40 protein-coding genes, 1 tRNA gene and 4 pseudogenes are annotated in these 44795 nt (G+C 72.3%); 16 read left to right on the top strand and 29 right to left on the bottom strand.

Annotation, left to right across the window (positions count from 1 at the left end):
• Window positions 1–92: 92 nt before the first annotated feature.
• A pseudogene (locus ABZZ38_RS26655) lies at window positions 93–551 on the bottom strand (MaoC family dehydratase); the annotation flags it as partial.
• Window positions 552–666: 115 nt separating this feature from the next.
• Here ABZZ38_RS26655 and soxR point away from each other — a divergent pair.
• A complete protein-coding gene (gene soxR / locus ABZZ38_RS26650) occupies window positions 667–1224 on the top strand; it encodes a redox-sensitive transcriptional activator SoxR (RefSeq protein ID WP_356744431.1) in 558 nt (185 codons plus the stop codon).
• On the opposite strand, the gene ABZZ38_RS26645 is transcribed toward soxR, so the two are convergent.
• The 5 genes from ABZZ38_RS26645 to ABZZ38_RS26625 form a co-directional block, all read right to left on the bottom strand.
• Window positions 1179–1583, bottom strand: coding sequence for a DUF2267 domain-containing protein (locus ABZZ38_RS26645; RefSeq protein WP_356744429.1), 405 nt, complete (start codon window positions 1581–1583; stop codon window positions 1179–1181). The genes soxR and ABZZ38_RS26645 overlap by 46 nt on opposite strands.
• A 97-nt stretch (window positions 1584–1680) precedes the next feature.
• A complete protein-coding gene (locus tag ABZZ38_RS26640) occupies window positions 1681–2106 on the bottom strand; it encodes an Hsp20/alpha crystallin family protein (protein WP_356744427.1) in 426 nt (141 codons plus the stop codon).
• Window positions 2107–2203: 97 nt separating this feature from the next.
• The gene (locus ABZZ38_RS26635; RefSeq protein WP_356744435.1) at window positions 2204–3286 is read right to left on the bottom strand and encodes an RNA ligase (ATP); all 1083 of its coding nucleotides are present in this window, start codon (window positions 3284–3286) and stop codon (window positions 2204–2206) included.
• A 113-nt stretch (window positions 3287–3399) separates the two neighbouring features.
• Window positions 3400–4104: a 3-keto-5-aminohexanoate cleavage protein gene (locus ABZZ38_RS26630; RefSeq protein ID WP_356744425.1), complete on the bottom strand. Its 705-nt coding sequence runs from the start codon at window positions 4102–4104 to the stop codon at window positions 3400–3402.
• A gap of 416 nt (window positions 4105–4520) precedes the next feature.
• On the bottom strand, window positions 4521–5144 hold the full coding sequence (locus ABZZ38_RS26625) for a hypothetical protein (RefSeq protein WP_356744423.1): 624 nt from the start codon (window positions 5142–5144) through the stop codon (window positions 4521–4523).
• A 225-nt stretch (window positions 5145–5369) separates the two neighbouring features.
• Between ABZZ38_RS26625 and ABZZ38_RS26620 the strand changes: the two genes are divergently transcribed.
• Complete coding sequence (locus tag ABZZ38_RS26620; protein ID WP_356744421.1) at window positions 5370–8201, top strand: penicillin acylase family protein; 2832 nt, start codon at window positions 5370–5372, stop codon at window positions 8199–8201.
• Window positions 8202–8726: 525 nt separating this feature from the next.
• On the opposite strand, the gene ABZZ38_RS26615 is transcribed toward ABZZ38_RS26620, so the two are convergent.
• A complete protein-coding gene (locus ABZZ38_RS26615; RefSeq protein WP_356744419.1) occupies window positions 8727–10001 on the bottom strand; it encodes a DUF1343 domain-containing protein in 1275 nt (424 codons plus the stop codon).
• Window positions 10002–10203: 202 nt separating this feature from the next.
• Here ABZZ38_RS26615 and ABZZ38_RS26610 point away from each other — a divergent pair, with 202 nt between their 5' ends.
• Genes ABZZ38_RS26610 through ABZZ38_RS26600 form a run of 3 tightly spaced genes read left to right on the top strand, consistent with a single transcriptional unit; the run spans window position 10204 to window position 13260 of the window.
• Window positions 10204–10974, top strand: coding sequence for an SDR family oxidoreductase (locus ABZZ38_RS26610; RefSeq protein ID WP_356744417.1), 771 nt, complete (start codon window positions 10204–10206; stop codon window positions 10972–10974).
• Window positions 10971–12632: an AMP-binding protein gene (locus ABZZ38_RS26605; protein ID WP_356744415.1), complete on the top strand. Its 1662-nt coding sequence runs from the start codon at window positions 10971–10973 to the stop codon at window positions 12630–12632. Before ABZZ38_RS26610 ends, ABZZ38_RS26605 begins: the two co-directional genes overlap by 4 nt.
• Window positions 12633–12666: 34 nt before the next feature.
• The gene (locus ABZZ38_RS26600) at window positions 12667–13260 is read left to right on the top strand and encodes a TetR/AcrR family transcriptional regulator (protein ID WP_356744413.1); all 594 of its coding nucleotides are present in this window, start codon (window positions 12667–12669) and stop codon (window positions 13258–13260) included.
• 105 nt (window positions 13261–13365) lie between these two features.
• Here the strand turns inward: ABZZ38_RS26600 and ABZZ38_RS26595 are convergent, their stop codons facing one another.
• From ABZZ38_RS26595 to ABZZ38_RS26585, 3 genes are all read right to left on the bottom strand, one after another.
• Window positions 13366–15066: a lysyl oxidase family protein gene (locus ABZZ38_RS26595; RefSeq protein WP_356744411.1), complete on the bottom strand. Its 1701-nt coding sequence runs from the start codon at window positions 15064–15066 to the stop codon at window positions 13366–13368.
• 556 nt (window positions 15067–15622) lie between these two features.
• Window positions 15623–16837: an acyl-CoA dehydrogenase family protein gene (locus ABZZ38_RS26590; protein WP_356744409.1), complete on the bottom strand. Its 1215-nt coding sequence runs from the start codon at window positions 16835–16837 to the stop codon at window positions 15623–15625.
• A gap of 7 nt (window positions 16838–16844) precedes the next feature.
• The gene (locus tag ABZZ38_RS26585) at window positions 16845–17873 is read right to left on the bottom strand and encodes a phosphotransferase family protein (RefSeq protein WP_356744407.1); all 1029 of its coding nucleotides are present in this window, start codon (window positions 17871–17873) and stop codon (window positions 16845–16847) included.
• Window positions 17874–18017: 144 nt separating this feature from the next.
• Between ABZZ38_RS26585 and ABZZ38_RS26580 the strand changes: the two genes are divergently transcribed.
• Window positions 18018–19319 carry a glucarate dehydratase family protein gene (locus ABZZ38_RS26580; protein WP_356744405.1) on the top strand — a complete coding sequence of 434 codons (1302 nt, stop codon included), beginning with the start codon at window positions 18018–18020 and terminating at the stop codon, window positions 19317–19319.
• 17 nt (window positions 19320–19336) lie between these two features.
• Here the strand turns inward: ABZZ38_RS26580 and ABZZ38_RS26575 are convergent, their stop codons facing one another.
• Window positions 19337–20248 carry an MBL fold metallo-hydrolase gene (locus ABZZ38_RS26575; RefSeq protein WP_356744403.1) on the bottom strand — a complete coding sequence of 304 codons (912 nt, stop codon included), beginning with the start codon at window positions 20246–20248 and terminating at the stop codon, window positions 19337–19339.
• An 80-nt stretch (window positions 20249–20328) separates the two neighbouring features.
• A complete protein-coding gene (locus tag ABZZ38_RS26570) occupies window positions 20329–20628 on the bottom strand; it encodes a hypothetical protein (RefSeq protein ID WP_356744401.1) in 300 nt (99 codons plus the stop codon).
• Window positions 20629–20742: 114 nt separating this feature from the next.
• On the opposite strand from ABZZ38_RS26570, the gene ABZZ38_RS26565 reads away from it, so the two are divergent.
• Window positions 20743–21678 (top strand): NADP-dependent oxidoreductase, encoded by a 936-nt coding sequence (locus ABZZ38_RS26565; protein ID WP_356744399.1) that lies wholly within the window; start codon window positions 20743–20745, stop codon window positions 21676–21678.
• Window positions 21679–21717: 39 nt separating this feature from the next.
• Here the strand turns inward: ABZZ38_RS26565 and ABZZ38_RS26560 are convergent, their stop codons facing one another.
• Genes ABZZ38_RS26560 through ABZZ38_RS26550 form a run of 3 tightly spaced genes read right to left on the bottom strand, consistent with a single transcriptional unit; the run spans window position 21718 to window position 22957 of the window.
• A complete protein-coding gene (locus tag ABZZ38_RS26560; RefSeq protein ID WP_356744397.1) occupies window positions 21718–22038 on the bottom strand; it encodes a DUF202 domain-containing protein in 321 nt (106 codons plus the stop codon).
• Window positions 22038–22430: a DUF202 domain-containing protein gene (locus ABZZ38_RS26555; protein WP_356744395.1), complete on the bottom strand. Its 393-nt coding sequence runs from the start codon at window positions 22428–22430 to the stop codon at window positions 22038–22040. Before ABZZ38_RS26555 ends, ABZZ38_RS26560 begins: the two co-directional genes overlap by 1 nt.
• On the bottom strand, window positions 22427–22957 hold the full coding sequence (locus tag ABZZ38_RS26550; RefSeq protein ID WP_356744393.1) for an NUDIX domain-containing protein: 531 nt from the start codon (window positions 22955–22957) through the stop codon (window positions 22427–22429). The genes ABZZ38_RS26555 and ABZZ38_RS26550 overlap by 4 nt, the downstream gene beginning before the upstream one ends.
• Before the next feature lie 93 nt (window positions 22958–23050).
• Between ABZZ38_RS26550 and ABZZ38_RS26545 the strand changes: the two genes are divergently transcribed.
• Both ABZZ38_RS26545 and ABZZ38_RS26540 read left to right on the top strand, forming a co-directional pair.
• A complete protein-coding gene (locus ABZZ38_RS26545; protein ID WP_356744391.1) occupies window positions 23051–24706 on the top strand; it encodes an FAD-binding dehydrogenase in 1656 nt (551 codons plus the stop codon).
• 71 nt (window positions 24707–24777) lie between these two features.
• On the top strand, window positions 24778–25452 hold the full coding sequence (locus ABZZ38_RS26540; protein ID WP_356744389.1) for a hypothetical protein: 675 nt from the start codon (window positions 24778–24780) through the stop codon (window positions 25450–25452).
• A 7-nt stretch (window positions 25453–25459) separates the two neighbouring features.
• Here ABZZ38_RS26540 and ABZZ38_RS26535 read toward each other — a convergent pair whose 3' ends face one another.
• The 5 genes and pseudogenes from ABZZ38_RS26535 to ABZZ38_RS26515 form a co-directional block, all read right to left on the bottom strand.
• Window positions 25460–25846 carry a VOC family protein gene (locus ABZZ38_RS26535; protein WP_356744387.1) on the bottom strand — a complete coding sequence of 129 codons (387 nt, stop codon included), beginning with the start codon at window positions 25844–25846 and terminating at the stop codon, window positions 25460–25462.
• A gap of 9 nt (window positions 25847–25855) precedes the next feature.
• Window positions 25856–26263, bottom strand: a complete 408-nt coding sequence (locus tag ABZZ38_RS26530) for a nuclear transport factor 2 family protein (RefSeq protein WP_356744433.1) — start codon at window positions 26261–26263, stop codon at window positions 25856–25858.
• A 5-nt stretch (window positions 26264–26268) separates the two neighbouring features.
• Window positions 26269–26684: pseudogene (locus tag ABZZ38_RS26525) on the bottom strand (RNA-binding protein).
• Between the two features lie 74 nt (window positions 26685–26758).
• A complete protein-coding gene (locus ABZZ38_RS26520; RefSeq protein ID WP_356744385.1) occupies window positions 26759–28186 on the bottom strand; it encodes a gluconate:H+ symporter in 1428 nt (475 codons plus the stop codon).
• Window positions 28187–28195: 9 nt separating this feature from the next.
• Window positions 28196–28705 carry a gluconokinase gene (locus ABZZ38_RS26515; RefSeq protein ID WP_356744383.1) on the bottom strand — a complete coding sequence of 170 codons (510 nt, stop codon included), beginning with the start codon at window positions 28703–28705 and terminating at the stop codon, window positions 28196–28198.
• 127 nt (window positions 28706–28832) lie between these two features.
• Between ABZZ38_RS26515 and ABZZ38_RS26510 the strand changes: the two genes are divergently transcribed.
• Together ABZZ38_RS26510 and ABZZ38_RS26505 are read left to right on the top strand one after the other, a co-directional pair.
• A complete protein-coding gene (locus tag ABZZ38_RS26510; RefSeq protein WP_356744381.1) occupies window positions 28833–29546 on the top strand; it encodes an FCD domain-containing protein in 714 nt (237 codons plus the stop codon).
• A 190-nt stretch (window positions 29547–29736) separates the two neighbouring features.
• Entirely contained in the window at window positions 29737–31200 is a 1464-nt protein-coding gene (locus tag ABZZ38_RS26505) for an amino acid permease (RefSeq protein WP_356744379.1), read from the top strand.
• 68 nt (window positions 31201–31268) lie between these two features.
• Here the strand turns inward: ABZZ38_RS26505 and ABZZ38_RS26500 are convergent, their stop codons facing one another.
• Window positions 31269–31400, bottom strand: coding sequence for a hypothetical protein (locus ABZZ38_RS26500; protein WP_356744377.1), 132 nt, complete (start codon window positions 31398–31400; stop codon window positions 31269–31271).
• A 120-nt stretch (window positions 31401–31520) separates the two neighbouring features.
• Between ABZZ38_RS26500 and ABZZ38_RS26495 the strand changes: the two genes are divergently transcribed.
• Both ABZZ38_RS26495 and ABZZ38_RS26490 read left to right on the top strand, forming a co-directional pair.
• Window positions 31521–32195 carry a class I SAM-dependent methyltransferase gene (locus ABZZ38_RS26495; RefSeq protein ID WP_356744375.1) on the top strand — a complete coding sequence of 225 codons (675 nt, stop codon included), beginning with the start codon at window positions 31521–31523 and terminating at the stop codon, window positions 32193–32195.
• Between the two features lie 254 nt (window positions 32196–32449).
• A complete protein-coding gene (locus tag ABZZ38_RS26490) occupies window positions 32450–33346 on the top strand; it encodes a hypothetical protein (protein ID WP_356744373.1) in 897 nt (298 codons plus the stop codon).
• A 207-nt stretch (window positions 33347–33553) separates the two neighbouring features.
• Here the strand turns inward: ABZZ38_RS26490 and ABZZ38_RS26485 are convergent.
• From ABZZ38_RS26485 to xylB, 6 genes and pseudogenes are all read right to left on the bottom strand, one after another.
• Window positions 33554–34000 (bottom strand): annotated as a pseudogene (locus tag ABZZ38_RS26485) (helix-turn-helix domain-containing protein); the annotation flags it as partial.
• Window positions 34001–34024: 24 nt separating this feature from the next.
• The gene (locus ABZZ38_RS26480; protein WP_356744371.1) at window positions 34025–34456 is read right to left on the bottom strand and encodes a hypothetical protein; all 432 of its coding nucleotides are present in this window, start codon (window positions 34454–34456) and stop codon (window positions 34025–34027) included.
• Between the two features lie 2 nt (window positions 34457–34458).
• A pseudogene (locus tag ABZZ38_RS26475) lies at window positions 34459–34656 on the bottom strand (IS630 family transposase); the annotation flags it as partial.
• 342 nt (window positions 34657–34998) lie between these two features.
• Window positions 34999–35928, bottom strand: a complete 930-nt coding sequence (locus ABZZ38_RS26470) for an RluA family pseudouridine synthase (RefSeq protein WP_356744369.1) — start codon at window positions 35926–35928, stop codon at window positions 34999–35001.
• 83 nt (window positions 35929–36011) lie between these two features.
• A complete protein-coding gene (yicI, locus tag ABZZ38_RS26465; protein ID WP_356744367.1) occupies window positions 36012–38306 on the bottom strand; it encodes an alpha-xylosidase in 2295 nt (764 codons plus the stop codon).
• Window positions 38303–39742, bottom strand: coding sequence for a xylulokinase (gene xylB / locus ABZZ38_RS26460; RefSeq protein ID WP_356744365.1), 1440 nt, complete (start codon window positions 39740–39742; stop codon window positions 38303–38305). The genes yicI and xylB overlap by 4 nt, the downstream gene beginning before the upstream one ends.
• A 140-nt stretch (window positions 39743–39882) precedes the next feature.
• Between xylB and xylA the strand changes: the two genes are divergently transcribed.
• On the top strand, window positions 39883–41052 hold the full coding sequence (gene xylA / locus ABZZ38_RS26455) for a xylose isomerase (protein WP_356744363.1): 1170 nt from the start codon (window positions 39883–39885) through the stop codon (window positions 41050–41052).
• A gap of 360 nt (window positions 41053–41412) precedes the next feature.
• Here xylA and ABZZ38_RS26450 read toward each other — a convergent pair whose 3' ends face one another.
• The gene (locus tag ABZZ38_RS26450; RefSeq protein WP_356744361.1) at window positions 41413–42651 is read right to left on the bottom strand and encodes an ROK family protein; all 1239 of its coding nucleotides are present in this window, start codon (window positions 42649–42651) and stop codon (window positions 41413–41415) included.
• A gap of 89 nt (window positions 42652–42740) precedes the next feature.
• A tRNA-Leu gene (locus tag ABZZ38_RS26445) sits at window positions 42741–42825 on the bottom strand.
• Window positions 42826–42966: 141 nt separating this feature from the next.
• Here ABZZ38_RS26445 and ABZZ38_RS26440 point away from each other — a divergent pair.
• Complete coding sequence (locus tag ABZZ38_RS26440; RefSeq protein ID WP_356744360.1) at window positions 42967–44304, top strand: M20/M25/M40 family metallo-hydrolase; 1338 nt, start codon at window positions 42967–42969, stop codon at window positions 44302–44304.
• 170 nt (window positions 44305–44474) lie between these two features.
• Window positions 44475–44708: a chaplin gene (locus tag ABZZ38_RS26435; protein WP_356744358.1), complete on the top strand. Its 234-nt coding sequence runs from the start codon at window positions 44475–44477 to the stop codon at window positions 44706–44708.
• Window positions 44709–44795 lie beyond the last annotated feature (87 nt).

Genomic DNA, 44795 nt, shown 5'->3' with positions numbered 1-44795 from the left:
CGAAGAAGCCCTGGATCTGGTCCGTGTGCAGATCGACCGTGAGGATGCGGTCGGCGCCCGCGCACTTCAGCATGTCGGCCACCAGGCGGGCCGAAGTAGTAGCGGGACACCGATTCGGCGACACACACCGGCTTGTCGCCGCCCTCGCGCTCCACCGTCACCACGGCGGTCACCTGCACGCCGCCGCCCGCGTCCTCGACGCCCTTGAGCACGGCGGTCGCACGCAGCCGCGACCCGACCGGCACGGGGGAGGGGAAGCGGACCTTGTTGGCCCCGTAATTCACGCCCATCTTCATGCCCTCGACCCGCATGATCTGCGGCACCAGCAGGGGCAGCAGCGAGAGCGTGAGGTAGCCGTGCGCGATGGTCGTGCCGAACGGGCCGTCCGCCGCCCGCTCCGGGTCCACGTGGATCCACTGGTGGTCGCCCGTGGCCTCGGCGAAGAGGTCGATCCGCTTCTGTTCGATCTCCAGCCAGTCGCTGTGGCCCAGCTGCTCGCCGACGGCGGCGCGCAGTTCCTCGGCGGATGTGAAGATCCTCGGCTCTGCCATGTCCCAGCTCCCTGAGTCCCATTGTCTAAGCGCTTGCTCAGCATGGTGGGGCGGGGGTGGTCCTGTCAACGGAGGCCCGGGAGTGGCCGGGACGGCGGACAGTAGGGTTCGGGGAGTGCCGAAGATTCCAGAGAAGATCCACGAGCTCACGGTCGGCCAGCTGTCCGCGCGCAGCGGCGCGGCCGTCTCGGCCCTGCACTTCTACGAGTCCAAGGGCCTGATCAGCAGTCGCCGCACCAGCGGCAACCAGCGCCGGTACGGCAGGGACGCCCTGCGCCGTGTCGCCTTCGTGCGCGCCGCGCAGCGCGTCGGCATTCCGCTCGCCACCATCAGGGACGCCCTCGCCGAACTGCCCGAGGAGCGCACGCCCACCCGGGAGGACTGGGCCCGGCTCTCAGCGGCCTGGCGCTCCGAACTCGACGAGCGCATCAAGCAGTTGGGGCGGCTGCGGGACCATCTCACCGACTGCATCGGCTGCGGGTGCCTCTCCCTGGAGACGTGCGTGCTCTCCAACCCCGACGACGTCTTCGGCGAGCGCATGACGGGCTCCCGCCTCCTGCCCGAAGGCCGGCGCCCGGCCGCACGGGACGGCGCGGACCGGGACCGAGTGGGCCGGGACGGGGCGGGTCAGGACGGCTCCGCCATGCCGGGGCGGCCGAAGAGCAGGTCGTAGCCCGGCGGCAGCTGGAGCAGTACCCGGCGCATCAGATCCTCCTCCGCCGTGTCCGCCACGACGCTCAGAACGGCGCCGACGTCCCACGTGGCGGTCTCCTCGGTGGCGCCGTCCACCCACGCGGCGGTGGCCCGCACGAAGCGCTCCGGCCCGAGCGGCTCGGCCGCGGGGAGCGGGTTGAGCAGGAGCAGCGCGCAGGTCTCCGGCAGCCCGGCCGCCAGCTGGGCCCGCTCGTTGCCGACGAGATGGGCGCCCAGCAGGGCGAGGACGACCCGGGCGGCTCGTTCGGCCTCCCGCCGTGAGGGGTACTCGCCGCGCTCCTGCACCGCTGCCAGGAACGCGTCCCACTGCATACGCATCGGTCTCCGTGCCTTTCGCTGGGGCGGGGCAAGGCCGCGGGGGCGGGGCCGGACCCGAAGGGGTGGGCCCCGCCCCCGGGTGGTGTGCGGTGGCGGATCAGCCGCCGATCTCCCTGCGGTCGCTGCCACCGCTGACGGCGATCTTGCGCGGCTTCGCCTGCTCGGCGACCGGGATCCGCAGCGTCAGGACGCCGCTGTCGTAGGACGCCTCGACGCGTTCGGTGTCCAGGGTCTCACCGAGGAACAGCTGGCGGCTGAAGGTGCCGGCCGGCCGCTCGGAGATCACCATCTCGACATCGCCCTCCGGGGCGGTACGGCGCTCGGCCCTGACCGTGAGCACGTTCCGCTCGACGTCCAGGTCGATGCTCTCGGGGGTGACGCCCGGGAGATCGAGCTGGACGACGAAGGACTCCCCGTCGCGGTAGGCGTCCATGGGCATGGCGGCGGGGTGCGCGGTGGTGCCCAGCAGTCGCTCGGTGAGCCGGTCGAGCTCGCGGAAGGGGTCGGTACGCATCAGCATCATCGGTCCCTCCTCTGTGTCACCTCACGGATGCGCTGACCGTTGCACTTCTCTATATAGCGCGGGCCCGCGAAGTTGACAAGGGGCGACTCAAGAAAGCTCACTCGTACTCGATGCCGCCCTTGCGGGTCAGGTACGCGGGGCTCACCGCCTTCGCCACGGCCCGTCCGCCGACGACCGGGCTGTACCGCTCGACCGCCGGGCGGATGACCACACCCTCCCGCAGATGCAGGCCCCTGCCGGAGACGGTCTCCCGGCCCGTGGCGAGCTCCAGCACCGTCGCGATGTCGTACGGCCCCGCGTACAGCCGTGGTACGAGCGGCAGCTCCCCGCCCAGCACGCCACCGTCCACCAGCTCCGCCGCGTCCAGCCACCGGACCCGCCCGTCGATCTCGGCCGACACGTCGAACACCGCGTACCCCAGCTCCTCGCCGCGGGCGTTGGCGCCGTACCCGAGGTCCTGCACCCCCGCGCCGTACACCTCGCCGAAGACACCGACCCGGGTGGCGCCCAGCCGGGCGGCGAGGCGCGCGGCGGCCGCGGGGACGCCGTGGGAGCGGATCGCCCGCCAGTAGAGGTTGCGCGGGTCCTCCTTGAGCGCCAGGCCCTTGGCGCCGAACCCCTTCGAGGAGACGAGCACCCGCTCGTCCTCGACCACGTACGTCATCAGGCAGGCCGTGCCGTGCACCTTCTCCGTCAGCACCACCGGCTCACCCGGCTCGAAGATGCCGGGGTACCGCTGGATGTTCTCCATGTCGACCCACGGCAGCAGCTCGGGCGCCGCCGCCACGTCGCCGCTCATCGTCGTCGGTATCGGCGGCACCCACTTCGTGATGCCGAGCACCTCCGCGAAGTCGGTCCCCTCGGCCGCCGCCCGCACCAGATCGACATCCGCCAGCGCCCGCGGCCGGCAGACGATGCCCTGCGACAACTCGCCCCGCAGCCGCACCGCCTTGACGCGGTCGGACGCCTTCCCCGCCGGCCGGCCGGTCACCCCCGGCTCCTCGATGAGCCCCGGCGGCAGCACCGCCTGCTCGGGGATGTACACGGCGGCGTCGCCACTGCGATAGGCGCCCTTGGCGACGACGGCCCGGTACAGGCCCACCTGGGCCGGCTCCAGGGCGTCGGCGTTCGGATGCTCGTGGACGGTCAGCCGCTCGGCGGTGACGCGCAGCGTCGACATGGTGGTGGCTCCCCGGAGTGTGGTTCGCATCGAGGCCACTGTCGCGGTGCGGAAATCGCCGGCCAACCGGTTTTCCTGCCTGGTAGCGTCGCCGCCGCCCACCAGGGCCACCCCTATGGCGTCCGCGCCGCCGCCACGAGTTGGGAGTTGGAGTCGGCCGGCCGGCCGTCCGGCAGGAACAACGTGTCCTCCAGACCCACCCGGGTGTCCAGGCCCAGACGGAGCGCCAGCCGCAGCACGGGCCACGCGCCGCCGTCCTCGCCGTGCAGCAGCACCGGTATGCCGTGGGCCGTGCCGAGCTCGGCCAGGAGGGACCGGGCCGTGGCCCCCGCCGTCGCCGGGTCCGGATCGGTCACCTCGGCGAGCACCCGCACCACCCGGGGCGCCAGCGGGGAGGCCAGGAACCGGCGTGCGCCGTCCGTGCCCGACCGGATGCCCGCCTCCACGCCCACTCCGCGGGCCATCAGGGCGGCCGCGAGCTCCTCGGCGCCCGCCTCGTCCCAGTTGACCGAGGCGTGGTCGGGCAGCACGGTCCAGGACCGCACGCGCTCCACGCGCCGCGCCGGGTCGGGCTCCGCCCACGCGCCCGTGGTCACCCCGACCGGAACGTCCACCGCGTCCCTTACCGCCGTCACCACGGCGGCCACCACGCGCGGCGACATCGAGTCGTCACCGCACGGCGTCTTGGGGTGGACGTGCACGTCCGCGGCACCGGCGGCGACGGCGCGGGCCGCCGACTCGGCCATGGCCTCCGGCGACATGGGCACGGCGGTGGAATCCCCGGTCCCGCGCTGCCCGTTGAGACACACCTGGATCATGTCTCCATGGTGACACCCGCCACTGACAACGGCCCGAGGCACGGGAGCGGTGCCCGCGCCCGCGCACCCCTTGACCCGCGCGCCCCGGGACGTACGCGCCCCCTGACCGGCGGGGCCCCGCGACGCGCATCCTCCGTGCCGCGCATGCCCCTCACACGCATGCCCTGGGGCCCGCGCGCCCCGTGACGCGCGCCCCTCTCGCACCCGCCAGACACCGCCCGTTGACCCCTCCGGCCCGCGCGCACGATCCCGCGGGACCGCACCCCCGCGGGGACTCGCCCGCACGATCCCGCGCCGGCCACGCTCCGGCCCGCCTTCCCCGTAGGGCCCCCGTTGGCCCCCGTCGTGTCGGACCGTGCCGTGCCATGCCGCACCCCACCCGCCCCGGCGCCCTGTCGCGGCCCGGCGCGGAAGGGTCATGCCACCGAGGCGAGTTCCCTGCGCGGTCGCAGTCGCATGCGCCGCTTGGCCGCCGCCAGTGCCTCAGGGGCGAGCACGGCCTGGGGCACGACGATCCCGCAGTCCGTGCACACCGGCCCGAACCAGGGCTCGCCGTTCAGCTCCGGCCGCCACACGATGTCGTCCCCCGCGCACACGGGGCAGTTCTCCCCGGGTTCCGACTTCAGCGCGGCGATCAGCCGGCGGAGGGCGTCGGCGAGCGGCAGCGTCGGATGCAGCGACGGGTCGTCGCACCGCGCTATGCCGTTGCCGCCCCAGGTGCGCCGGTGCCAGTCGTCGATCCAGCCGGGCCGTCGCAGGCCGTCGTGCTTCTCGCGCTTGCGGCGCGCGGCGAACTCCTCCTCGTAGGCGAGCCACACGGCCCGCGCCTCCTCCAGTTCGTCGAGCGCGGCCACCAGCCGCGCCGGATCGGGGTCCCGGTCCTCGGGTCCGAACCTGTGCCTCGTGCACAGGTGGTCCCAGGTGGCCCGGTGTCCATAGGGGGCGAACCGCTCCAGGCACTTGCGCAGCGAATACCGCCGCAGCGCCAGATCACAGCCCGGGTCACGCACCTGTCTTGCGAGACTTCGGAATCCGGCCATCGCACTGCCACCTCCGTCGCTGGTACTTCGGCGTCGATGAATGGACGTACGAGTGCCCGTTTCGGCTCCATCGAAAAACGGATGGGTCCTATCACCGGTAGATCTGGCGTGAATTGTCCTCACCGGGGTGCGTGTGGCGATTCCGCGAAAGTGACGACCGCTCATCTTCCTGGTGTGGCATACCGCCAGTAACCTCCGCCGCACCGGCCTCTTCGAGGAGCAGCCATGCGACGACGCACCGGAAGACTGAGAATCGCCACCGCCGCCGTACTCGCCCTGGCCGCCGGACCGCTGGTGCCCCAGCCACCGGCGACGGCCGCCCAGGAACCCGCCCCCCAGGGGTCGGCCGCCCGGGAACCCGCCACCGGACGCACCGGATCCGCGGACGTCACGGACCACTGCCGGGGCCAGTGCGCCGACATCCTGCCGCCCGGCCAGAACGGCAACGCCACCCTCGCCGAGATCCTCGCCCACCGCGCACTCGGCACCCGCCCCGCCCACAGCTCCGACCAACTCGGCCGCTACGACGCCCTCGTGGGCGGTTACGGCACCCTCACCGACCAGAAGCTGACCGACTTCTTCAACGACGCCTCCTTCGGGGTCCCGGCCGACCAGGTCGAGTCCGTCACCGCCCCGCGCGCGGACGTCACCATCACCCGTGACAAGAAGACCGGCGTCCCGCACATCAAGGGCACCACCCGGTACGGCACCGAATTCGGCGCCGGTTACGCCGCCGCCCAGGACCGGCTCTGGATGATGGACCTCTTCCGGCACATCGGGCGCGGGGAACTGACCTCCTTCGCGGGCGGCGCCCTCGCCAACCAAGGCCTGGAGCAGCAGTTCTGGCCGCAGGCCCCGTACACGGAGGCCGACTACGAGGCACAGATCGCGTACATCAGGCGCACGCACGGCGCGCGGGGCGAGCTCGCCATGGCCGACGCCCAGGCGTACGTCGACGGCATCAACGCCTACCGCAAGCGGGCAAAGGACGGCCGGTACTTCCCCGGTGAGTACGTCCTCACCGGCCACGTCGACGCGATCACCAACGCCGGCGAGATACGACCCTTCGAACTCACCGACCTGATCGCCATCGCCTCGGTCGTCGGCGGCCAGTTCGGCGGGGGAGGCGGCGGCGAGGTCCAGGCCGCACTGTCCCTGCTCGCCGCCCAGCGGACGTACGGAGTGGTCGAGGGCACGCGCGTGTGGGAGTCGTTCCGGCAGCGCAACGACCCCGAGGCCGTCCTCACCGTCCACGACGGCACCTCCTTCCCCTACGCCGAAAAGCCCTCCACCGCGCGCGGGGGCGCCCTCCCCGACCCCGGCTCCGTCAGGCCCGAACAGCTCGTGTACGACAGGACCGGCTCGGCCGGCACGGGCACCAAGGCCCCGCTCAAGGTCTCCGAGGCGCTCCGGCCGGCCCAGGGCATGTACGACGACGGCGTCATCGCCCCGGGGACGCTCGACCCGAAGAAGGGCATGTCCAACGCCCTGCTCGTCTCCGGCGCCCACACCGCGAGCGGCAACCCCGTCGCCGTCTTCGGCCCCCAGACCGGCTACTTCGCCCCGCAGTTGCTGATGCTGCAAGAGCTCCAGGGCCCCGGCATCTCCGCGCGCGGGGCCGCCTTCGCCGGCGTGAGCATGTACGTCCAGATGGGGCGCGGCCAGGACTTCGCCTGGTCCGCCACCTCCGCCGCCCAGGACATCACCGACACCTACGCCGTCGAGCTGTGCCGGGACGACACGCACTACCTCTACCGGGGCGAGTGCACGCCCATGGAGAAGCTGGAGAAGCGCAATGCCTGGAAACCGACCGTCGCCGACTCCACGGCGGCCGGCTCCTACCGGATGCAGGTCTGGCGCACCAGGTACGGCATCGTCACCCACCGCGCGACGGTCGGCGGCAAACCCGTCGCGTACACCTCACTGCGCACCACCTATCGCCACGAGGCCGACTCCATCATCGGCTTCCAGATGCTCAACGACCCCTCCTACGTGACGGATGCCGCGTCGTTCCAGCAGGCCGCCCACCACATCGACTACGCCTTCAACTGGTTCTACGCGGACGCCCGCGAGGCCGCCTACTTCAACAGCGGCAAGAACCCCGTCCGCGCGGCCGGCGTCGACCCGGCCCTGCCCGTCGCCGCCCGGCAGGCGTACGAGTGGCAGGGCTTCGACCCGGCGCACAACACCGCCGCGTACACGCCCTTCGCGCAGCATCCCCGGTCGATCGGCCAGGACTACTACATCTCCTGGAACAACCGGCAGGCCAAGGACTACAACACCGCCGGATTCGGCTTCGGCTCCGTCCACCGCGGCGACCTGCTCGACCAGCGCGTCAGACAGCTCGTCCGCGCGGGCGGCGTCACCCGCGCCGCCCTCACCCGGGCCATGGCCGAGGCGGGCGTCACCGACCTGCGCGGCGAACAGCTCCTGCCCGAGCTCCTCGCGGTCGTACGGAGCCGTCCGGTCACCGACCCCCGGCTCACCACGGCGATCCAGCAGCTGGACGCCTGGCGGGCCGCGGGAGCGCAGCGCAAGCAGAGCGCGCCCGGCTCCCGCGCGTACGGCCACACCGACGCCGTGCGGATCATGGACGCCTGGTGGCCGCTGCTCATCGAGGCCGAGTTCCGGCCGGGGCTCGGAGAGCCGCTGTACGCCGCGCTGACGGCCAATCTCGCCGTCGACGAGTCCCCGGGCGCGAACCACGGCCCGACCGGCGCCCACGGCGGCTCGGCGTTCCAGTACGGCTGGTGGGGCTTCGCCGACAAGGACCTGCGCCAGGTCCTCGGCCGGCCCGTCCAGGGGCCGCTCGCGCGGACGTACTGCGGCGGGGGAGAGCTGTCCGCCTGCCGCGACGCGCTCCTCACCACGCTGGAACAGGCCGTCGCGAAGCCCGCCGCCGAGGTCTACCCCGGCGACGACAACTGCGCCGCCGGTGACCAGTGGTGCGCGGACGCGATCATCCACCGGGCGCTGGGCGGTCTCACGCACCCGGCGGTCAGCTGGCAGAACCGCCCCACCTACCAGCAGGTCGTGGAGTTCCCCGCACACCGGTGAGAGGCGCCGCCGTGCGGCCGGAGCCGGGAGAGCGCCACCGCCCGATCCGGCCCGCGGCGATGACCACCCGGGCCGGCTCCGGGTGGCACCTGTCGCTGTGCGCCTCGCCGGTGGCCCGCCGCGCCGTACCACCGACGTGGCGTCGATGGTGACGCACGGAGGCGGGCAGGCCGTGCGCCGGCGCCGCGTCCGGCGTCCGTTCGGCCGTGCCGCGCACCGCCTGGACGCCGTCGAAGCCGATCGCGCACCAGGGCTTGTCCCTTCCGGCCACGCTCGTGGCGTCGCCGGCCGGCCGGGACGCGAGCGGTCCGTCGGCCCGCCGGGGCGTCCCGTCCAGCGCTCCGCCGCCCCGCAGCCCGTGCGGCAGCCGCGAGGCGAGGGCTCGTAGGGGCAGAACGCCCCCTGGAGGAGCGTCGGCGACTTCACGTGCCGCACGCCGCCGGGCAAGCCCGCGCGGCCCGAACGACACCGGCCGCGCCCCCTGACTGACCCTTCGAACCCGCGCCGTTGCTACCGTCGCCGCTGCTAGCGGTAGGCCAGGTAGCGCCGCCGTACGGCCCGGAAGGCCGCCAGATCGGCCTCCCAGGCCCCCACCACCTCGTCCGTCCCCGCACCCGCGTCGATCAGCGTCCGCACCCTCGTGGAGCCGGTCAGCTTGTCGATCCAGTTGTCCGGGCGCCACGCGAAGCCGCTCCAGGACCGTTTCGCCGTCACCAGCAGCGCGATCCCGGTCCGCACCGGGTCGTAGACCTCCCGGTCGTGGACGTGCACTTGCACCCCGCCGACGGTTCTGCCCTGGAACTTGGAGAACGTGGGCGTGAAGTACGCCTCCCGGAACCCCACTCCGGGCAGCTCCAGCGCGTTCACCGCCTCCGCCCACCGCCGGTCGACACCCTCCGCCCCGAGCAACTCGAAGGGACGGGTGGTGCCGCGCCCCTCCGACAGGTTCGTCCCCTCGAACAGACAGGTCCCGGCGTACACCAGGGCGGTGTCCGGCGTGGGCATGTTCGGGCTCGGCGGTACCCACGGCAGGCCCGTCGCGTCGAAGAAGTCCTCGCGCCGCCACCCCGACATCCGTACGGTCGCCAGCTCCACCGGCTTCGCCAGGAACTCGCCGTTGAACAGCCGGGCCAGCTCGGTCACCGTCATCCCGTGCGCCTGCGCGATCGGCTCGCGCCCCACGAAGGTCGCGAACGCCCGGTCCAGGACGGGCCCCAGGGCCGCCCGCCCGGTCACCGGGTTCGGCCGGTCCAGCACCATGAAACGCTTCCCCGCGAGCGCGGCCGCCACCATGCAGTCGTACAGCGTCCAGATGTACGTGTAGAAGCGGGCACCCACGTCCTGGATGTCGAACACGACCGTCCCGGCCCCGGAGGCGGTGAAGACGTCCGCCAGCGCCTGCCCGCTCTTGAGATACGTGTCGTACACCGGCAGCCCCGTCGCAGGGTCGTCGTACCGCCCCTCCGAACCGCCCGCCTGCGCCGTTCCCCGGAAGCCGTGCTCGGGCCCGAAGACCGCCACCAGGTCCACCCGGTCATCGGCGTGCATCACGTCCACGATGTGCCGTACCCCTCCCGGCCCCGGGGCGCCGGCGGTCGTGACCCCGGTCGGGTTGGTCACCACCCCCACGCGCTGTCCCGCCAGCGCGGCGTAACCGTCGGCCGCCAGCCGGTCGAAGCCGGTCCGCACCACCCGCCCGCCGCCCCGCCCGCCGCCGTGCGCGGTGGCCGTCCCGCCGGTGGCGGCGGCCACCCCCGCCGCTCCACCGGCGGCCAGCAGACCCCGTCTGGACACGTTCATCCGCATACCTCCGTAGCCGGGCCGACGTGCCGTGGCCCCGCACGCTAGCGCGCGCACCGGCGGTGCGGAACGAGGCGAACGGTGCCGGCGGCCGTGTCCGCGCTTTCCGGCGCCGCTCTTACCTGGCGGCTCTTCCCTCTTCCCTGGCAACATACCGACTGGTTAGTCTGCCGCTGTCGGAAGCGAGCGACGAGGGAGACGGATGTCGATGAACACGGTGCAGGGCGCGAACGTCGTGGTCACAGGGGCGGGCGGCGGGATCGGAGCCGCCCTCGCCCGCAGATTCGTCGCGGAGGGCGCCCGGGTCGTCGTCAACGACATCGACCCCGGCCGCACCAAGGCCATCGCCGAGGAGATCGGCGCCACCCCCGTCCCCGGCGACGCCTCGGCCATCGTGGACGAGGCCCGCGACGCGCTCGGCGGCACCATCGACGTCTACTGCGCCAACGCCGGGCTGGCCTCGCCCGGGGACGCCTTCGCCGCCGAGACCGTCTGGGCCGCCGCCTGGGACGTCAACGTGATGGCCCATGTCCGCGCGGCCCGCGCCCTGCTCCCCGGCTGGCTGGAGCGCGGCTCCGGCCGCTTCGTCTCCACCGTCTCGGCCGCCGGGCTGCTCACCATGGTCGGCGCCGCCCCCTACAGCGTCTCCAAGCACGGCGCGTACGCCTTCGCCGAATGGCTCTCCCTCACCTACCGCCACCGCGGCCTCAAGGTCCACGCCATCTGCCCGCAGGGCGTCCGCACGGACATGCTCACCGCCGCCGGCTCGGCCGGCGAACTGGTCCTCGCCCCCACCGCCATCGAGCCGGAGGACGTCGCCGACGCCCTCTTCGCGGGCATCGAGGCCGACCGGTTCCTGATCCTGCCCCACCCCGAGGTCGCCGACTACTACCGGGCCCGCGCGAGTGACCCGGAGCGGTGGCTGAACAATATGGGCCACATCCAGCAGAAGTGGGAGGGCACCGGGAAGTGACCCCGACGACCTCGATCTACGCCGCCAAGCCCTGGCTCACGCAGCTCAGCGACGCCCAGCGGGCCGCCGTTCGGCCCCCCGCGAGCGTCCTGCACGCCTTCCGCTCGGCCGTCTCCCGCGCCCCCGGCCACACCGCCCTCGCCTACTTCGACGGCCGCCTGACCTACCGCGAGACCGACGCCCTCTCCGACTCGGTGGCCGGATTCCTCGCCGCCCGGGGCGTCCGGCGCGGCGACCGGGTCGCGATCATGCTCCAGAACAGCCCGCACTTCGTGCTCGCGCTGCTCGGGGCCTGGAAGTCCGGCGCCACCGTCGTCCCGCTCAACCCCATGTACAAGTCCGGCGAGGTCGCCCATGTCCTCCAGGACGCCGAGGTGACCGCGCTGGTCTGCGCGGACCGCGCGTGGGAGGCGTATCTGCGCGACACGGCCGCCGCCTCCCCCGTACGCGTCGCCCTCACCGCCTGCGAACGCGACCTGCAGACCCGCGACGACGCGCGCGTGCTCGGCTTCGAGCGGCTGCCGGTCCCCGCCGACACCGACGACCTGGTCGCCGTCGCCCGCGCCGGCCACCCGGGGCCCGCGGACCGGGATCCCGCCGCCCACGACGTGGCGCTGATCAGCTACACCTCCGGCACCAGCGGCACTCCCAAGGGCGCCATGAACCTGCACGGGGGGATCACGTACAACGCGGAACGGCAGCGCACCGGCCACCCCATCGCCGAAGGCGCCGCCTACTTCGCGCTCGCCCCGCTGTTCCACATCACCGGCATGGTCTGCGAGCTCGCCGCCTGCGTCGCCAACGCGGGCACCCTGGTCCTCGCCCACCGCTTCGAGGCGGGCGTCGTCCTGGACGCGTTCGCCGAGCACCGCCCCGCCTACACCGTCGGTCCCTCCACCGCCTTCATGGCGCTGGCCGCCCACCCCGCCGCCACCCCCGACCACTTCGCGTCCTTCCAGGTGATCTCCTCCGGCGGCGCGCCCGTGCCCCCGGCGCTCGTCGAGAGGTTCCGCGCCGGTTTCGGCCCCTACATCCGCAACGGCTACGGGCTGACCGAGTGCACCGCTCCCTGTGCCGCCGTACCACCCGAGAAGGAGGCCCCCGTGGACCCGGTCTCCGGCACCCTCTCGGTCGGCGTCCCCGGCCCCGAGACCGTCGTGCGGATCCTCGACGAGAACGGGGAGGAGGTGCCCTTCGGCGAGCAGGGCGAGATCGCCGTACGCGGCCCCCAGGTGGTCCCCGGCTACTGGCGGCTGCCGGACGCCACCGCCGAGGCGTTCCCCGACGGGGAGCTGCGCACCGGCGACATCGGCTTCATGGACGAGGACGGCTGGCTCTACGTCGTCGACCGCAAGAAGGACATGATCAACGCCTCCGGCTTCAAGGTGTGGCCGCGCGAGGTGGAGGACGTGCTCTACACGCACCCCGCGGTCCGCGAGGCGGCCGTCGTCGGCGTCCCCGACGCGTACCGGGGGGAGACGGTCAAGGCATACGTCAGTCTGCGCCCGGGTAACCCGGTCGAACCCGCCGAGCTGTCCCGGTACTGCCAGGAGCGGCTCGCGGCGTACAAATATCCCCGCGAGGTGGAGATCCTGCCGGAGCTGCCCAAGACGACGAGTGGGAAGATCCTCAGGCGGGAACTGCGTCACCCGGCGTAGGACGACGATCAGGACACGAGAAAGGTGGCGGCACATGGCCAGGACGACGGACGGGAGCGGTACCCCCGTCCCCCAGAGGCTGCTGGCCGCCGCCACCCGGCTCTTCGCGGAACAGGGCTACGACCGCACCTCCGTCCAGGAGATCGTGGAGGCCGCCGGCGTCACCAAGGGCGCCCTCTACCACTACTTCGGCTCCAAGGAGGACCTCCTCCAGGAGGTCTACGCGCGCGTACTGCGGCTCCAGCAGGAGCGGCTGGACGCCTTCGCGGGCGCCGACGCGCCCATCGAGGAGCGGCTGCGCGACGCCGCGGCCGACGTGGTCGTCACCACCATCGACAACCTCGACGACGCGTCGATCTTCTTCCGCTCCATGCACCATCTGAGCCCGGAGAAGAACAAGCAGGTACGGGCCGAGCGCCGCCGCTACCACGAACGGTTCCGGGCGCTCATCGAGGAGGGCCAGCGCAGCGGCGTCTTCTCCACCGCCACCCCCGCCGACCTGGTGGTCGACTACCACTTCGGCTCGGTCCACCACCTGTCGACCTGGTACCGGCCGGACGGGCCCCTGACCCCCCAGCAGGTCGCCGACCACCTCGCCGACCTGCTGCTGAGGGCCCTGCGGCCCTGAGCCCCGGTCCGAGCGGCTGAGCGCCGGGCCCGAGCGCCCGAGGCCCGGGGCCGGGCGGGAAACCCGGCTCCGGGCGCCGCGCGGTTCAGCGCGGTGGGGTCGGTGTCAGTTGGCGTCCACCAGGTGGTGCGCCGGCACGGTCACGGTACGGGCGCCGGGCCTGCCGCCCAGGACCACCTTCCGCAGCGCGCTGTTGTTGGTGAGGCTGGTCTCCTTGAGCCGCTTCTCCGGGTTGGCCAGCACCTGGATGTAGTAGGTGCCGTTCGGCAGGTCGGTGATGTCGAAGGACTGGCCCGGCAGGTCCTGCGTGTACGTGTCGCCGGAACCGACGTCGAGCACCTCGCGCACGGAGATCGAGTTCTCCTGGCCGCACGCCGTGGACAGGTCGGTGTTGTACGGGTGCCAGTTGGCGTTCTTCACCGTGTAGTCGACGGCGTCCGTGTTGGCGAGGCAGAAGGCCTCCTTGCCGCTGCGGACGGCCTCCTTGCGGTCGGCCTTGAGCAGCCGGTAGCTGGCGAAGTCCGTGAAGTGCCAGTGCTCGTGCCCCGGGCGCGGGTCCCACTCCATGGTGCCGGTGGGCGTGTAGCCGACCTGCTTGCCCTTGGCGTCGTAGAAGTACTGGTAGGCGTCCATCAGCTCCTTGCCGGGGGCGCGGAAGCCGTCGACCACGAGCTGCGCGGGGCCGGCGTTCCAGACGTTGGCGCTGAAGGCCAGATAGTCCTTGCCCGGTACGTCGCTGCCCCCGCCACTGATCGTGATGCCGTAGGCCGGCAGGGAACGCAGGTCCGGCATGGGGACGTCCGGCACGACCGGCTTGCCGGTGGGGCGCTTCGAAAGGGGCTTCAGCGCGGGCGCCTTGCGGGAACCGTCCGTCTGTCCGCCCCCGTCACCGACCCGGGCCGCCTTCAGGTGCGCCTTCTTGGCCGCCCACGGCAGGGCGGGCGGCGCGGGGGTGTGGGGGCCGTGGCCCACGTTGTACGACGGCCCGGCCCCGCTCGTGGGGGCGGCGGGCGCCGACGGGGCCATCGCGCCGTGACCGGAGTGCGCGGAGTGTCCGGCGGCGGGGGACCCGTGCCGTGAGGCGGCCACCCCGCTGCCGCCCCCCTCCGGGCTGATCTCGCGTACGGTCACCTTGATGGTGCTCGGCTTGTTCTCGATGCCGAACAGCTCGCGGTAACGCTTCGTCACGGACACCTGGGCCGTGTACGTCCCGGCCGGAACGTCGATCGCGTCGGAGTAGGTGCCCGCGTACGTGTTGGACGCCCAGCCCTTCTCCACGCCCCATACCGAACCGAGCGTGAACGGGTTGGTCGGGCAGCTCTCGGGGTACTTCGACGTGGCCGGGGCATCGGGGCGCACGCGGCCGGACGCGTTGTTCGGGCAGAAGGCCTCGGTCCGCTTCAGCACCGTCTTGCCGGCCTTGTCGGTGAGGGTGATCCGCGTGAAGCCCGGCAGCCCGGAGAAGTCGGTGACCAGGTCCTTGGGGAGGGTCCTGGTCCGGGTCTTGCCCCCCTCGCGGACGATCTGGGTGGCGACGACCGGGTCCTTGTAGGACTTCCGGTTCACCCGCAGCTCCAGCGGCCCGTTCTCGGAGGTGAGATACGTGCCGAGGTCCAGGTAGACGCCGGGTGACCCCTTGTACGAGTCGAGGGTCACCGATGCCGAGGCGGCGATCAGGCTGAGCTTGGGCGTGGACGGGGCCGGTTCGGCGTCGGGCGCCGCGGCGACGACACCGGCGGTCACGGTGATCGCCGCGGCGGCGGCGATCACCGGACGCCATGAACGGGCCTGGGGGGATCTGGTCATCGTTCCCTCGTTTTCCGAGTGCCTGTCTGGACAGCGGAGGCACAAACCGGCGCGTGGGCGTGCCGGGCGGGCCGCCGGAACGCGGCGGGCCCTGTGCGCGAAGCCGTCTTCGGCCTACGAGAGGCCTCAGGGGGCGGCCCGGGTTGTCCGGGGACCTGTGAACCACGGATCGTTGTCCGAAAACGGGCTGCGCACGCCGGATCAAGCCGTCATGGCGGGGTTTTTGCCCGCAACGGGCGCCCGTTGTGGTACGTGCCGCCGACACTGTCGGAGTCGGGAAACGCACCGACGCCACGCGCCCCTGCCCGAGGAGCGCGTGGCGTCGTGTGCGGCGGATGAGCTCCCTCGACCAGGACTCCCGGCCCTTCTCGGCGCGCCGCCCGGCACGGCCTGGTGCGCACCGCGCACGGGGACCGGCGCCGCCACGGCCGCTCCGGGCGCGGCGTCGCCCAGCGGCCGGGCGCGGACTGGGTGCCGGTCCCCACCGGCCGCTCGGCGCGGTCTGAAGGCCGTCATGGAGGCGGCGGCGCCCGAGGGGGACGCGAGCCCGGTGAGGTCAGCGGTACTTCTTCAACTCCCGCCGCGCCAGCGACCGCTGGTGCACCTCGTCCGGCCCGTCCGCCAGCTTCAGGGTGCGCGCCGCGGCCCACAGCTCGGCGAGCGGGAAGTCCTGGCTGACACCGCCGGCGCCGTGCAGCTGGACCGCGCTGTCGATGATGTCGACCACCGCGCGCGGCGTGGCGATCTTGATGGACTGGATCTCCGTGTGCGCGCCCCGGTTGCCGACCGTGTCCATCAGCCAGGCCGTCTTCAGCACCAGCAGCCGCAGCTGCTCGACGGTCACCCGGGCGTCCGCGATCCACGCCTGTACCTGCCCCTGCGCGGCCAGTGGCTTGCCGAAGGCGGTACGGGACACCGCCCTGCGGCACATCAGCTCGATCGCCCGCTCGGCCATGCCGATCAGCCGCATGCAGTGGTGGATCCGGCCCGGTCCGAGCCGGGCCTGGGCGATGGCGAAGCCGCCGCCCTCCTCGCCGATCAGGTTGGCGGCCGGGACGCGGACGTCCGTGAAGACGACCTCGGCGTGGCCGCCGTGGTAGTGGTCCTCGTACCCGTACACCGTCATCGCGCGCCGGACGTCGAGGCCCGGAGTGTCGCGGGGCACCAGGATCATGGACTGCTGGCGGCGGATGTCCTCACCGTCCGGGTCGGTCTTGCCCATGACGATGAAGATCTTGCAGTCCGGGTTCATCGCCCCGGAGATGTACCACTTGCGGCCGTTGACGACGTAGTCGTCACCGTCGCGCTCGATCCGGGTCTCGATGTTCGTCGCGTCGGACGAGGCGACGTCCGGTTCGGTCATCGCGAACGCGGAGCGGATCTCCCCGGCGAGGAGCGGCTCCAGCCACTGCTTCCTCTGCCGCTCGTCGCCGAACTGCGCCAGCACCTCCATGTTCCCGGTGTCCGGGGCCGCGCAGTTCAGCGCGGTGGGCGCCAGCTGCGGCGACCGGCCGGTGATCTCGGCGAGCGGTGCGTACTGGAGGTTCGTCAGGCCCGCCCCGTACTCCTCGTCGGGGAGGAAGAGGTTCCACAGGCCCTGCCTGCGCGCCTCCGCCTTGAGCTCCTCCACGACCGCCGGGGTGTCCCACGGGGAGGCGAGCTCCGCCCGCTGCTCGTGGGCCACCGCCTCCGCCGGGTACACGTGCTCGTCCATGAAGGCCAGCAGCCTGGCCCGCAGTTCCTCGGTGCGCGCGTCGAATGCGAAGTCCATGCGTGGGTCAGCCTTCCTGGAGGCGGAGGGTGGTGAGGCCGTGCTCGATGAAGACGGGGACGAGGTCGCCGATGCGGTCGAAGCCGCCGCCGACGGTCTGCCCCTGGGTGTAGCGGTAGTGGATGCCCTCCAGGATCACGGCCAGCTTGAACCAGGCGAACGCGGTGTACCAGGAGATGGCGGAGGTGTCGCGGCCGGAGCGGGTGGCGTACCGCTCGATCAGCTCCGCGGGCGTGGGGTGGCCCGGGGCCGCCGCGGTGGTGGAGACGGGGGAGTGCGGCAGGTCCAGCCGGACGCTGTACATGGCCAGCAGGCCCAGGTCCGTGAGCGGATCGCCGAGCGTGGACATCTCCCAGTCCAGGACGGCGTTGACGCGGTCGTCCCCGGCCAGCAGGACGTTGTCGAGGCGGTAGTCACCGTGGATGACGGCCGGGGCGGGGGAGACGGGCAGGGCGCGGCCCAGGGTGGCGTGCAGCTCGTCGATCCCGGCCAGGTCGCGGCTGCGGGAGGCGTCCAGCTGCTTGCCCCAGCGCCGCAGCTGCCGGTCCAGGAAGCCCTCCGGGCGCCCGAAGTCGCCCAGGCCCACCGCCTCGGGGTCCACGGCGTGCAGGTCCACGAGTGTGTCGACCAGGCCGAGGACGGCGGCGCGCGTGCGCTCCGGGCCGAGCGGCGCGAGCTGCTCCGCCGTGCGGTACGGCGTGCCGGTCACGAACTCCATGACGTAGAACGGCGCTCCGAGCACCGACTCGTCCTCGCAGAGCACCAGCGGCTCCGGGACGGGCACGGCCGTCGGGTGCAGGGCGCTGATCACCCGGTGCTCGCGCTTCATGTCGTGGGCGGTGGCCAGGACATGGCCGAGGGGCGGGCGGCGCACCACCCACTGGCCGGTGCCGTCGGTCACGACGTACGTCAGGTTCGACCGGCCGCCCTCCACGATGCGGGCGCTGAGCGGTCCGCTCACCAGGCCGGGCCGTTCGCGGTCGAGGAAGCCGCGCAACTGCTCGGGATCGAGACCTGGCGGCTGGACTGAGCTCATCGTTCGCACCTCCGGGGCGGACGGACTGGGGTCGTACGTTGCGTACGCAGCATGACCGACCAGTCGGTATGTCGTCCAGTACCGGGCCGGAAACCGCTCGCGCGACTCTGGCTCATCGGTCGTGATCGTGAATAGGGTTCACGTATGGATACCGTGAACCCCGCGCTGCTCATCGAGGACGTCCGGCTCACCCCCCTGCTCATCGCCGACCCGCCCCTCCTCAACACCCAAGGCGTGCACCAGCCGTACACGCCCCGCCTCATCGTCGAGATCACCACCCGGGGCGGCGTGACGGGTGTCGGCGAGACCTACGGCGACGGTGTCCACCTCGGCCTCGCCCGCCCCCTCGCCGAGGCGCTCCCCGGCCGCTCGGTCACCCATGTGAACGGCCTTGTCCCCCTCGCCGCGCAGGTGTGCGGGGACCCGCCCACCACCGAGGACGGCGTGGACGCGGGCGGTCTGCGCGGCGTCCGGACCGCCGACAAGCTGCGCCTGTCCGTCGTCTCCGGCTTCGAGGTGGCCTGCCTCGACGCGCTCGGCAAGAGCCTCGGCCTGCCCGTCCACGCCCTGCTGGGCGGCAGGGTCCGCGACGCCGTCGACTACAGCGCGTACCTCTTCTACCGCTGGGCCGAGCACCCCGCCGGCGTCGGGGAGAAGGACGACTGGGGCGCCGCCCTGGACCCGGCCGGGATCGTCGCCCAGGCCCGGCGCTTCGTCCGCGAGCACGGCTTCCGCTCCTTCAAACTCAAGGGCGGCGTCTTCGAGCCGGACCAGGAGATCGCCGCCGTACGCGCCCTCGCCGAGGCGTTCCCCGGCCGGCCGCTGCGCCTCGACCCCAACGGGGCCTGGTCCGTCGAGACCTCCCTGTACGTCGCCGAACGGCTCGGCGGCATCCTCGAATACCTGGAGGACCCGACGAGCGGCACCGACCGCATGGCCCGGGTCGCCGCCCGCACCGACGTCCCCCTCGCCACCAACATGTGCGTGACGACGTTCCCCGAGATCCCCGGAGCCTTCGCCCGGAACGCCGTCCAGGTGGTGCTCTCCGACCACCACTACTGGGGCGGGCTGCACCGGACCCGCGAACTGGCCGCGATCTGCCGGGCGTACGGAGTCGGCCTGTCCATGCACTCCAACACCCACCTCGGTGTCAGCCTCGCCGCCATGACGCACGTCGCCGCGACCGTCCCCAACCTCGACTACGCCTGCGACACCCACTACCCCTGGCAGACGGAGGACGTCATCACCACCCGCCATGTCTTCGAGGACGGCCGGCTCACCGTCTCCGACGCGCCCGGCCTCGGCGTCGAACTCGACCGTGAGCGGCTCGCCGCCCTCCACCGGCGCTGGCTCGACGACGACGGCGCGATGCGGGAGCGCGACGACGCGGCGGCGATGCGGCGGGCGGACCCGCGGTGGGTCACGCCCGCCGTCCCGCGCTGGTAGCGCCCGGCCCGGCCGGACTACGCGTGGCAGGCGACCGGCTCGCCGCCGTTCATCGCCGTCATGTCCCCGAAGACGGCCGCCACGTCGAGCGGCGAGCCCTCCGGCTCACCGTCCAGCTCGGCGTACGCCCGGTGCACGTTGGCGACCAGCCGCTCGCTCTCCCGCCACGACGCGAACTCGCCCAGGTCCGCCCGGCGCGCCACCTCCAGCGGCGTCAGCCCCTTCGCGTGCCCCTCCTCGGCGAGTTCGGCGACGTACCGCAGATAGCGCTCCGTCGCGTCGTACACCGAGGGGTCGGTGAGCGGGCCGTGCCCGGGCACCACGGTCCGCGCGCCGAGCGAACGCAACAGCTCCAAGGAGCGCAGCGACCCCCGCAGCGAGCCATTGGCCAGGAACGGGGTGCCGCCGTTGAAGACCAGGTCGCCGGTGAACACGACGGACTCCTCCGGCAGGTGCACGATCGTGTCGCCGGCCGTGTGCGCGACGCCGGGATGGATCAGCCGCACCTCCGTGGAGCCCACGTGCAGCGTGAGCCTGTCGTCGTACGTGAGCGAGGGAGCGGTGACGCGTATGTCGCCGAAGTCGGTCTGCGGCCAGATCAGATGCAGCTGGTGGCCGGCCGCGAGCACCTCGCGGCGGCAGGACGTGTGGCCCACGACCGTCGCCCCGGGGGTGAAGACGGCGTTGCCGTAGGTGTGGTCGCCGTGGTGGTGCGTATTGATCACGATCCGGGGGAGGGGAGCGCCGTGCTCCCGCATCGCCTCGCGCAGCCGCAGCGCGCGCCGCTCGGTGGCGGCGGTGTCGACGAGCACGGTCGTCCCGCCGTCACTGATGAAACCGGCGTTGTTGAGGCACCAGCCACCGTCCGGCTGGACATAGGCGTGCGTGGTGGGCGCGATCTGGACGGTGTACGGATCGGTGGCAGGCACCGGAGCCCCCTGGGTCGTGGCCGAACTGGTCGGTCAGAGACTGCCAGGTGGGTCCGCGCGGGGCCAGGTCCGGACCCGCCTCAGTGATCGTCCCAGTGGCCGTCGTGGGACGCGTGCCGGTGTCCGTCGTGGACGTAGTCGACGTGGTCGCCGTGGCCGACCGCCGGGTGCCCGCAGCCGTCGCCGTGCTCATGGGTGTGACCACTGTGGGCGATGTGCTCGCCCGGCTCGCACTCGTCCCAGTGCCCGGAGTGCTCCCGGTGCAGATGCCCGTCGTGCACGTAGTCGAGGTGATCGTTGTGGGCGACGGCCGCGTGCCCGCAGGCCGGGCCGTGGGCGTGTTCGTGAGCGGCGTGCTCGTGATGGACCGGAGCGGTCATGGCGGCCCCCTGTACTCCTGGAAGGGCGTGGGTGACACCTCCAGGCTAGTCCTTTTCATCGGGAGTGATCCGTTTCGGCTTGCGCGCGGGCGGACCCCGGCCGAGGGTCGGAGCATGAAGGCGATCAGCTACAGCCGCTACGGCGGCCCCGAGGTCCTGGAGTTCGGTGAGCGCCCCGACCCCAAGGTCGGACCGGACAAGGTGCTCGTCAGAGTGCGGGCGGCGGCCGTGAACCCGGTCGACTGGAAGGCCCAGGCCGGGTACCTCGACACGACCTTCGACACCGTCTTCCCGGTGATCCCCGGCTGGGACGTCTCCGGCGTCGTCGTCCAGCCCGGGGTGTCCGTGCCGGAATTCGCCGTCGGGGACGAGGTCATGGGGTACGTACGCGAGGACGTCCTGTGCCACGGCACCTTCGCCGAGTACGTCGCGGCGCCCGTCCGCACCCTCGCGCGCAAGCCGCGCAACCTGAGCTTCGAGGAGGCGGCGGGCCTGCCGCTGGCCGGGCTCACCGCGTACCAGGTGCTCCACCGGGCGCTGCGGGTGCGGTCCGGGGACACCGTGCTGGTGACCGCCGCCTCGGGCGCCGTCGGGTCGATGGCCGTTCAGATCGCGCGGCACCTCGGCGCCCGCGTCATCGGCTCGGCGCGCGAGGCGGGCCAGGACCGGGTCCGGGAGCTCGGCGCCGAGCCGGTGCTGTACGGCGACGGGTTCAAGGCCCGGGTCAAGGACCTGGCGCCGCACGGTGTGGACGCCGCGTTCGACACGGTCGGCGGCCAGGCGCTGAAGGACGCGGCCAACCTGCTGGCGCCCGAGGGGCGGCTGGCGTCCATCGCGGACGGCGAGGTGCTCGGCCTGGGCGGCCACTACTACTGGGTACGCCCCGACCCGGCGGACCTCACGGCGCTCGCCGAGCTGGCGGAACAGGGCGCGGTGTCGGTACGGGTCGCCAGGACGTTCCCGCTGGAGCGCGCCGCCGACGCCCAGCGCGCGAACATGGAGGGCGGCCTGCACGGCAAGGTCGTGGTCACCGTCGACCGGGACGACTGACCAGGACGACTGACCGGGACGACCGGTCCCGCCGGCCCGCTACACCACCACGGCCACCGCGAAGGCCGCCAGCGCGATCGTGCAGGCGACCGCCGCCACCGCGACCCTCGGCGTCATCGGCCCCGGCCGCGCCGCGCCCAGCACCCGCATCCGCCGGTGCGCCACCCCCAGGAACCCCAGCCACACCAGCAGCGACAGCGCCGCGCCCAGCAGGCCGGCTGCCGTGACGTCGTGGTGCACCGCCTGCTTGGCCGCCAGCACCGCGGCGACCGTCGCCGACAGCGTCGTACGCCGCCAGGCGAGCCGCGTCCGCTCGGGCTGGAGCCCGGGGTCGCGGAGTGCGGCGTCCCCGCCCGCCATCAGCCGCGCCAGCCGAAGACGACGACCAGCACCATCGCGACGGCGACCACACCCACAGCGAGACTCAGCAGCGCCGGGAACCGGCTCACCGGCAGATCCTCGCCGCGCCGCATCGCCCGTTCGCACCGCACCCAGTGGTTCACCGCCCGCAGGGCGCACAGCGCCCCGGCGGCGAGGAGCGCGAGCGCCATCCCGACCCGGACGCCCCAGCGCAGGTCGGGCAGGAACTGGTCGACGGCGAACCCGCCGCCGACCAGCGCGAGGGCGGTCCGCAGCCAGGCGAGGAAGGTGCGCTCGTTGGCGAGGGAGAAGCGGTAGTCGGGCGTGTCGCCCTCTTCCCGGATCCGCTGCGGCGCGAACCACCACCGCAGGCCCCGCACGAAGTCGCTCACATGATCAGCCTACCGGCGCGGTGCGCCCGCAGCCTTTCGTACGCGGCCAGCCCGTCCGGCACCCACTCCCACTCGCCCAGCCGCGCCCGCAGCTCCCCCTCGGGCAGGAACCCGTGCCAGGCGACCTCCTCCACCTGCGGGTCCACCGGCAGGGCGCACCGCACCTCGTACACGGCCGACCACCACGACCCGCGCCCGCCGCCGTCCTCGTACAGGAACCGGAACAGCGGCGCGGGCCGCGGCAGTCCGCGCACGCCCAGCTCCTCCTCCGCCTCCCGCAGCGCCGCGTCGTCGTAGCTCTCGCCCGCCCCGACGACCCCGCCGACGAACATGTCGTACAGGGACGGGAAGAGCGGCTTCGTCGCCGTACGGCGGTGGACGAACACCCGGTCCTCGGCGTCCCGCGCGAGGACGAACACACAGCGGTGGCGCAGGCCCCGCGCGTACACCTCACCGCGCGGGGCCCGCCCCACCACCTCGTCGTGCTCGTCGACGACGTCCAGGATCTCGTCAGAGGGAGAAGTCATGCCGCCATGAAATCACCGGCCGCGCCTCCCGGGGCTTGACGCGTTACCGCCCGGTACCGAAGATCGGACCACCCTGCCGACAAGGATGTGCCCATGGCGTACGACGCTGACGTGATCGTGATCGGGGCGGGCCTCGCGGGGCTGGCCGCCACCGCGGAACTCGTCGACGCCGGACGCACCGTCATCCTTCTGGACCAGGAGCCCGAACAGTCGATCGGCGGCCAGGCCCACTGGTCCTTCGGCGGCCTCTTCCTCGTCGACTCGCCCGAGCAGCGCCGGATGCGGATCCGCGACAGCCACGCCCTCGCCCTGCAGGACTGGCTCGGCACGGCCGGCTTCGACCGCGCCGAGGACCACTGGCCGCGCGAGTGGGCCGAGGCGTACGTCGACTTCGCGGCCGGCGAGAAGCGGCCCTGGCTGCGCCGGCAGGGCGTCCGGTTCTTCCCGGTCGTCGGCTGGGCCGAGCGCGGCGGGTACGACGCCACCGGGCACGGCAACTCGGTGCCGCGCTTCCACATCACCTGGGGCACCGGACCCGGTCTCGTCGCCCCCTTCGAGCGGCGCGTGCGCGCGGGTGTCGCCAAGGGCCTGGTCCGGCTCGCGTTCCGTCACCGGGTCACGGGCCTGGGCCGCACCGCGGGCGCCGTCGACACCGTCAGCGGCGAGATCCTGGAGCCGTCCGGCGCGGCGCGCGGCACGGCGAGCAGCCGGGAGGTGGCCGGGGCGTTCGAGTACCGGGCCCAGGCGGTGATCGTCACCTCCGGCGGCATCGGCGGCAACCACGACCTCGTACGCGCCCAGTGGCCGCGGCGGCTCGGCACCCCGCCCGAGAAGATGCTCTCCGGCGTGCCCGCCCACGTCGACGGTCTGATGCTCGGCATCGCGGAGGCGGCCGGCGCCCACCACATCAACCGCGACCGGATGTGGCACTACACCGAGGGCATCGAGAACTGGAACCCCATCTGGGCCAGGCACGGCATCCGCATCCTGCCCGGCCCCTCCTCGCTCTGGCTGGACGCCCGCGGCAAGCGGCTCCCCGTCCCGCTCTTCCCCGGCTTCGACACGCTCGGCACCCTCGAACACATCATGAGGTCCGGGTACGGCCACACCTGGTTCGTCCTCAACCAGCGCATCATCGGCAAGGAGTTCACCCTCTCCGGCTCGGAGCAGAACCCGGACCTGACCGGCAAGTCGGTCCGCGGCGTCCTGGACCGGGCGCGCGCCGACGTCCCCGGCCCGGTCAAGGCGTTCATGGACCACGGCGCCGACTTCGTCATCGAGAACGACCTGCCGTCCCTGGTGCGCGGCATGAACGCCCTCACCGAGGAACCCCTGATCGAGGAGGCCGCGCTGCGCCGCGAGATCGTCGCCCGGGACCGGGAGATCGCCAACCCCTTCACCAAGGACCTCCAGGTCACGGCGATCCACGGCGCCCGCAAGTACCTCGGCGACCGTCTGATCCGCACGGTCGCGCCGCACCGCGTCCTCGACCCGAAGGCGGGCCCCCTGGTCGCGGTCCGCCTCAACATCCTCACCCGCAAGTCCCTCGGCGGCCTGGAGACCGACCTCTCCTCCCGCGTCCTGACCGCCGGCGGAACCCCGCTCCCCGGGGTCTACGCGGCCGGTGAGGCCGCCGGCTTCGGCGGCGGCGGCGTCCACGGCTACCGCTCCCTGGAGGGCACCTTCCTCGGCGGCTGCCTCTTCTCCGGCCGTACGGCGGGCCGCGCGGCGGCGAAGGCGGTCGGCTGAGTACGTCCGCCCACGCGGGTTGAGTACTCCACCGCAGGGGGAGCGGCCCGGCGGGCCGATAGCGTCGGATCATGACCAGCGGCCCCCTCCCCACCGACCCACTCCCGGCCGGCGGCCTGCCCACCGGCGACCCGCGCGACGTCGCTACCGCCCCCGGCGGGCCCGCCGCGCCCCATCGCTCGCCCGCCAGGACTCTCGGCTGCGTCGTCGGCGCCCTCGTGCTCACGCTCACCGTCCTGCTCGTGGTGGGCGTGGTGCTTCTGGAACGGGCCGGGCAACGGGAGGCGGACGTGAAGGCCGGGATCGAACTGACCTCCGGCGGCGGCTACGGCGCCCCGCTGGCACCGGGGCAGACGGCCACGTACGAGGACGGGGTACGCGCCACGGTGGGCGAGGCGCGGCGTATCCCGCCCGTCCCCCGCGACCCGGGACGCCGTCCGGGCCACCTCACCTACGCGTTCTCGGTGACGTACGTCAACGGCGGCGACCGGACCGTGGAGGTGAGCGGTTACGACGACGCCACCGCCGGGCGCGGCGGCGTGGGCGACCTCGCGGGGCTGGCCCACGACCCCGAGAACCCGCGCACGGGCGACGACTGGTTCCCGGAAACCCTCGCCCCGGGCGAGCGCGTGACGGTGCTGCTCCGGTTCAACGTGCCCGCGAACGCGGCTGCCCTGACCTTCGACACGCAGGTGACCGAGGAATACCGCGAGCTCGCCCGCTGGGAGCTGCCCCTCCGGACGTGAGCCCGCGTCAGGGGCGGGAGCGCAGCGGATGGCCCTCGGGCACTTCGACGAGGGCGATGCGCACGCCGTCCGGGTCGGCGATCCACATCTCGATCAGTCCCCACGGCTCCTCCTGCGGGGGCCGCAGCACCTCCACCCCGCGCGCCCGCAACTCCTCGTGGGCGGCCCGCACGTCGGCCACCTGCATCCACAGCCGCAGGGCGGGTGAGGGCGGGGCGGTGGAGCGGCCGGACACCTCGAGGAACCCGCCGCCGAGGAAGTACACCGTGCCCCGTTCGGGGCCCGTACCGAACTCCCGGTACACCGCGAGCCCCAGCGCCTCCCCGTAGAAGTCGCGCGACCGCTGGGGGTCCGTGGGGCTCAACAAGATCCTGCTGCCGAGTACATGCACCATGGGCCGAGCCTACGACCCGGATGATCCGGCGTCCGGGACACGTCCCATGTCCCGGCCACCGTCGGTCGGCGTCGCCTGGTGGTGGTACAGCTGCCAGCCGGCGCCCTCGGGGCAGGACCGGCGCCGCCACAGGGAGCTGCGCCGCGCCCGCCGGCCCGCGATGACCGATTCGTACGTCAGATGCACCACGTCCGTCGCCAGCTGAGTGCCCGTCAGGCCCGAGATCTCGTAGCGGGGGCCGTCCTCGGAGCTGCCCGCCATCTCGGGGAGCTCGGCGAGCATCTCGTCGCGGGTCCACCGCCGTCCCGAGGCGCCGACCTCCACGAAGTCGGGGTGCAGCAGGCGGGCGGCCTCCGCGCGGGAGGCGCGCACGGCCGGGTCGGCCAGCCGCAGCTCGCCCGCGATGGCCTCGTCCACGCCCGTCACACCAGCACCTCCATCACGCGGAAGCCTTCCGCGACGATCACCGTGGTGTCGTCGACCGTGAAGTCCGGGTCCCCGAGCGCCTCGCGCTCGGCGCTGCGCCGGGACCCCTCGTGCCCCGCCCGCCACTCGGCGACCGGGCCGTACCGCGCGCCCTCGTCGAGCGCGTGCCGCGGGTCCACCGCGCCGAGGGGCAGCGCCCCACCTCGGTGAGTTCCGGCGCCGCGACCTCGCGGCCGTCCGAGTCGATGAGCGCCGACCCCTCGCTCACCGGCGGGAGTTCCTCGCCCCCCGCCTCGCACTCGGCCGGCAGACCGCTCCCCGGCACCTTCTCGCCGGACACGGCGGCGGCGACCAGCCGGTCGCGCGGCGGCCCGGGGAAGGCCGGCGGACACGGCTTCAGGGCGGGAGGCATGCGCGCCAGTCTGGCACGCGTGCCTCCCGCCCCGACATCGATTTCCGGACCGCCGGCCCGGGTGTCCCGACCGTCTACAACACCAGCGACAGCAGCAGGACCATCACGATGCCGACGACCGAGATGATCGTCTCCATCACCGACCACGTCTTGACCGTCTGGCCGACGTTCATCCCGAAGTACTCCTTCACCAGCCAGAACCCGGCGTCGTTCACATGGCTGAAGAAGAGCGAACCGGCGCCGATCGCCAGCACCAGCAGCGCCGCGTGCGTCGTCGACATGTCCGCCGCGAGCGGCGCGACGAGCCCCGCCGCCGAGATCGTGGCGACCGTCGCCGAGCCGGTCGCCAGCCGGATCGCCACCGCGATCAGCCACGCCAGCAGCAGGGCCGGGATCGACCAGTTCTCCGAGAACTCCAGGACCATCCGGCCCACGCCCGCGTCGATGAGCGTCTGCTTGAACCCGCCGCCCGCGCCCACGATGAGCAGCACGCCCGCGATCGGGGCGAGTGACGTCTCGACGGTCGACGAGAGCCGCTCCCTGGTGAACCCGGCCGCCCGGCCCAGCGTCAAGAGGCCCACCAGCACGGCCGCCAGCAGAGCGATCAGCGGCGAGCCGATGACATCGGTCACCCGCTGCACGTGGTTCCCGGGATCGTCGACGACGATGTCCACGAGCGCCTTGCCCAGCATCAGGACCACCGGCAGCAGCACCGTCGCCACCGTGGCGCCGAAGCCCGGCCGCCGCTCCAGCTCCTCCGACGCGCGCTGCGCGGGGGCCTGGGGGGACCCCCCGGTGGAAAACAGCATGTGCTCGGGCACCGGGACGTCCACCCACCGCGCCGCGTAGCGGGAGAACACCGGCCCGGCGATGATCACCGTCGGTATGGCGACCAGGACACCCAGGGCGAGCGTGACGCCCAGGTTCGCGCCGAGCGCGTCGATGGCGACCAGCGGCCCGGGGTGCGGCGGGATCAGACCGTGCATCACGGACAGCCCGGCGAGGGCCGGGATGCCGATCCGCATCAGTGAGTGGTCGCCGCGCTTGGCGACCAGCAGCACGACCGGGATCAGCAGCACGATGCCGACCTCGAAGAACAGCGGCAGCCCGATCACGGAGGCGATCAGCACCATCGCCCAGGGCATGGCCCGGCCGCCCGCCCTGGCGAGGATCGTGTCGACGATCTGGTCGGCGCCACCGGAGTCGGCGAGCAGCTTGCCGAGGATCGCGCCGAGTGCGATGAGCACGCCCACACCGGCGACGGTGGACCCCAGGCCCTTGGTGAAGGACTCGACGGCCTTGGCGAGCGGGGCGCCCGCGAAGGCGCCCAGGGCGAGGGAGCCGATGGTGAGCGCCAGGAAGGCATGGAGCTTGAGCTTCGTGATGAGCAGCACGATGACGGCGATGCCCGCCAGGACCGCGATGCCCAGCTGGGCGTTGCCCGCCGATGTGATCGGCTCGGCGGCGTCCGCTGCCAGCATCTCGACGTGGAGACTGGTCACAGGGAGTCCTCAGTTGGCGAGCCGGCGCAGCGCGGCGACGGCCCGGTCGGTGATTTCCTCGGGGGTGCCGGACACATCGACGGCGACGCCGGCCTCGTCGTCCCCCAGCGGCTGCAGCGTGGCGAACTGCGAATCGAGCAGCGCGGTGGGCATGAAGTGCCCCTTGCGCGCGGTCATCCGCTCCTCGATCAGCGCCCGGTCGCCGGTCAGATGCAGGAAGACGACGCCCGGGGCGGCGGCCCGCAGCCGGTCCCGGTAGGCCCGCTTCAGCGCCGAACCGCTGACCACCCCGCCGAGGCCCGCTCGCCCCTGTGCCCACTGTCCGATCGCGTCGAGCCAGGGCCACCGGTCGTCGTCGTCCAGCGGGGTGCCGGCCGACATCTTGGCGATGTTCGCCTCGGGGTGGAAGTCGTCGCCCTCGGCGTAGGGCACGCCCAGGCGCTCGGCGACCAGCGGACCGATGGTGGTCTTGCCGGTGCCCGCCACGCCCATCACAACGACGACCGGTGGGTTCTGCATGGGTGTGCGCCTCGCTGTCTTCCTCGACATCGACTCCGTCGCCGCACACTGAAACCCATCGGGTACGACGTATACAAGACCCTGTGACATAAAAGTCATACTTTTTGGGCCCGGTTACGCTATGCACATGACGACTCAGGCCCGGGGGCTCCATACGCATGTGCTGGACACCCTGGGCCTCGCGATCACAGCGGGGGAGTACCCGCCCGGCAGCGTCCTGCGCACCGACGCACTCGCCCAGCGCTTCGAGGTGTCCCGCACCGTCGTCCGCGAGGTGGTCCGCGTCCTCGAATCGATGCACCTCGTCGAGTCGCGCCGTCGCGTCGGCGTGACCGTCCGCGCCACCGAGCAGTGGAACGTCTACGACCCCCAGGTCATCCGCTGGCGCCTGGCCGGCGCCGACCGCCCCCGCCAGCTCCGCTCGCTCACCGTCCTGCGCTCCGCCGTCGAACCGGTCGCCGCCGGCCTCGCCGCCGTCCACGCCACCCCGCAGCAGTGCCGCGACCTCACCGAGCACGCCCTGGGCATGGTCGCCACCTCGCGCGGCCGTCGACTGGAGGCGTACCTGGTGCACGACATCGCCTTCCATCGCGTCGTGCTGAACGCCTCCGGCAACGAGATGTTCGCCCGCCTCGGCGACGTCGTCGCGGAGGTCCTCACCGGCCGCACGCAGCACCGGGTGATGTTCGACGACCCCGATCCGGCCGCCGTCACGCTCCACGTCCGGGTCGCCGAGGCCGTACGGGAGAGGGACGCGGCGCGCGCCGAGGAGCTGACCCGCGAGATCGCGGTGGGGGCCCTGCGCGAGCTCGATGTCCTGGCGCCCCGAGGTTCCCTTTAAACTGCTGACGCCGATTAACCGGCCGGTAACCTCAGAAACACCTCAGATCCGCCCGTACGTGACATAGGCCACAGCCAAAACCGCAGCGCAGCCGTGACTATGTGGCCTGGCCTTTATGCCATCACGGTGACCATCCTCATCACCGGCGTACGGCTGATACCGCACGACCCCTCACAAAGGCGACTTCCAGATGAGTGACCGCACCATGCCTGCGGCCGACACCCTGAGCCCCGGTACGCCGCCGGCGACGGGCGCCCCCCACATCGACGCCGGTGACGCCGGTTACAGCAAGGACCTCAAGTCCCGCCACATCAACATGATCGCGATCGGTGGCGCGATCGGCACCGGCCTGTTCCTGGGTGCGGGTGGCCGCCTTGCGGGTGCGGGCCCCTCCCTGGCGATCGCGTACGCCGTCTGCGGCGTCTTCGCCTTCTTCGTCGTCCGCGCGCTCGGTGAGCTGGTGCTCTACCGCCCGTCCTCCGGCGCCTTCGTCTCGTACGCCCGTGAGTTCATGGGGGAGAAGGGCGCCTACACGGCCGGCTGGCTCTACTTCCTGAACTGGTCGACCACCGCCGTCGCCGACATCACCGCTGCCGCGACCTACGCCCACTTCTGGGCCATGTTCAGCGACGTCCCGCAGTGGGTCCTCGCCCTGATCGCCCTCGCCGTCGTCCTGACCGCGAACCTGATCTCGGTGAAGTACTTCGGCGAGATGGAGTTCTGGTTCGCGATCATCAAGGTCGCCGCGCTCGTGATCTTCATGTGTGTCGGCATCTTCCTCGTCGTCACCCAGCACGAGGTCGGCGGCCACACCCCGGGCCTGTCCACCATCACCGACAGCGGCGGCATCTTCCCGGCCGGCATGCTGCCGATGCTGATGGTCGTCCAGGGCGTCGTCTTCGCGTACGCCTCCGTCGAGCTGTGCGGCGTCGCCGCCGGTGAGACCAAGAACCCCGAGAAGATCATGCCGAAGGCGATCAACTCGATCATGTGGCGCGTGGGCCTGTTCTACGTCGGCTCCGTCGTGCTGCTCGCGCTCCTGCTGCCGTACACCTCGTACTCCGGCGACCAGAGCCCCTTCGTCACCGTCTTCGACAAGCTGGGCATCCCGGGCACGGCCGGCATCATGAACCTGGTCGTCCTCACCGCCGCGCTCTCCAGCCTGAACTCGGGCCTGTACTCCACCGGCCGCATCCTGCGCTCGATGGCCATGTCCGGGTCCGCCCCCAGGTTCACCGCCCGCATGAACAAGGGCCAGGTGCCCTACGGCGGCATCCTGCTCACCGCCGGCTTCGGTGTCCTGGGCGTCGGCCTCAACTACGTCATGCCGGGCGAGGCCTTCGAGATCGTGCTGAACCTCGCCTCCATCGGCATCCTCGGCACCTGGGGCATGATCATGCTCTGCTCGCTGCTGTTCTGGTCGCGCGCGAAGGAGGGCAAGGTCAGCCGGCCGTCCTACCGGCTCCCCTGGGCTCCCTACACGCAGATCGTGACGCTGGTGTTCCTCGTCTCCGTCCTCGGTCTGATGTGGTGGGGCGGCGGCGTCGGCCGGACCACCGTCAACCTGCTGCCGCTGATCGCGGCCCTGCTGGTCGGTGGCTGGTTCCTGGTCCGCAAGCGCGTCCTCGCCCTCACCGCGGCGCAGCAGGGCTGACGCTCCGCAGACGCGAGAACCCCCGCCTGACAGCGTCGTCCGGCGGGGGTTCCGTCGTACGGGGGGCGTCAGCCGTGGTGGCCGCCGCCGTGGCCGCCCGCACCGTGGTCGAACCTCAGCGCCTCCCTGGGCATCACCACGAACGGCCGCATCATGCCCATGTCCTTGACGCTCCGGCCCTGGGCGGACATCAGCAGCACGAGCGCCCGCCGCGGCCGGACCGATCCGGCAGTGGACCGATTACCCCGCCAGGGAACAGGCGGAAGAGAAGATCGTCATTCTCCCGGCTCGCCTCAGCGCCGGGAACTACTGTCGCGAGCATGGTCGAACACGATGCTTTCAGTGCCACCCGCGAGGCCTACGACGCTGCTGCCCCCGTGTATGCGCAGCAGTTCCGCGACACGCTGCGTGACAGGCCCCTGGACCGTGCGATCCTGAGTGCCTTCGCCGAGGTCGCGAGTGCGACTGGGGACGGTCGGGTCGCGGACCTGGGGTGTGGACCTGGCTATGTCACCGCGTATCTGGACGAGCTGGGGCCGGCGGCGTTCGGCGTCGATGCCTCTCCCGCAATGATCAAGCTGGCTCGACAGGCCTATCCGTCCTTGCGGTTCGACGTGGGCTCGATGGCCGCGTTGAACATCGCTGACGGCGTGCTGGGCGGCGTACTCTCCCGTTGGTCCATCATCCACACTCCGCCACAAGAACTCCCCGTCATCCTGGACGAGTTCCACCGCGTGCTGGCACCGGGCGGCCACCTTCTGGTCGGCTTTTGGGCAAGCGAAGATCCGTCTCATCCGACACAGGTCTTCGATCACGCGGTCACGCCGGCCTATCGCTGGCTGCCTGATCACCTCGCCGCGATGCTGCGCGAGGCCGGATTGGTCGAGGTGGCCCGGATGGTTCGCGAGCCTCAGCCCACCGACCGACGGCAGTTCCAGGAGGTCCATCTACTCGCCCGCAAAGCCCAGGCAGGGGCTGTCCGATCGAGAACATGACCGGGACCGGCCCCCCGGACGGGGACTGTCCGGCTCCCGGCGGCGGCGACTCGTGATCAGGACTCACCGCCCGTTCGAGCGCTGTACGCGTGGCGCACTGGGTGATCTCTCCCCCTGAAGGCGCCTTGTTGCCCGCAACAACCTTCTACCCTTGGACGCGGCCGAACGTGACGACGGCAGCGGGCGCTCGACCGACCGGGCAGGTGCCGGGAGCCCGCGACAGCGCCCGGACCGGGCCTCATATGCTGCACGCCATGAGCATGCCCGCCCGCAGTGCCGCCACCACGTTCACCGGCTGGGGCATGGTCCTGAGCGGGGCGGGCGCCGTGGCCGCCTCCATCTGGGGGGTCTCGCCGTACCCGCCGCTCGTAGCCGAGCTGGTCCTCGCCGGCCTCGCCGTGGTCTGCGCGGCGGGCTGGGTGATCGCCTCGTACAGGGCCGCTGCCCGTGTCCCCGACCCGTTCAGCGAGCCCATTCGCAAGACCCGGCAGCCGAACCCAGTCCTGCCCTACCTCATAGGCTTCGGCGTCCCCTTGGCCACCTTCGCCGCCTTTCTGACGGCCTTCACCGTCAGCAGCTCCTACGGCCGCGAGACCGAGCGTCTGGAGCGTGCCGGATACGGCGAGTACGAGGTGAGGGTTGTCCGACTCGCGGGCAAGCCCGAGTTCCACGAGGGCGACGAGGACATCGAGCCGTACTACCTCACCGACCTCACCCTGCGGATCCCCTACGAGGACGGCCCCCGCGAGGTCACCGTCACCGGCATGTACACCCGCTACAAGCCGCCCGCGCCCGGTACCGGGATCGAAGTCCACTACGCTCCCCGCGACCCTGGCAGCCCCGTGACCGAAAACGGTGAACGCTCCAAGCCCCGCCTGATCTTCGTCGTGTATTTCGGTCTCTGGATCTGGCCCCTGATCCTGGTCATAGGTGGCGGCCTGAAGGCGTACGCCGGCGCGAAGGACCTGCACCGGCTGCGCAGATTCCGCCCCGAAGTCCACCTGCCCGCGCTCGGCATCCTCCTGACTGGCGTGGCACTGCTCCTGCCCACCGCCCTGGAACTCGAGGTAGCGGGATACGCCCGGACGCTTGCCCTCCTCTCGTGCGTGACCCCCGCCCTGGCCATGGCCTGGGTGGCCAGGACAAACTGAGCCGGCGTCGCTCGCGTAGACGACCGGCGCCACCCGCTCGTGCAGTGTGCGGGCCGTGCCGGCCGGTCAGAGGCCCCTGCGGCCGCGCTTCGCGCTGGCCTCCGGGCCACCCTGGACAGTCAGATGCACGATGGGTGGGGAGATCCACTGGGCAGGTGTGGGGTCACCCCGAGCGAGGGGTGGCCGTTTTCAAGGAGCGCCATCACGGGTCGCCGGCAGCCGGTCGAGCCGGTCCTTTTCGGCCCAGCGAGTGCCGCCGGTGGGGCGTATGCCCAGCGGGCCGAACTCGTCGAAGGCGAACGTGCGGTCCGGGAAGTGCTCCAGGACGTGCTCGATCCGGTCGAGCTTGGCGTCGCGGTCGGGGTCGGTTGACTCCGTCCACGTCTTGGTGTGCTGGAAGGTGATCCCGCGGCGGGCAAGCAAAGTTCGCAATGCCTCGCGGCCGATGCGGATCACCCTGCCCTGGGCTTTGCGCAGATGGGCGACGAGTTTGCGGATGGACCAGCGAGTGAAGGGCCAGCCGAGTTCGAGGGGGCGGGTGGTGGCCGTCCGCACGACAAAGTCCTCGTCGTCAGGACTGAGCAGGCGGGGACGGCCTCCCGCCCACTGAGGGTCCAGGCAGGCCAGGCCGATCTCGTTGAACCGGTGGATCACGTCGCGGACGGTGTCCTCATCGGCCTAGAGCTCATAGTCCTGCGCCAGCTCCTCCCAGCGAATGTTGCGCAGCACAAGGTCGGCGTCCTCGCCCGACGGGACATCCAAGCTGGTCTGGAACCAGACCACGGTGAGAGCGGAATGGTGCAGCACCGGGTCGAGTTCAGGAGCGACCGCTGTCGAGCGGAAGGCCCCGATGCAGGCAACGGAAGGCAGTACCTCGACGGGGCCGAAGGCGCCGGCGGTCTGGTCCGGGTACTCGCGGGAGGGTGGAACCAGATGGACCGGTGTGGAGGGAAACGCACGTTCAGCCTGCCGCTGGAGGCCCCTGACCTTCATGTCATTGATGGGCTTGCACGGGTAGCCCTCCAGCATCCCTCCGTAGGTTGAAGACATTTGCAGCTCGGTGAGCTCGATTGAACGTCCGGACGAGAGGGCTATGCGGCTCAGCGACATGCCGACACCCTATGTACAAGATTCACTTCCGATACACGGCCTAATTGGGCGATCACCGGGACCCGGTTACCTCCGGCCGAGGCCGGGATCATCATCGCCCGCCGGTAGCGCACCGTGCTGGTACCGCCCCGGCGCACGATCTGTTGAAGCCTCTGCCCTTCTTGGTCGGTCAGTCTGCGGACCTTGACCGGCTCTGCCACCGCGCCTCCACGCACCAGGTTGGATGTCGTCACATCCAACCGGGCGCAAGGCCCGCACCGCGAACGGCAACCCGGTGAACCTGCACGGTCAGAGCACTGCGCCGGTGTCACCGAACGGGACTGTTCGAAGAGATCGCGCGCGGCATGGTTCTTGCGAACGGGCGAATGTGGCTGTGTGTTGCTCGAATGCGTTCGTCGGCGCGTCCGGATCCCACCCTGCGATGCCTCGCGCGTGCTCGCCTGTGGACGCTGTGGCGCAGCCGGTCTGACTGCTCCATCGCTGCGAACGCGAGGTGCCGTCCCCGCCCCCGTACGGCCGAAAGACGCACCCGCCCGCTCGCGTCAATCGAGGCCGGTGAGGGTCAGGCGGCTTGTGAAGCTCGTCCGGGAACCGGTGAACGGATCGGTGAACTCCAGCGTCCGCGCGAGGAGTTGCAGGGGACGCGTCCAGTCCTCCGGCCCCTCCTCCCGCACGACGGGATAGAGCGGGTCGTTCAGGATCGGTACGCCGAGAGCGTTCATGTGGACCCGCAGCTGATGGGTCCGGCCGGTCTCCGGGACCAGCCGGTACCGGCCGAGGCCGCCCCGGTGCTCCAGCAGCTCGACGCGGCTCTCACTGTTCGGCTCGCCCGCCTCCTCACGGGCCGCCAGGTCGCCCCGCTCCTTCACGATCCGGCTGCGCACGGTCACGGGGAGGGCGAGCCCGGGATCGTACGCCGCCACCGCCTCGTACTCCTTGCGCACCAGCCGGTCCCGGAACAGCGTCTGGTAGGCGCCCCGGTCCTCCGGCCTGACGACGAAGAGCGCGAGCCCCGCCGTCAGCCGGTCCAGCCGGTGCGCGGGCTGGAGCCACGGCAGGTCCAGCTCGCGCCGCAGCCGCGCCAGCGCCGTCTCGGTCACATGCCGTCCCCGCGGCGTCGTCGCGAGGAAGTGCGGCTTGTCGGCGACCACGACGCGCTCGTCCCGGTGGACGACGCCGATCTCGAACGGCACCCGCTCCTCGGCCGGGAGGTCCCGGTGGAACCACAGGTACCGCCCCGCCGTGTACGGCTCGTCCCCGCCGACCGGCACCCCGTCCGCCCCGACGAACCGCCCCTCCGCGAGCATCGCGTCCACCCGCGCCGCCCCGATCGCCCCCGCGTACCGCCCCGCCAGGTGGTCCCGCACGGTCGCCCACGCCCCCTCGGGGTCGGCGGGCAGCCGCAGCCGCACCGGGTCGACACCGGCGCGCTGCGGCAGCGGGGCCGGCGGGGTCTTCGTCCTGCGTCTCACCGCCCCACGGTAAACCGCCGCTCGGGACAGCCGTACGGCCCCGTCGCCCGTCGCCCCGCGCGGTGGAGCGGGGCGACCGGCGCTCAGGGCAGGCGGACGACGACCTCGCCCGTGCCGCGCGCGGAACCCCCGCCGACCACCCGCACCCGGAACGGCCGGTCGGTGCCCCGCGCCGTCACCCGCAGCGTCCCCCCGTCCCGTACGGCCGTGTACGTGGCGGCCGGCGCGCCCCGGTGGTCCGGCACCGTCACCACCACGCCGTCCGCGTCGCGCTGGGCCAGCAGCGTCAGCCCCGACGTCCAGTCGCCGTCGGGCCGCTGGTCGTCCGCGCCCAGCGGCAGCACCGCGCCCGGCCGCACGTAGAGCGGCAGGCTGTCGAAGCCGTGCGTCTCACGCCGCCAGACCGGCCCGGTCACCGTCTCGCCGGTCAGCAGATGCGTCCAGTCGCCCTCGGGCAGGTAGAACTCGACGTCACCCTCCGCCGTGAACACCGGCGCGACGAGCAGGCCGGGGCCGAGCATGTACTGCCGGTCCAGCGTCCGGCAGGCCGGGTCGTCCGGGAACTCCAGCAGCATCGGCCGCATCAGCGGCGTCCCGTCGCGGTGCGCCTCCACGGCGGCGCCGTACAGATAGGGCATCAGCCGGTGCTTCAGCTCGGTGAACTGCCGCGCCACCTCCACCGCCTCGTCCCCGAACTCCCACGGCACGCGGTACGACATGTTCCCATGCAGCCTGCTGTGCGACGACAGCAGGCCGAAGGCCAGCCAGCGCTTGAACACCTCCGGGTCGGGCGTGCCCTCGAAGCCGCCGATGTCATGGCTCCAGAAGCCGAACCCGGACAGGCTCAGGGACAGCCCGCCGCGCAGCGACTCCGCCATCGCGTTGAACGACGCGAAACAGTCGCCGCCCCAGTGCACCGGGTACTGCTGCCCGCCCGCCGTCGCCGACCGCGCGAACAGCACGGCCTCACCCGCCCCGCGCTCCTTCTCCAGCAGTTCGAAGACACACTGGTTGTACAGGTGCGTGTAGTAGTTGTGCATCCGCTCCGGGTCGGACCCGTCGTGCCACACCACATCGGTCGGCACCCGCTCGCCGAAGTCGGTCTTGAAGCAGTCCACGCCCTGGTCGAGCAGCGTCCTGAGCTTGGACTGGAACCAGGCGCGTGCCTCGGGGTGGGTGAAGTCGACCAGCGCCATCCCGGCCTGCCACAGATCCCACTGCCAGATGTCGCCGTTCGGCCTCCTCACCAGGTACCCGAGCCGCGCCGCCTCCTCGAACAGCGCCGACTTCTGCGCGATGTACGGGTTGATCCACATGCTGATCCGCAGACCGCGCTCCTTGAGCCGGGCCAGCATCCCCTCCGGATCCGGAAAGGTGTCCGGATCCCAGCGGAAGTCCGTCCACTGGTACTCACGCATCCAGAAGCAGTCGAAGTGGAAGACGGACAGGGGGATGTTCCGCTCGGCCATCCCGTCCACGAAGGACGTGACCGTCTCCTCGTCGTACGGCGTGCAGAACGACGTCGTGAGCCACAGCCCGAACGACCACGCCGGCGGGAGCGCCGGCCGCCCGGTCAGCGCGGTGTAGCGGGCCAGGACCTCCTTGGGCGTGGGCCCGGCGACGACGTAGTACTCGATCGACTGGTCCTCGACGCTGAACTGCACCTGCCCGACCGACTCCGAGCCGATCTCGTACGACACCTTGCCGGGGTGGTTGACGAACACGCCGTACCCGCGCGAGGAGAGGTGGAAGGGGATGTTCTTGTACGCCTGCTCACTGCTGGTGCCCCCGTCGGCCTGCCAGATGTCGACGGACTGGCCGTTCTTCACGTACGGCGTGAAGCGCTCGCCGAGCCCGTAGACGTACTCGCCGACCCCGAGGGCGAGCTGCGCGACCATGTGGTGCGCGCCGTCACCGGTGGTGGCGAACGCGGTCCCCTTGGCCTCCACGGCGGTGAGGCGCCTGCCGTCCGCGTCGAGGAACGTCAGCCCCCAGGGGCCGTCGCCGTCCAGGCGGACGGTGAGCGGTCCGCTGGTGAGCTCGGTGACCGAGCCCTCGCGCCGCGTCCGGGCCGCGTACACCACCTCCGGGCCCTCCCCCTCCGCGTCCCCCGTCCCCGCGTCCCGCAACGCGAAGTCCGGGCCGCGGTGGGCCTTCCCGGCGTGATGGGTGGCGCGCACCCCGATGACGCCCTCGGCGGGCGAGAAGCACTCCACCGTGATGAGCGGAGAGTTGAGGGTGTGCCCCCGGTGCTCGACCCGCCTGACCGCCGCGTACGCGGTGAAGTGGTCGTCGCTGACGTGCAGATCGCGCACTTCGGTGGCGTACGAGACGTGCACGCCGTCGCGCATCAGCCAGAAGCCGTCCGTGAACTTCATCGCGTTCCCAGGGAGATGTAGGTGTCGAGGACCGCGGCGATCCGGTCCCACGTGCCATGATCCCGCTCGACCGGCGGGAGCGTCGCGCCCTCGCCGGTCCGCCACGCGGTGGCGAGGGCCACGGGGTCGTCGCCGGTGACGGCGCCCGCCGCGAGCGCGGCGGCGCCCAGGGCGACCAGTTCGGTGGTACGGGGCAGGACGACGGCCCGCCCGGAGAGCCGGCGCACGGTCTCGACCCAGGTACGGCCCCGCGCGCCGCCCCCGATCACCCGCAGCGGCGCGTCCGCCGTCGCGGGCGGCAGCGCCTCCAGGGCGCGCAGGACGGTGAAGACCGCCCCCTCGTACGCGGCGCCGAGGAGCTGCCGCCCGCTGGTGGCGTGGCGCAACCCGGTGAGCAGCCCCGAGGCGCCCGGCAGGTCGGGCGTGCGCTCGCCGTCGAGGTACGGGAGGAGGACGGCCTCCCCGCCGGGGGCGGCGTCCTCGCGGTCCAGGCCCAGCAGGTGCGCCACCTTGTCCACGGCGAGCGTGCAGTTGAGGGTGCACCCGAGGGGCAGGTACGTGCCGTCGGTGGCGGCGAAACCGGCGAGCGCGGCCGTGGCGGGCCGGGTCGCGGTGGCCGCGAAGACCGTCCCGGACGTGCCGAGGGAGACCACCGGATGGTCCAGGAGCCCGGCCCGGCCGAGCCCGAGGCCCACGGCGGCGGCCATGTTGTCGCCGGTGCCCGCGGCGACCGCGACGCCCTCGGGCAGGCCGAGCTCCTTCGCCGCGGCGGAGGTCAGCGTCCCGACGCGCGTCGCGCCGCCGGGCGCGACGGCCGGCAGCATGGCCCGCTCCAGGCCCAGGAGGCCGAGGAGCTCGGGGTCGTACGCCCCGGTCGCGGTGTTGTACCAGCAGGTGCCCGACGCGTCCCCGGGGTCGGTGGCGGCCACCCCGCTCAGCCGCTCGGTGAGGAAGTCATGGGGGAGGCGTACGGCGGCGGTCGCCTCGGCCCTGCGCGGTTCGTTCTCCCGCAGCCAGCGCCACTTGGCCGCCGTCATGGACGCCACGGGCACGGAGCCGGTCCGCTCCAGCCAGCCCCGGGCGCCGAGCTCGGCGGTGAGGGCGGCGGCCTGGGGCGCGGAGCGTGTGTCGTTCCACAGCACGGCGGGCCGCAGGGGGCGCCCGGCGCGGTCGAGGGCGACGAGGCCGTGCTGCTGGCCGGCGACCGCGACGCCGGTGACGGCGCGGGGGTCGAAGCCGTCCAGGGCGCTCCCCACGGCGTCCACGAGCGCCCGCCACCACTGCTCCGGATCGCTCTCACGGGCCCCGTCGGACCCGCTCACGGTGTGGGCCGCGCGCCCGACGGCCAGGACCCGACCGGAGTCGGCGTCGACGACGGCCGCCTTGGCGGACTGCGTGGAGCTGTCCACCCCGATGACGTACCTGAGTCGGTCCATCTTTTGATCGTACACAAAACAAATTGGCGGAGGGAAGACACCAGCACCACCGCTCTTGCCGCGACGCCCCGCCTGCTCTATTAATAATCACAAAAAACAAATCTGGCCGTACGGCTACCGTGAGCAGCGAAGGGGCAGACATGCAGGACCGCTTCACCCCCACCCCCGAGGACAGGTTCACCTTCGGTCTGTGGACCGTGGGCTGGCAAGGGGTCGACCCCTTCGGCACCGCCACCCGCCCCCCGCTCGACCCGGTCGAGTCGGTGGAGCGCCTCGCCGAACTCGGCGCGTACGGGGTGACTTTCCACGACGACGACCTGATCCCGTTCGGCTCCTCCGACGCCGAACGCGAGACCGCGGTCAAGCGGTTCCGCGCCGCCCTGGAACGCACCGGCATGAAGGTGCCGATGGCCACCACCAACCTCTTCACCCACCCCGTGTTCAAGGACGGTGCCTTCACCGCCAACGACCGCGACGTCCGCCGCTATGCGCTGCGCAAGACCCTGCGCAACATCGACCTCGCCGTGGAGCTCGGTGCGACGGTGTACGTGGCGTGGGGAGGCCGCGAGGGTGCGGAGTCCGGCGCGGCCAAGGACGTCCGCGCCGCCCTCGACCGCATGAAGGAAGCCTTCGACCTGCTCGGCCAGTACGTCACCGAGCAGGGTTACGACCTGCGCTTCGCCATCGAGCCCAAGCCCAACGAGCCGCGCGGCGACATCCTGCTGCCCACCATCGGCCACGCCCTCGCCTTCATCGAACGCCTGGAGCGCCCCCATCTGGTCGGTGTGAACCCCGAGGTGGGCCACGAGCAGATGGCCGGCCTCAACTTCCCCCACGGCATCGCCCAGGCCCTGTGGGCCGGGAAGCTCTTCCACATCGACCTCAACGGCCAGTCGGGCATCAAGTACGACCAGGATCTCCGTTTCGGCGCGGGCGACCTGCGCCAGGCGTTCTGGCTGGTCGACCTGCTGGAGAGCGCCGGCTACGACGGACCCCGCCACTTCGACTTCAAGCCCGTGCGCACGGACGGCTTCGACGGCGTCTGGGAGTCCGCGAAGAACTGCATGCGCAACTACCTCGTCCTCAAGGACCGCGCCGCCGCGTTCCGCGCCGACCCGCGGGTCCAGGAGGCCCTGTCCACCTCCCGCCTCCCCGACCTGGCCCGCCCCACGGCCGAAGACGGCCTCTCCTCCCTGCTGGCGGACCCCTCCGCCTACGAGTCCTTCGACGTCACCGCCGCGGCATCCCGCTCCATGTCCTTCGAACGCCTCGACCAACTGGCCCTGAACCACCTCCTCTCCGCCCACTGACCCGGTCGGGCCCGGCCCGGTCCAAGACGCCAGGACCGGGCCGCACGCCCACGGTGTGCCCACGCGGGGGTGATTCCGGCCCCATGCTCCGACGCGGCGCCAAGCCGCGGCGATGCCCGTTGCCGCTTCACCCCGCACCGCACCACGCCGGACCCGCATCACGCCGGACCGGCGGCACCGGCCCATCGGGTTCGGGGACCGGGCCCGCCCCGGGCAGCCCCTCCGGGGACGCCGGACCGGGGCCGCCCCGCGCCCACCCGGCGCGGCTTCCGCACCACGCCGGGCCGGACGCCCCGCGCCGACCGCCCGGCTGCGACTCCCCGGGCCCGGGGCGCTCCCGCGCCGGGCCCGCCCACCGCCCTAACCCGCCACCCGCTCCACATGCCCCGCCGGGTCCGCGATCACGTCCCGTACCACCAGCGCCGCCGCCCCCCGCGCCGCGTCCCCCGAGGACGACGACGCCCGCAGCCGGCCGCTCCCCGCGGGCCACAGCCCCGAGACGACCCGGGCCGTCAGTTCCTCGTCCACCGCCGGCCCGAGCCACGGCATCAGCCCCCGGTAGATCCCGCCCAGCACGACCGCGTCCGGGTCCAGCAGGTTCACCGCGCCGGACACGACCAGCCCGAGCATCTGCCCCGCCCGCTCCAGCGCCGCCACCGCCCGGGCATCGCCCCGTCCGGCCCGCCGCTCCACCTCCACCACACCCGGCATCCCGGCCTGCTCGTCGATGCCGGCACCCCGCAGCAGCGCCGCCTGCCCGGCGTACTGCTCCAGGCAGCCACGCGAACCGCACCGGCACTCGGGGCCGTCGCGGTCCACCACCACGTGCCCGATCTCGCCCGCGAAACCGTGTGCCCCGCGCATCAGCTCGCCGTCGACGACCAGCGCCCCGCCCACCCCGATCTCGCCCGTCAGGTACAGGAAGCTGCGTACGCGCTCCAGCCCGCCGAACCACAACTCGGCCAGGGCGGCGGCGTTCGCCTCGTTGTCCGAGCCCACACAGAGCGCCCGCCGGCCGGGCAGCAGGGCGGACAGCGCCTGCGCGAACAGCCCCTCCGCCGCCACCCGGTTCCACCCGAGGTTCGGCGCCTGGCGCACCGTGCCCCCCGACACCAGACCGGGCAGCGCGAGCCGCGCCCCCGCGGGGGCGAGCTGCTGCTCCGCCGCGGAGTCCAGCGTCCGCGCGGCGATCCGGGCGGCCCGCTCCAGCACCTCGCCGGGCGGTACGCCCCGGTTGTCCAGGTGTTCGGTGAGCCGCACCCGGTCGGTGCCCGCGAGGTCCACGACGCACACCGACACGTAATCGATGTTGATCTCCACCCCGAGCCCGGCGGGCCCGGTCCGCGCGACCCGCAGCGCCGTCCCCGGCCGCCCGGCGTGCCCGCTGAACGTCTTGCCCGACTCGGTGAGGAATCCGCTCACCAGCAACTGTTCGACCAGCGACGACACCGCCGCCCGGGTCAGTCCCACCCGCGCCGCGACCGCGGCCCGGGTCGCCTCGCCCTCGTCGTGCACGGCCCGCAGCACCAGGCTGAGGTTGTGCCGCCGCACGGTGGCCTTGTCCGCCTTGGGCTCCAGCGGATCCAGAGTGTTCTTCATCGTGCGGCCGAGCCTATGCGAACCCCGACAACGCGAAAGCGCGGCCCCGGCCTCCCGGCCGAACCCGCGCCACTCGCGTACCAACTGTGTGTCCGAGGGGGGACTTGAACCCCCACGCCCGATAAAGGGCACTAGCACCTCAAGCTAGCGCGTCTGCCATTCCGCCACCCGGACCAGGTGTCTGTCTCGCGGCCCGTGGCCGTTCCGACGTGGAAAACCATAGCAAACATTCGGAGGGCTCGATCACGCCCCCGCCCGCGACGACGGAGGGGGCAGGATGAGGGGACCAGCAGCACCTACGCGGGAGGAACCAGCGTGAGCGAGTCGAGCGCGGCACGAACCGCCGATGCCACCGTCACCGGGGAGGACGAGGTCGTCGACCTCTGCCGCGACCTGATCCGGATCGACACCAGCAACTACGGCGACCACTCGGGCCCGGGGGAGCGTGCCGCCGCCGAGTACATCGCGGAGAAGCTCGCCGAGGTGGGCCTCGAACCGAAGATCATCGAGTCCCACAAGGGCCGCGCCTCCACCGTGGCACGGATCGCCGGCGAGGACCCCTCGCGGCCCGCGCTCCTGATCCACGGCCACACCGACGTCGTGCCCGCGAACGCGGACGACTGGACGTACGACCCGTTCTCCGGCGAGATCGCCGACGGCTGCGTCTGGGGCCGCGGCGCGGTCGACATGAAGGACATGGACGCGATGACCCTCGCGGTCGTACGGGACAGGCTGCGCAGCGGCCGCAAACCCCCGCGCGACATCGTGCTGGCGTTCCTGGCCGACGAGGAGGCGGGCGGTACGTACGGCGCCCGGCACCTCGTCGACAAGCACCCCGGCCTCTTCGAGGGCGTGACGGAGGCGATCGGCGAGGTCGGCGGCTTCTCCTTCACCGTCAACGAGAACCTGCGGCTGTACCTGGTCGAGACCGCGGAGAAGGGCATGCACTGGATGCGGCTCACGGTCGACGGCACGGCCGGCCACGGGTCGATGACCAACACGGACAACGCCATCACGGAGCTGTGCGAGGCGGTGGGGCGGCTCGGTCGGCACACCTGGCCGGTCAGGGTCACCAAGACCGTCCGGTCGTTCCTCGACGAGCTGTCCGACGCCCTCGGCACCCCGCTGGACCCGGAGGACATGGAGGCCACGCTGGCCAAGCTGGGCGGCATCGCCAAGATGATCGGCGCCACGCTCCGCAACTCCGCCGCCCCCACCATGCTCGGCGCCGGCTACAAGGTCAACGTGATCCCCGGCCAGGCCACGGCCCACGTGGACGGGCGGTTCCTGCCGGGGTACGAGGAGGAGTTCCTCGCCGACCTCGACCGCATCCTCGGGCCGCGCGTACGGCGCGAGGACGTGCACGGCGACAAGGCGCTGGAGACCAGCTTCGACGGAGACCTGGTGGACGCGATGCAGGCGGCGCTGAAGGCGGAGGACCCGATCGCCCGGGCGGTGCCGTACATGCTGTCCGGCGGCACCGACGCCAAGTCCTTCGACGACCTCGGTATCCGCTGCTTCGGGTTCGCGCCGCTGCGACTGCCGCCGGAACTGGACTTCGCCGGCATGTTCCACGGCGTGGACGAGCGGGTGCCGGTGGAGGGACTCAAGTTCGGTGTCAGGGTGCTGGACCGGTTCATCGACGCGAGCTGATCGCCGGACAGGGCGATTAGTCGGCTGAAACGAAACTCCAATAATCGACCGCCTGTGCACACACGACCGAAATGGGTGAACGCGGTCAGCACCACGTAGCCCCGTTACCTCCCCCTCGTTACAGGTGGTGCGGTCCGCGGTTGGGACCGCATTGCCTACAAGGAGGAATGATGATCAAGAAGGTCGTCGCTGTTGTGGCCGCCACCGGTGGTCTGATGCTGGCGGGCGCGGGCATGGCCGTCGCCGATGCGGGTGCGAGCGGCGCCGCCGTTGGCAGCCCGGGCGTCGTTTCGGGCAACGTGGTGCAGGTTCCCATCCACATCCCGATCAACGCCTGCGGTAACACGGTCAACATCATCGGTCTGCTGAACCCGGCCTTCGGCAACACCTGCGTCAACGACTGACCAGGTCCCACGTCGAACCCGATGTCGATCCTCGCCCCGTAAGGGTGTGAGCACGGTCGGCCCCGGAGCGCGTGCCACGCGCTCCGG

Origin of the sequence: Streptomyces sp. NPDC006368 (assembly GCF_040612535.1) — a bacterium.
Lineage (GTDB): Bacteria > Actinomycetota > Actinomycetes > Streptomycetales > Streptomycetaceae > Streptomyces.
The sequence above is the reverse complement of the archived record's forward strand: the minus strand, read 5'-3'. Positions and strand labels throughout refer to the sequence as shown.

What these genes read in the sequence shown, in the direction of transcription:
- ABZZ38_RS26645 (WP_356744429.1), bottom strand. Translation starts at nt 1,583, where the DNA reads ATGCGTATGCAGTGGGACGCGTTCCTGGCAGCGGTGCAGGAGCGCGGC.
- ABZZ38_RS26640 (WP_356744427.1), bottom strand. Translation starts at nt 2,106, where the DNA reads ATGATGCTGATGCGTACCGACCCCTTCCGCGAGCTCGACCGGCTCACC.
- ABZZ38_RS26635 (WP_356744435.1), bottom strand. Translation starts at nt 3,286, where the DNA reads ATGTCGACGCTGCGCGTCACCGCCGAGCGGCTGACCGTCCACGAGCAT.
- ABZZ38_RS26630 (WP_356744425.1), bottom strand. Translation starts at nt 4,104, where the DNA reads ATGATCCAGGTGTGTCTCAACGGGCAGCGCGGGACCGGGGATTCCACC.
- ABZZ38_RS26625 (WP_356744423.1), bottom strand. Translation starts at nt 5,144, where the DNA reads ATGGCCGGATTCCGAAGTCTCGCAAGACAGGTGCGTGACCCGGGCTGT.
- ABZZ38_RS26620 (WP_356744421.1), top strand. Translation starts at nt 5,370, where the DNA reads ATGCGACGACGCACCGGAAGACTGAGAATCGCCACCGCCGCCGTACTC.
- ABZZ38_RS26615 (WP_356744419.1), bottom strand. Translation starts at nt 10,001, where the DNA reads ATGAACGTGTCCAGACGGGGTCTGCTGGCCGCCGGTGGAGCGGCGGGG.
- ABZZ38_RS26610 (WP_356744417.1), top strand. Translation starts at nt 10,204, where the DNA reads ATGTCGATGAACACGGTGCAGGGCGCGAACGTCGTGGTCACAGGGGCG.
- ABZZ38_RS26600 (WP_356744413.1), top strand. Translation starts at nt 12,667, where the DNA reads ATGGCCAGGACGACGGACGGGAGCGGTACCCCCGTCCCCCAGAGGCTG.
- ABZZ38_RS26595 (WP_356744411.1), bottom strand. Translation starts at nt 15,066, where the DNA reads ATGACCAGATCCCCCCAGGCCCGTTCATGGCGTCCGGTGATCGCCGCC.
- ABZZ38_RS26590 (WP_356744409.1), bottom strand. Translation starts at nt 16,837, where the DNA reads ATGGACTTCGCATTCGACGCGCGCACCGAGGAACTGCGGGCCAGGCTG.
- ABZZ38_RS26585 (WP_356744407.1), bottom strand. Translation starts at nt 17,873, where the DNA reads ATGAGCTCAGTCCAGCCGCCAGGTCTCGATCCCGAGCAGTTGCGCGGC.
- ABZZ38_RS26580 (WP_356744405.1), top strand. Translation starts at nt 18,018, where the DNA reads ATGGATACCGTGAACCCCGCGCTGCTCATCGAGGACGTCCGGCTCACC.
- ABZZ38_RS26570 (WP_356744401.1), bottom strand. Translation starts at nt 20,628, where the DNA reads ATGACCGCTCCGGTCCATCACGAGCACGCCGCTCACGAACACGCCCAC.
- ABZZ38_RS26565 (WP_356744399.1), top strand. Translation starts at nt 20,743, where the DNA reads ATGAAGGCGATCAGCTACAGCCGCTACGGCGGCCCCGAGGTCCTGGAG.
- ABZZ38_RS26560 (WP_356744397.1), bottom strand. Translation starts at nt 22,038, where the DNA reads ATGGCGGGCGGGGACGCCGCACTCCGCGACCCCGGGCTCCAGCCCGAG.
- ABZZ38_RS26550 (WP_356744393.1), bottom strand. Translation starts at nt 22,957, where the DNA reads ATGACTTCTCCCTCTGACGAGATCCTGGACGTCGTCGACGAGCACGAC.
- ABZZ38_RS26545 (WP_356744391.1), top strand. Translation starts at nt 23,051, where the DNA reads ATGGCGTACGACGCTGACGTGATCGTGATCGGGGCGGGCCTCGCGGGG.
- ABZZ38_RS26540 (WP_356744389.1), top strand. Translation starts at nt 24,778, where the DNA reads ATGACCAGCGGCCCCCTCCCCACCGACCCACTCCCGGCCGGCGGCCTG.
- ABZZ38_RS26535 (WP_356744387.1), bottom strand. Translation starts at nt 25,846, where the DNA reads ATGGTGCATGTACTCGGCAGCAGGATCTTGTTGAGCCCCACGGACCCC.
- ABZZ38_RS26515 (WP_356744383.1), bottom strand. Translation starts at nt 28,705, where the DNA reads ATGCAGAACCCACCGGTCGTCGTTGTGATGGGCGTGGCGGGCACCGGC.
- ABZZ38_RS26510 (WP_356744381.1), top strand. Translation starts at nt 28,833, where the DNA reads ATGACGACTCAGGCCCGGGGGCTCCATACGCATGTGCTGGACACCCTG.
- ABZZ38_RS26505 (WP_356744379.1), top strand. Translation starts at nt 29,737, where the DNA reads ATGAGTGACCGCACCATGCCTGCGGCCGACACCCTGAGCCCCGGTACG.
- ABZZ38_RS26495 (WP_356744375.1), top strand. Translation starts at nt 31,521, where the DNA reads ATGGTCGAACACGATGCTTTCAGTGCCACCCGCGAGGCCTACGACGCT.
- ABZZ38_RS26490 (WP_356744373.1), top strand. Translation starts at nt 32,450, where the DNA reads ATGAGCATGCCCGCCCGCAGTGCCGCCACCACGTTCACCGGCTGGGGC.
- ABZZ38_RS26480 (WP_356744371.1), bottom strand. Translation starts at nt 34,456, where the DNA reads ATGTCGCTGAGCCGCATAGCCCTCTCGTCCGGACGTTCAATCGAGCTC.
- yicI (WP_356744367.1), bottom strand. Translation starts at nt 38,306, where the DNA reads ATGAAGTTCACGGACGGCTTCTGGCTGATGCGCGACGGCGTGCACGTC.
- xylB (WP_356744365.1), bottom strand. Translation starts at nt 39,742, where the DNA reads ATGGACCGACTCAGGTACGTCATCGGGGTGGACAGCTCCACGCAGTCC.
- xylA (WP_356744363.1), top strand. Translation starts at nt 39,883, where the DNA reads ATGCAGGACCGCTTCACCCCCACCCCCGAGGACAGGTTCACCTTCGGT.
- ABZZ38_RS26450 (WP_356744361.1), bottom strand. Translation starts at nt 42,651, where the DNA reads ATGAAGAACACTCTGGATCCGCTGGAGCCCAAGGCGGACAAGGCCACC.
- ABZZ38_RS26435 (WP_356744358.1), top strand. Translation starts at nt 44,475, where the DNA reads ATGATCAAGAAGGTCGTCGCTGTTGTGGCCGCCACCGGTGGTCTGATG.